Here is a 56,963-nt window from a genome sequence, read left to right on the forward strand (position 1 = left end):
CTCCAGCAGTCGCTCGGACGCCTGGCAGACCTCCGCCCACACCCTGCGCAGGGACGGGGTCGTCTCGGCCAGACGCAGCAGCGTGCGGACCCACTCCCAGGAGGCCGCCGAGACGCCGACGCCCGGGGTGAGGGTGTGGCGGACTCCCTGCTCCAGGGCGTGGAGCACGCCCGCGTCGGGGGGAGCGGCGCGCACCGCCTCCACCCACCGCTGGGCGCCGGCCGCGTAGAGCGGGGCGACGGCTTCTTCCTTGGTGGCGAAGTACCGGTAGAAGGTGCGCGGTGCGATACCGGCGGCCTGGGCGATGTCCTCCGCGCGGGTGGCGCGCAGGCCGTGCCGTACGAAGAGGCCGGCCGCGGCCCGGGCGATCTCCATACGTGTTTCGGTCTTCCGCCGCTCGGTCAGTGAGGACGGAGGCGGGGTCGGGGTGGTGCTGCTCACGCCCGGCAGGCTATGCCCATGTGACACAATCTGCCATCTGGCGGGCCACCCCGTGGTTCAGGTACGGGGTGGCCCGCCCTCCAGCACGCGGGCCGGCCCCCATAAGAAGAGAGCCGGGCCCCGACGTCCGGGGGGAAGGACGCCGAAGCCCGGCCTCGGGGAAAGTCCCGGCGCCGGGGGGAGTGCGACGGGACTTGGCTGTTGGGGGTCGGGGGGTATGACCCCGGGCCCGAACTGGTGGACCCAGAAGTCTTGTTCCCTGAGTCCGCGAATTGAAGCGGCGTTACATCGCCATGTTTGCGCGGTCTTTCGCCACCCGGCGTACGCGGTGCCCTCCGGGCGCACACGCTCCGTCACCCACTTGCCGTGGGGAACGGGCCGTACGCCCGGACGCTCACCGATTCGCCGTCTCACCGATGTCCGGCCGTCACGCGAACACAGTCACGCCACCGCGCGAACACGGTCACGGCCACGGCGCGAACCGGATCACGCCACCGCGCGAACCCGGTCCCGCCACGGCCCGAACCGGATCACGCCACCGCGCGAACCCGGTCCCGCCACGGCCCGAACCGGATCACGCCACCGCGCGAACCCGGTCCCGCCACGGCCCGAAAGGGATCACGCCGCTGCGCGAACTGGGTCACGCCGCCGCGCGAGCGGGATCACGCCGCCGCGTCGAACCCCGTGCTGCGGGCGAGCTTCTTCAGCTCCAGCAGCGCGTGCTTCTCGATCTGGCGGATGCGCTCGCGGGTCAGGCCGTGCTCCTTGCCGACCTCGGTCAACGTGCGCTCCCGGCCGTCCTCGATGCCGTAGCGCATCTTGATGATGGACGCCGTGCGCTGGTCGAGCCGGCCGATCAGGTCGTCGAGCTCCTCGCTGCGCAGCAGCGTGAGCACCGACTGCTCGGGCGACACCGCCGAGGTGTCCTCCAGTAGGTCACCGAACTGCGTCTCGCCCTCGTCGTCCACCGACATGTTCAGCGAGACCGGGTCACGCGCCCAGTCGAGCACGTCGGTGACGCGCTCCGGCGTCGAGCCGAGCTCGGCGGCGATCTCCGCGGGCTCCGGCTCCCGGCCGTGCTCGCGGTTGAACTCGCGCTGCACACGGCGGATCCGGCCGAGCTCCTCCACGAGGTGGACGGGCAGGCGGATCGTGCGGGACTGGTCCGCTATCGAGCGGGTGATGGCCTGGCGGATCCACCACGTCGCGTACGTGGAGAACTTGAAGCCCTTGCGGTAGTCGAACTTCTCGACCGCGCGCACCAGGCCGGCGTTGCCCTCCTGGATCAGGTCCAGCAGCGGCAGGCCGCTGCGGGGGTAGCGGCGGGCGACCGCGACGACCAGGCGCAGGTTGGAGCGGATGAAGACATCCTTGGCCCGCTCGCTTGCGTCGACCAGGGCCTGAAGCTCCTCGGGGGAAGCCCCGGCCTTGTTCTCCTCGAGGCCGTCGAGGATCTGCTGTGCGAACACACCCGCTTCGATGATCTGGGACAGCTCGACCTCCTTGGCGGCGTCGAGCAGTGGTGTGCGCGCGATCTCGTCGAGGTACATGCCGACCAGGTCGCGGTCGGCGATCTCGCCGCCATGGGCGCGAACACTGCTTGCCGCGTCGGCCGTCTCGCCGGTGGCGGACTGACGACGGGCGACGGCACGGGTTGCCATGCGAGCTCCCTTGCGATGGTGAGGTCAGCGGGTGTCGGACGCTGGACTCCGTCTTCCGAGACTCTCCGGACTCTCCTCGGGTGCCCTGCATCCGATGGAAACAACGACTGGAATCAGGACAGAATTCCCAACCCGGCCCCCGATTTTTCTGATCATGCAGTACCCTGTCGGGCCACATAGGGAGGCACGATGCCGTCGCACCCCGCAGAGGTGCAGGTCAGGCCGGGAGTCGAGGATGACCTCGAGGCCCTCACGGCCCTCTATAACCACTATGTACGTGAGACGGCGATCACATTCGACACCGCGATCTTCACTCCGGAGGAGCGCCGCCCTTGGCTGCTCTCCCACCCTGAAGACGGGCCGCACCGCCTGATGGTTGCCACGACGGCGGACCCACGGGAGATTCTGGGCTACGCCACGTCAAGCCCTTTCCGAACGAAGCCCGCCTATGCCACCTCCGTGGAAACGACCGTGTACGTCGCCCCGGAGGCCGGCCGGCGCGGCGTCGGCACGCTCCTCTACACGGCCCTCTTCGAGGCCCTGTCCGGCGAGGATCTGCACCGCGCCTACGCGGGCATCGCGCTGCCGAACGAGGCGTCGGCCCGGCTGCACGAACGCCTCGGTTTCCGGCATGTCGGCACCTACCGCGAGGTGGGCCGCAAGTTCGGCCGCTACTGGGACGTGGCCTGGTACGAGAAGCCGCTGTAGGAGCACCCGCGGGAGCGCCATGCGGGCAAGCCCGCGGGGGTCCGTTTCAGCCGAACTGCACCGACCGCTTCGCCAGCCCCATCCAGAACCCGTCGATCACGGACTTCTGCGTGTCCAGCTCACCGGTCGCGTCGGCCGCGCCCATGGTCACGAACAGCGGGGCGAAGTGCTCGGTGCGCGGGTGGGCCAGCTGCCCTGCGGGCGACTTGCGGGTGAAGTCGAGCAGGGCGTCCACGTCACGGGCCTCCAGCGCCCGCCGGCCCCAGTCGTCGAACTCGGCCGACCAGCCGGGGATGCCGCCCTGCCGCAGCGCGGCCAGGTTGTGGGTGAAGAAGCCGGAGCCGACGATCAGCACGCCCTCGTCCCGCAGGGGCGCGAGCTTGCGGCCGATCTCCAGCAGCCGCACCGGGTCCAGCGTCGGCATGGACACCTGGAGGACCGGGATGTCGGCCTCCGGGTACATCTCGACCAGCGGCACGTACGCGCCGTGGTCGAGGCCGCGGTCGGGGACGTCCTGGACCGGCATGCCGGGGGCACGCAGCAGTTTGCGTACGGACTCGGCGAGCTCCGGCGCGCCGGGGGCGTCGTACGTCACCCGGTAGTAGTGCTCCGGGAAGCCCCAGAAGTCGTAGACGAGCGGGACGGCCTCGGTGGCGCCGAGGGCGAGCGGGGCCTCCTCCCAGTGGGCGGAGACCATCAGGATCGCCTTGGGGCGCGGCAGCCCGGCGGACCAGGCGGCCAGCTCACCGGGCCAGACCGGATCGTCGGCCAGGGGCGGTGCGCCGTGACTGAGGTACAGAGCGGGCATGCGCTCCTGGGTGGCGGCGGACATGCTGCGGCTCCTTCCAAAACATGGTTCCCTACAAAACTGTACGGGCCATTTGTTTAAAGTTCAAGGAGGGTCCACGTAGAGTGGAACACATGAAGGCACCCGCATCCGCACCGGCAGCGGGCTCCGCCGCGGAGCCCCAGGAACCGCGCTGGCTCACCGGCGAGGAGCAGCGCGTCTGGCGCTCGTTCATGGAGGGCGTCACCCTCCTCGACGACCATCTCGACCGGCAGCTGCAGCGCGACGCGGGCATGCCGCACGTCTACTACGGCCTGCTGGTCAACCTCGCCGAGGCGCCGCGGCGGCGGCTGCGGATGACCGAGCTCGCGATGCTGGCGAAGATCACCCGGTCCCGTCTCTCGCACGCCGTCGCGCGTCTGGAGAAGAACGGCTGGGTGCACCGGGAGGACTGCCCCGACGACAAGCGGGGCCAGTTCGCCGTCCTCACGGACGAGGGCCTGGAGGTGCTGCGGAAGACCGCGCCGGGCCATGTGGAGGCCGTACGCCAGGCGGTCTTCGACCGGCTCTCCCCGGAACAGCAGAAGTCCCTCGGCGAGATCATGCAGATCGTCGCCGAGGGACTTCAGCCGACCGAAGCGGGTGCGGACCTGCCCTGGCTCCGCTGACGCGGGAGCGGCGGGTGCGCAGCCGGCCTGGCTTTGCTGACGCGGGAGCGGCGGGTGCGGCGGGTGCGCAGCCGGCCTGGCTTTGCTGACGCGGGCGGCGGGTGCGGGGCCGGGCAGATGCGGACCTGCCCTGCTCCGCCGACGCGGGAGCAGGGCAGGTCCTGGATTCCGTGGGTACGGGGCGTCCCCTTCCCCGTGCCTACGGAGGGCCCGTGTCTACGGAGGGCCCGAAGGGGTGCGGTGCGCGGGCGTCAGTGGGCGACGACCGGGATCTGCACCTCGTCCGCCGCGTCCTCGCCGGAGGACGCCACCGTCGTACCGCCCGGGCGGCCGGCGTTGACGAACGTCAGGGCGATCACGGCGGCCACCACGAGGATGCCGACCGCGAACCAGATCGCGCTGGTGTAGCCCTGCACCATGGCCTCCAGCTGGACCAGCTGCTGCTGGGACCGGCTGGTCGCCCCCGCGATGTGGTCGGCGACGTACGCCGTGGTCGCCGAGGCGGCGATGGTGTTCAGCAGGGCCGTGCCGATTGCGCCGCCCACCTGCTGCGAGGTGTTGACCATCGCGGAGGCGACACCGGAGTCCCGGGGCTCGACGCCCTGGGTGGCCAGCGACATGGCCGGCATGAACGCCGTACCCATGCCCAGGCCGAGCAGCAGCATCGCCGGCAGCAGCAGGGCGGCGTACGAGGAGCCGATCTCCAGCTGGGTCAGCAGCAGCATGCCGAGCGCGGCGACCAGGAAGCCCGGGCCCATCAGCAGGCGCGGCGCGACCCGGGTCATCAGGCGGGTGCCGATCTGGGTGGAGCCGGTGATCATGCCCGCGATCATCGGCAGGAAGGCGAACCCGGTCTTGACCGGCGAGTAGCCCTTCACGATCTGCAGGTAGTAGGTGAGGAAGAGGAACAGGCCGAACATCGCGATGATCGCGAGGCCGAGGGAGAGGTAGATCCCGCCGCGGTTGCGCTCGGTGATCACGCGCAGCGGCAGCAGCGGGGCCTTGACCTTCGACTCGACGAGCACGAAGGACGCCAGCAGCACGGCCGAGGCGACGAACATGCCGACGGTGACGGAGTCGCTCCAGCCGTTGGACTCGGCGCGGGTGAAGCCGTAGACGAGGGCGACGAGGCCGAGGGTGGAGAGAATGACGCCGGGGATGTCGAGCGGGGAGCGGTTGCGGCCGCCCTCGGGCTCACGGATGACGAAGTAGGCACCGGCCGCGGCGACGATGGCGAACGGGATGTTCACGAAGAACGTCCAGCGCCAGTCCAGGTACTCGGTGAGGAAGCCGCCCAGGATCAGACCGACCGCACCGCCACCACCGGCGATAGCGCCGTAGATGCCGAACGCCTTGGCGCGCTCCTTGGCGTCGGTGAACATCACGGCCAGCAGGGAGAGCGCGGCGGGCGCGAGCAGGGCACCGAAGACGCCCTGGAGTGCGCGGGCGCCGAACATCATCACCTCGTTGGTGGCGGCGCCGCCGAGCGCGGAGGCCGCGGCGAAACCGCCGAGACCGACCACGAAGGCCTTCTTGCGGCCCCACAGGTCGGCTATCCGGCCACCGAACAGGAGCAGACCGCCGAAGGCGAGGGCGTAGGCCGTGACGACCCACTGCCGGTTGCCGTCGGAGATGCCGAGGTCCTGCTGGGCGGAGGGCAGGGCGATGTTCACGATGGTGGCGTCCAGGACGACCATCAGCTGGGCGAGCGCGATGAAGACGAGCGCTTTCCAGCGGCCGGGATCCGGTTCTGCGGCCGGGGCGCGGAGAGCCTTTGAGGCTGTTTCAGACATGGGGATACCCACTTCGGGACTTCGTGACGGAAAAAGGTGACGAAAGGTGGCGGCTCGTCTGCGGGGGACGGCCGTAAGAACTGCCGTAGGGACTGCCGTTCAGGCGGTCGGGCGGTCAGGGTTCAGACGGGTGGGGCGGCCTGAACTCATCGGCATAGGTCACTCATCGGTATGGGTCACTCATCGGTATGGGTCACCCATCGGTATGGGTCACTCATCGGTACGGGTCACCCATCGGTATAGGTCAGGGTCGGCGCAGGTCCTCCAGAGTCACCGGCGTGCCCGGGAGGCTGGAGGACGCCGGAGCGCGCAACCCGTCCAGGAACAGCTGGAGATGGCGGTGGACGAAGCGGTCGGCGCGGAAGCAGTCCGTACCGGCCGGGGGCCGGCTGAGCTGGGCCACGGCGATCATGACGTCCCCGACGTCCACGTCGGACCGGAGCTGCCCGGCCGTCCTGGCACGGTCCATGACCTCCGCGACCAGTCGCTCGACCCGTTCGCGCGCGGCCTCCAGATCCGGGTGGTGCTTGTCGAACGTGCTGGAGACCATCGGGCACAGCGCGCTGATCCGCTCGTCGGCCGCGGCGTGCACGAAGCGCTCCAGCGCCTCGAACGCGTCGCCGGTCTCGGTGAGCGCGGCCTCGGCGGCGGCGGCCGTACGGTCCATGACGGAGCAGACGACCTCACGGACGAGCGCGTCGCGGTCCGGGAAGTTGCGGTACACCGTGGCATTGCCGACGCCGGCCCGGCGGGCGATCTCGTCGAGCGGCACCTCGGGGCCGTGCTCGACGAACATCTCCCGGGCGGCGGTGACGATCCGCTCCCGGTTGCGCAGGGCGTCGGCGCGAGGCCGGGGCGCCTTGCGCGTGACGGGGCTGGCGGTCTGCACGGCGTACTCCTGATGTCGGTGTTGAAGATGGTTGAAGGTGTGTGGCACTTGACGCTGTCTCGCGGTCCGATCCGGGGAGCGGGTCCCCGTTTCGATCCACACATGGCTAAACGGGGAGTGGGTCCCCGGTATTTCCCGCTCCCGCGGAAATTATTTGTGACCTGGCTCACAATCTCCCGAAACGCCTCGGGACCGCTACTGACGGGAAACCCACGATCGGTCTCTTCCAGCGGGCGTCCCCCCACCTCGCGACGCAGGGTGATCGCAAGGGTGCAGCCGGGAACCGGGAGGCTGCCGTGGCGCGGGAGGTCCCTTGCAGGTCCCTTGCATACAGCCACGGCCCCGGCGCCCCCACCCGGACGGCACGGGTCCGCCCGGCGGCCGGATACCCAGGCGCCGGCTGGCCGCGCTGGCCTGCGTGACCGCCCTGACCTTCACGGTCAGCACCTCGGCCGGAACGGGCCGTCTCTCCCCGGGCACCAGTACGGCGGGCGCGGGCCCGATCACCCTCTCCCACACCGCCGAGCACGGCCCCTGCATGATCCGCGGCGCCCGCGAGGTCCAGATGTCCGAGGGCATCCCCACCTCCACCGGCTACAGCCGCTCCACCGGCACCGTCCGCGCCCTCACCCTGATGGTCGACTTCTCCGACGCCCCCGGCCAGGGCGACGCCCAGGACCGCTACCACGAGTTCTTTCCGCAGACCCGCGAGTGGTTCCGCACCAGCTCCTACGGCCGTCTCGACTACCGCCCCGAGACCCCCATCCCTGGGTGGCTGCGGATGCCGAAGTCCTTCCGGGAGTACGGCATAGAGCGCGGGGCCCCGTTCGACCCCGGCTACCGCGCGCTGGTCCAGGACCTCGTGTCCGCGGCCGACCCGAAGGTGGACTTCCGCGCGTACGACCTGCTGAACGTCCTGGTGACCCCCAACGCCGGCCCCTCCGCCCTGGACACCGTCCTGTCCGTCACCTTCGCCGGCAACCCGGAGGCACCCAGGGCCGACGGCGTACCCGTGGCCAACGCCTCGTTCGTCTACTCCCGCCAGGACGACGGCTCGGGCTCCTACGACCGCACCGGCTACCGCGTCCTCCCCCACGAGAACGGCCACGTCTTCGGCCTGCCCGACCTGTACACCGCGGAGGGCGGGGGCGCGGTCGGCCACTGGGACATCATGAGCGAGGACTGGGGCGCCAACAACGACTTCCTCGGCTGGCACAAGTGGAAGCTGGGCTGGCTCGACGCCGCCCAGGTCCACTGCGCGGCGTCCCGCGGCACCACGGAGTACACCCTGACGCCCCTGGCGCTCGCCGGCGGCTCCAAGCTCGTCTTCGTCCCCCTGGACAGCAGAACCGGCTACGCCCTCGAACTGCGCACCCGCGCCGGCAACGACGAGGCCGTCTGCCGTCCCGGCGTCCTGATCTACAAGGTCGACGCCGAGGTGGACACGGGCATGGGCCCGGTCACCGTCCAGGACGCCCGCCGTGACAGCGGCGGCTGCACGCGCGCGCCGAACGTCCACGCGGAGCTGTCGGACGCGCCGTTCACGCCCGGGGAGACGTTCCGCGACGCGGCGAACGGCATCACGATCGAGGTCGCGGGCGTGGGGGCGGGGGCGGCGGGAGCGGGTGTGGAGGGGGGTTACCGGGTGCGGGTGACGAGGGAGTAGAGGGGAGGGTGGGATCCCCTCCTGGCCGTCGGGCCACCGATTCCGGATTACGGTGGGCCTGCCGCGACCGTCGCGAGCGCCGTACCGGAGAGCCGATGCCAGCGAAGCGCACGCCCGAGACCCCGGAGGGGTCCACCCCACCGGCCGCCGAGAAGGCGCCGCAACGGGTCGGGGAAACGACCGGGTCGACCACGCGGAGGGGTGACCGGGCCGTTGGGACGGCAGTCTCGGGCGCGGAGGGAGGAGCCCCCGCGGAGGCGGTCACTCCCCTGATCCGCGGCATCGCGGTGCTGCGGGAGCTGACGGAGGCGGGCGGCACGCTGAGCCTGAGCGGCCTGGAACGCGCGAGCGGCCTGGCCCGCTCCACGGTCGACCGCATCACGGCCACGCTCGCCCGCATGGGCTACGTCCGTTTCGACGGCCGGGACGTCCACCTGTCCCCCCGCCTGATGGAACTGGGCAACGCCTACATGTCGGCCCTGCGCCTGCCCGCCCTGCTCGCCCCGCATGCGGAGGCCCTGGCCGACGAACTGGACGAGTCGGTCTCCCTGGCGGTCGCCGACCGCGACGGCATCCGCTTCATCCACCAGGCGACCCGCCGCCGCGCGATGTCCCTCAGCTTCCGCATCGGCGACCTGCTCCCCGCTGAACGCACCGCCCCCGGCCCGCTGTTCGCGACCCAGTGGACGGCAGCGGACTGGCAACGCTGGCGTGAGCGCAGGGCGGCGGACCCGAGGGACCTGTCCTTCACGGCCGTACCGCCCCGCACGTACGAAGGGGACGCGGAGGACGACGAGACGTTCGAACACCGCACGCGGGAGGCGTCGACGCACGGCTGGTCGCTGGACGACCAGCTCATCGAGCCGGGCTTGGTGGCGATCTCGGTACCGGTCCGCTCCCCCGGCCCGGGCGGCCGGATCGCGAGCGTGGCGAGCGTGGTCAGCCACACGAGCCGCCACACCGCGCGCAACCTGCGGACGACCCTGCTGCCGAAGTTGCGGTCCGCGGTGCGGGCGATGGAACGCGAACTCCACGCCGCCCCGCCCACCGAGCCCGGCCCGCCCCCGTCGGACCTGGCCCTGTGGACCGGCGCGTCCAAGCAGCAACTGGGCCGCGAGTTCATCGAGTCCCTGGCCCGGGGCCTGACGATCCTCACGGCCTTCGGCGAGGGCAGGCCGGAGCTGACCCTCACGGACGTGTCCCAGGCGACGGGCCTGGCCCGGGCGACGGCCCGCCGGGCCCTGATCACCTACGAGCACCTGGGCCTGGTGGCCGCGGCAGGCCGCACCTTCTCCCTCACCCCCCGGGTCCTCTCCCTCGGCTTCCCTCCCCTGTCCCGCACGTCCCTCCCCGAGATCGCCCAGCCCCACCTGGCCGACCTGACGTCCCGCATCCACGAGTCGACGTCACTGGCGGTGCTGTCGGACTCCGGCGAGGAGATCCAGTACACGGCCCGGGTGTCGACGGCCCGGGTGATGAGCGTGAACATCACGGTCGGCACGCGGCTGCCGGCGTACGCGACGGCACTGGGCAGGGTGCTGCTGGCGGACGCACCCGAGGGAATCCGGGGGGCCGAGGACCTCCCGGCGCTGACGGCCCACACGATCTCTGACAAGCAGACGCTGGCGCAGGCCCTGGCCTCGGTCCGCACGCAGGGCTACGCCCTGGTGGACGAGGAACTGGAAGAGGGCCTCCGCTCGATCGCGGTCCCGATCCGCGACCGCTCGGGCCGGGTGGTGGCGGCCCTGAACACGGCGATGCACGCGAGCCGCCGCACCCCGAGTGAGTGCGTGACGGACCTGGTCCCCGAACTGACGGCCACGGCGGCCCGCATCCAGACAGACCTCCACACAGCGGCCCGCTTCACCCACGTCCCCCTGACCTGACCCCCACACCCGCCCGACCCACATCCGGTACGCTGACGCCTGTGGTCCTCCCAGACCACAGGCACGACGCTGCTCGCGGCGCCACTGCCACTGCCTTCGTAGCTCAGGGGATAGAGCACCGCTCTCCTAAAGCGGGTGTCGCAGGTTCGAATCCTGCCGGGGGCACAGAGAAAACACCTGGCCAGAGGCCCTTCCGTCCGTCGGACGGGAGGGCCTTCGTCCTCGCGGCACACATATGGCACACATGGCTCTGCGGGCAAAGGCGGGGAACTGTGTGAGACGCCCGTGAACGACGAGTTGGGCCGGCGCCGGTACGAGAAGCTGGTCGACCGCTTGGAGGGCCTGATGCGGGCTTCACTGAAACCACGGTAAGGAGATCAAGCCCCCGTCGAGAGCTCGGGACACGAGTCCAGGGCAGTCCGGCATGCGGCCTCCTGCACGTCTGTGTAAGCCAACAGATACAGCACCCGGATGCGGGACGCCGGGTGGGCTTCGAAGTAGCTCACGGTGGCCGCCAGCAGGGTGTCCACCGTACGGCGCAGATCGCTGTTGCCTCCGCCGGTTCCCAGCAATGGCAGGACGACGGAGCGCAGTGGCTCCCCAGCCACAGTGAGCCGGTCAACCTCAGCCAGGATGTTGCGGGCGCACCGCCCCAGGTCCATCACCTGGCGGTATCCGGAGCCGGGTTCCCCCTCGACCGCGGCAACATGCACGATCTTCCGGACCTGATGGCTCTCCAACAGCTCACCCGACCCGGTCACCAGCACCTGGCCGGCCGACACGTGCTGCCGGCCGTCCATCTGATCGGCAAGTTCCTCGGCGATGGCGTCGTCGACCAAATGCCCGGCGCCGTCTCGGCGGCCCCCGTGGTAGCGGATCGCTGCGGAAACGGTCGGCTCGTCGACGCGGGACATCTCCATGCGGGTGTTCTCTGAATTGACCCAGACGTCGATGCCAATCACATTCGCGAGATTTCCGGTCACCACTCCGATCCGGTGGCGCCTGCTGCCGCGCAGGGGGACGTCGTACCGCGTGGACTGCGCGAGCGGGCGCGGGCCTTCTCCCAAGGAGCGTTCACCCGCCAACTGCCGCCGCAAGCCAGCGTTCTCGCGCTGGGCCTTCTTCAACTGGGAGGTCAGCTCGTCCCGTCCACGGGTCCTGGCGAGCCAAGTGAAGGAGATCAGCATGAAAAATGCCGCAAATCCCGCCGCACCGCTGAGCCCGAACCCCAGCGCCCTACCTTCTGTCAGCGATTCCGGGAAGACCGAGAACAGGAAAAGCGCCGCGGCGAGGGAGTACAGCAGGACGGACGGGAGTTGGAGAGCGTACTGCCGCTCGGCCCGACTCGGTGCGGACGACCAGATCTGTAGGGCGATGCCGGCGGCGGTGAGGACCGCGGTGGTGGAGAGCTGGAACGGACTCAACGGTGGCGTCCCCTCTGCCTCGGACCCGACGCGGATCGATCATAAGTGTCGCCGTCCTCTCGATGATCGGTTAACTAACGCCATTCAGAGTTGGCTCAAAATCGGCGTGCAGCGGTGAGCGTGACGGAAAGTATGCGTCTCCCCAGCCGCAGTGGTTGGATCGGTTCATGAATCCCATCGACTTCGGTGACATCTCCGACCTCAAGATCCGCCTCCAAGTCTTGGCCGACGAAGCCGACCGTCGTCTTGTCACCGTCTTCGGTTCGGGGATCAGCAACGAGGTCCTCCCCAACGTCCCCCAACTCACGGACATCTTCCGGGCACATGTGCCAAAGGCGGGCCTGGCCAGGTTCGACGCGACCGTCGCAGATGCCCCGGACCCCGGTGTCAAGTACCAGAACGCGGCCGCCGTCTTGACCAGGCAGGCAGGCGAGCACACCGTCATGCGGGCGATCCGGACGGCTGTGCTCCAGGCATGCCCGGACGTGCCCGAGAAGGACGTGGCGGAGATCGCCCGGGACGAGGAGCGATGCCGGGAGTACGTGAAGACGGGTAACTGGCGTATTCCCCGCGGTTACCAGCGGTTTGCGAAGTTCTTCGCGTCGCTGAGTGGGCGGGTGCGAGGTCCGATCATCACCACGAATTTCGACCCGCTGATCGAGATCGCCCTCCGTCAGGCCGGTGTTCCTTCGGACCCGATCCCCATCCCGACCGATACCACCCCCACGCCACAGCAGCTGAAGGAAGCCATCGCCCAGCCCGTGCTGCACATCCACGGCTACTGGACCGGCATGGCGACAAGCAACGTACCGACGAGGATTACGTCCGAGCGCCCCGGGCTGGACGATGTGCTGAAGGAGCTACTCACGAATTCGGTCGTACTCGTGGTGGGCTACAGCGGGTGGCTCGACGGCTTCATGAAGAGCCTGCGCAGCCGGGTCCTCAACAAGACCGATCTGCTACAGGCTGAGGTGCTCTGGGCGGCGTACGAGACGGATGCAGCCACTGTGACGAGCAGCGTCATCGGAGAGTTCGTGGGTGCGCCTGGTTTCACCCTCTACCTCGGCGTGGACGGGCACGAGCTGTTCACCGACGACCTGGAGCGAAACGAGACGGAGGCCGAGGAGACCTCCTCTCCATTCGGGTACTCACGGGTGCCGCGAGTTTTGGTCGACTCGGCCTCGTACCAGCCGGGGGCCTTCGCCGAAGGCAGCCAGCCAGTGTGGGCGGACGCCGCGCCGGGCCGCTGGCCTGTCCTGAGCGCGACGGTCTCCCTGGAGCAGAGGGTGGTCGAATGCCTGCGGGTCGGTGGTGGCGGCGGCGCGGTGGCCATCGGTCCACTCGGCGAGGGCAAGTCACTGGCCCTGCGCCAGGTGGCGCACGCGGTGGCGGGCTCGCGACCGGAGTGGAACGTGCTCTGGCGGGAACCGGGCGCGCCGGTATTGACCGAGGAGTGGCTGAATGACGTCCGTTCGGCCGGGAAGACCCTTATCTGCGTCGACGAGGCCGACTTGATCATGGACGACATGGTGTCCACGAAGGACGTCTGGGCGGCCGAGGGATCGGGCATCGCCTTTCTACTTGCCAGTCATGACCGGCTGTGGTGGCAGGGCGCCGGTTCGACACTGCGACGATGGATCGACGACGTCCTGTTCCACGGCATCACTGAAGACGACGCCAGGACGATCGCCCTGACTTGGCAAGGGCTCGGACTGCTGCCAGACGGAGACCAAGAGGTCAATACCGTCGCGGAGCGCCTCGCAACGTCGGCAGGAGCCATGGCCGCCAAGAGCAACACGCTCTTCGGAGCGGTTCTCGACGTCCGGTACGGGGCGGATCTGGGCGCCCGTGTAGAAGATTTGGTACGCAAGCTGCACGAGATCAAGCTGACCGACTCTGTCGACCTCGGCGACGTCTTCGGGGGCATTTGTGTGATGCAGCACACACTCGACAAGGACGGCAATCTCGGCAAGGGGGCCAGTCGGTCAGTGATCGCGGCCATGGCGGGGCTCGACCCCGTCTTCGCCGACGGGAAGATCCTTCAGACGCTTGGCCGGGAGGCCGCAGTGACCTTCGCCGGCAACCGCGTTTACAGCCGGCACCCGTCGATCGCCGCGACGGTGGTCAACTACCTGCACAGGGAAGGAGCCGCCGAGAAGGTCTACGAGCTCGTGGGCCAGGCTGGCGGGGAGCGCCTAGTGAAGAAGGCCTCGACGCTCGAGGGCTATCGCGACGCCTACTTGCTGTCCCGCTCCCTGTCGGTCCCCCAGTCAGTGTGGGCGGCCACTGGGGCGGTGAAGGGCACCGGCCACCAGGTCCTGGAGTCGCGGGTGTCCCTGCTGCGGGCGCTCCGCCTAGAGGGGAGGCAGCGGGCCAGTGCCTACGCCAGGGGACTCGCGCCGCGACTGAGGGATTACGTCGACTACCGCGGGGCGGTCAGGGCGTTCCTGGTGGAGTTCTCGATCTCGCTCCGGGACGAAGGAGCGGCTCAGACGTCGGCCGGTCTGGCGGCACTCGCGCTGGACGATCGACTCGGCTACGCGCTCGACGAGGACCGGGCAGGCTACGCGCTGGTGAGTCTCGCCAGCTCGGCCGCGGCCCTGTACGCCCAGACCGGCGACGCAGCCACCAAGGACGCCCCCGCCCTCTGCTCCATCTTGCTGGAGCGCGTCCGCGGCGAGGAGGACGCTTTGAAGTACCTGAACCGGTACCGCCTGCCGGCACACCATGACCTGTGGCAGCTGTCGACAGTCAAGCTCTGCGGCCGACTCGCGACGATGTTCGACAAAGCCGCTTCGCAGGCGGTCCAGACGACCGGGATCGCGATCGAGACGCATGGGATCCTGTCCCTCGACACCCTGCGCCGCCTGGCCGACGGCCCCCGCAGGTCGGCCAGCCGGTGACCCGTACGGGGTCCGGCCTGACAACGTGCTGCGGCTGCGCCTCAGGATGGGGGCTTCGTGCGTGCGCGATGCGTGAGCGGACTGTCCTGCACGGGCCGTCACAGGCAGGACCGAGCACTCAGCGACCGTGACGCTGACCAGGAGAAACAGCGCTGACTGCAGCGTCCAGCACCACCCGGCAAGGGTCCAATCCCACTCCTACAGCGGGTGTCGCAGGTTCGAATCCTGCCTGGGGCACAGAGAGAAAGGTCGGCTCAGGAGGGATACCCCAAGCTGGCCTCTCGGCATTCCAGGCGCCGTGCCACACGCGTGCCACTACGCCGGCGTCACCATCCAGGCGTCTATGTACGGACGGAAGACGCTCAGCAGATCGCCTGCCGCGAACTCATGTCGAGTACCGGATGGACTGCAGGAACTCGCCGGATCCGTAATCGAGCACCCAAAACGACCAGCCGTTACGGCGTGGGTTGATGTCCGGCTTGTAGTGCGCCACCACTGCCCGAGCTGCTCCAGTTGGCGTCTTGAAGCTTGTCCGGCGAGCGGCCCCCACGTGGTGTCGATCCGCTTCGTGTCCCGATAGGCACCACGGGCGCGATGACCTGCACAGACGTACACGCCGACTTTGCGCCCCGTCTCCGCAGCCCTGCTCGTGACGGCCGGCGCAGAGCACGGCACACCCGCGGTCCCCACGAGCCCGGTGGGCGAGCGAGGGCACCTCCCGCCCCGGCCCTTCAAAGACCAGGTGTGGTGGCCATGTACTGTCGCTACCGCTGTTCAGGGGATCTCCCCCGACGCTCCCGGGAGCACTCCTCCACCATCTCCGATGAGCCAGGCCGTGTCTTCTCCTGATCAGCCCGGGTGAAGGTCAGATGATGAACGGCCGCCGACGGAGGAACTCTGCATCCACCCGCACTCCGAGTTTAGGCAGGACGATATGTCGCGTCCTCGACTGGGCGCCCTTCAACGAGCTACGGACGCGCAGCGCACGCATGTTTTTGCTGCCGGGCGCACTTCGAGGCGCTCCGTCGGGATCGGCTCACCGCATTGCTCGCAGCGCCCGTAGTCGCCTCTCTCCAGCCGTTCCAGGGCGCGATCGAGATCGTTCAGATGCTCGCGCGCCTGGGACAGCAGGGCGGCGACGTGTTGTCGCTCGAAGGCCGTGCTCGCGCCCTCCGGGTCGTGCTCGTCGTCAATGGCCACCAGTGCGTTCGCCTCGACGATCCCTTCGAACTCACGGCTGAGGGCGGATATCTGCTGCAGTGTGCCGACACGGTCGGCCGCTAGCAGCGCCCGTATCGACTCGCCCTGGGGCGCGGCGAAAGCGGCATCGGTGCTTTCATCGCTCATATCGGAAGAAACCTCATTGTCTTGCGCCGAATTCCCGGGTGCTCGGGCGACGACGGCTTCGGCTTCTGCTTCAGCGATGACGTGGGCGGCCACGCTGGTACTGCTTCGGCCACGGGACGTCGTCACCGAGCACGTGGGCCGCGTGCAGCGGCCAGGTCGGGTTGCGCAGCAGTTCGCGCGCGAGCATGATCGCGTCGGCCGAGCGGTCCACGAGGATCTGGTCGGCCTGCTCCGGTGCGGTGATCAGGCCGACCGCGGAGACGGGCAGGGCCGCGCCCTCGCGGACGGTTCGGGCGAAGGGCACCTGGTAGCCGGGCTCGACTTCGATGCGGGCGTTGTGGACGAGCCCGCCGCTGGTGATGTCCACCAGATCGACGCCGTGGGTCACCAGGTGCCGCGACAGCTCGACCGTCTCCTCCGGGGTCCAGCCGCCGTCGGCCCAGTCCGTGGCCGAGAAGCGTACGAACAGCGGGCGGTCCTCCGGCCACTGCGCCCGTACGGCGTCGGTGACCTGGACCAGGAAACGGCTGCGCCCGTCGAGATCGCCTCCGTACTCGTCGCTGCGGTGGTTGGAGAGCGGTGACAGGAACTGGTGCAGCAGATAGCCGTGCGCGGCGTGGATCTCCAGGACCTCGAAACCGGCGGACAGCGCCCGCGCGGCGGCCTCACCGAAGGCCCGGACCAGTGCGCGGATGTCGTCCGCGCCGAGCTCCCGCGGGGCCGGCCAGTCGCCGAAGGGCAGCGGTGACGGTGCGACCGTCTGCCATCCTCCGGCCTCCGGTCCGACGTACATGTCACCCTCCCAGGGCGGTGCCGTCGACGCCTTGCGGCCGGCATGGGAGATCTGGATGCCGGCGAGGGCCCCCTGCCCGTGGACGAAGTCGGTGATCCGCTTGTACGCGGCTGCCTGCCCGTCCTCCCAGATGCCGGCGTCGGAAGGGGTGATCCGGCCCTCGGGTTCCACTGCCGTGGCCTCCTGCATGACCAGGCCGGACCCGCCGCGTGCCAGGGAGCCGAGATGGACCAGATGCCAGTCCTGCGGATAGCCGTCGACCGAGCTGTACTGGCACATGGGGGCGACCCAGGCCCGGTTCGGGAAGGTCGTGCCACGGAGGGTGAGCGGCGAGAAGAGACGGCTCATCGGAGGCCTCTCAGGGGGTTGTGGGAGGCCGGGTGCCCCGCAGCCGTCGAGCCGTGACGACCTGGTTCCTGCGGGGCGCCCCGCACGGTGGGTGCACCCCCGAGTACCCCGGCCGCTCGTGGCACACACCACCGGTTCAGGCGTGCTCACCCCGAGCGGATGTCCGGGCACGTGGCGGTCAGCCCCCCCCTCTCCCTGACGCGGCGGGGCCAAGGTCCTGGGCCGCAGCGAGTGCGGCCCGGGTCGAGAACGGTAGCCACGCTGATGGGCCGGTTGGCTCCGGGACATGGGCTCCGGGACAGCTGCGCTGGTCAGAGCACGCTGAGGTCACGGACTCACGGACAAAGTAAGGGAAGTTGGCCTCAATTCACCTCGTTGTGATCACTGATCGGCCGCTGCCCGATAACTTTTTGACAGTTGAAATCAAGCCCATCTACATTCCGCGCTGGCTTGTTTCTTTCGGACAGGCCCCACCGCTCTTGTCCCTGGGGGGACCCATGCACTGGTACATCGACGTCCTCAAGAAGTACGCCACCTTCAGCGGCCGCGCCCGCCGCCAGGAGTACTGGATGTTCACGCTCATCAGCTCGCTCATCTATGTCGTACTGATGGTCATCGACATCAGCACCCTCGGCACCGGCGTCATCGCCATGATTTACGAGCTCGCCGTCCTGCTCCCGAGCCTCGCGGTTGCGGTCCGCCGCCTCCACGACACCGAGCGCTCCGGCTGGTGGCTGCTCATCGCCCTGATCCCGCTGGTGGGCGCGATTGTCCTCCTGGTCTTCCTGGCCAGCGACAGCAAGCCGGAAGCGAACGGGTACGGCCCGAACCCGAAGCTGGCCGCCGCGGCTGCCTGACCTTCCCTCACTCAAGGTGGCCTGCCGTCCCCGCGGGGAATGACAGGCCACCATGCATGACCGTTCTCATAAGAGTTGGGCCAGCCGCAAAGCGTGTCCCGCTCGTGCGGCAGCTTGCGGACACGCCCGCGTCAGGGGCTGGAGTGCAACTCCCTGCCAGGCAGCTTCCTGACGTGGCCGGATGCGGACAGCGGGGTCGCCGGGATGGTTCTCTCTTCTCAGTGGCCGGGAAGCGCGGGGAACGCGGAACGGTCCGGGGGAGCTGAAGCACCACTGGCTCCATGCGCATCGTCGCAAGAGGTCCTGACTCACGCAGGGAACGGAGACCAGAAATGATCCGCATCACCAAGCGTTGTTCCGCCGCCGCCGTCGTCGTCGGTTCTGCCGTGCTCGCCACGCTCGCCTGGGCGGCGCCGGCTCAGGCCGCCGGCCAGCAGGCGTCCGGCTCGGCCGTCAGCGCGCAGGCCGGGATCTCGGGCGACATCGTGCTGCCCCATCTGCCGGGCACCCCCGACGACTTCACCTGGACGCCGCTGCCCCTGGGCGCCGACGACTTCACCTGGACGCCGCCGGGCCCGCTGCACAACCGTGACGACTTCACCTGGCACCAGTCGCCGGCCGAGGGCCCCGACGACTTCACCTGGCAGCCGGGTCCGGTGGGCGAGCGGTGATCTCGCCCGACCACGACGGTTCCGGCGACCGCGGTCACACCACCGGTTGCATCGCCCGCGGTGACAGCACCGGTTACGGCGACCGCGGTGACACCACCGGTTACGGCGACCGCGATCACACCGCCGGTTACGGCGACCGCGGCGCCCCGTCCTCCCGACGGTCAGGACATGAATCGCCGTCAGATCCACTGGCGGCGGGCCGCCTGGACCCCCGCCTCGAAGCGGCTGGAGGCACCCAGGCGCTCCATCAGCTCGGCCATGATGCGGCGTTCGGTGCGGACGCCGATGCCGAGGGCCCGGGCCACCGCCTCGTCGGTGAGGCCGGTGGCGAGGAGCTGCAGGAGTTTGCGCTCCTGCGGGGTGAGGCCCTGCGGGTCGTCGTCGGGCGAGGGGTGCTGATGGAACGGCGTCGCGTGTTCCCAGTAGGCCTCGAACAGGGCCCGCATGGCGAGCACCACCGGCCGGCTGTGGAACATCAGCGCCGCGGGGCCCGTCTGGCCGGGCAGGTTGGCCACGATCGCCGCGGTCGTGTCGATGATGAGCAGCCGCATCGGCAGGGTCGGCGACGTGCGGATCTCGCTGTTGTGCTCCGCCATCCACTGCGCGTGGGACCTCGTCACCCGGTCGTTGACGGCACTGTCGAGGTAGATCGAGCGGAACCGTACGCCCCGGGCGAGCGCCCGTTCGTTCAGCGGCCGGGACGCCTCGATGGCCTCCTTGGTCAGCCCGCCGACGGGGTGGAAGACGAGGGACTCCTGCTGGCACGACTCGGCGAGGGCCTCCAGCCGGATGCGGATCTCGTCGACGTTGTCGAGCTGTTCGGTGCCGTCCGAGCCGGACCCGCCCGACGCCGTGTACTCGGCGGCGAGCGCGGCGAGTGCCGCACGGTTCTGCTCGATGCGCTGCTGCCGCCAGGCCAGTTCGTCCTGTTCCCGCTGGAGCAGCACCTTCAGGCCGAGCGAGGGGTTCACCGCGCGCAGTGAGCCGGGTGAGTCTCCCGACGGAGCGAGCAGGGACAGGTCCGACAGGCGCATGAGGGCCGCGTGCACGTCGTCGGGACCGATGTCGAGGAGCTCGGCCAGCTTGTCCGGATCATGCTGCTTGTGGAACAGGATCGCGCGGTACACCGCGAGGGTCTGCTGATCGAGCGGCGATACGTCGTCCACGTGGCGTCTCCCCCTTGAACCACATGTGAACCACATGTCTGGACCGGACCGCCGCGCCGGCTCGAGAGCGGAGGCGCGGCACGGGGAGCCGTCGCACGTCGGGCGAAGATCCCCCGTAGATCGTTCACATATTGGCCACGTTACCCGCTCAGGAGTTCCGGTGTCGCACACAGTCGCACATGTACCACCGCCGTTGCAGGGCTGTGTCGTGCTCGTCGTAGACGCCACCACCGGCGTCGGGCGGCGGGTCACCAGTCAGCTGTGCGCGCTGGGTGCCGCGGTCGCCGTGGTCGGCGCCGGGCATCCGGGGCGCGACGACGACGCCGCCACCAACGCGGCGTTCCTGTGCAAGGAACTGGCCGGAATCGGGCTGGTCGCACTGCCGTATCAGGCCGATGTGGAACGGCCGGAGAGCTTCGGCGCGCTGACCGGCCAGATCGCCGCCGACCTCGGGCCGGTCACCGCCAGTGTCGTGGTCGTGCCGTCCGCAAGCGGAGGCGAGGTACTGGGTTCGGCGTTCCGTGTGCTGGCGGGTGTCGTCGCGGCCTCGCTGCCGGCCGGCGCCGAGCACATCGAGGTCGACGTGGGCCAGGAGGGCGTCGGCCTGGAGGAGGCGGCCCAGGCGGTGGTGGAGCGGCTGGTGCGGCTGCACGAGCGGTGGCGCACGCCCTCCGGCTGACGGACACCGCCTGTCATGTTTTTCGCTGTCTTTTGCCTTAGTCCTGCCGAACGGGGGTCGAGCATGTCGATTCGCATAGTCCTCGCTGGTGATCACCAACTCGTGCTGGAGGCCTTCGCCGAGACGCTCAACGGCGTCGACGGGCTGGAGGTCGTCGGCCTGGCCACGTCGTACGACTCCGTGCAGCCGGCCGTGGAGCGGCACCGGCCGACGGTGTTGCTGCTGGGTGAGTCCACGATGGGTGGGAAGGCGCTGCGCGTCGCCACCGATGTGCGCAGCCGGCATCCCCGGTGCGGGGTCGCTCTGATGGTCGGGGCGGCGACGTCGTCGGTGGTGGACCGGGCCGTGGCGGCCGGCGCGCTGGGCGTCGTACCGAAGAACGCCCGGCTCCCCCAGCTCGTCACGACGCTGATGGGCGTCGCGGGCGGCTGCCTGACCGTCGACCCGTCGCTGCTGCGGCCGGTCTCCGTCGGTGAACTGTCGCTGAGCACCCGGGAGATGGACGTGCTGCGGCTGACGGCCGGCGGGGCGACGGTGAAGGAGATCGCGGGCGAGCTGTATCTGGCGGCGGGCACGGTGCGGAATCTGACGTCCGCCGCGATCAAGAAGCTCGGCGGCCGCAACCGGTTCGACGCGGCGAGGATCGCCGGGGAACACGGGCTGTTGTGAGGGCGGTGGGGGCGGTGGGGGCGGCGCTGGTGGTGCGGGCAGCGGCGCCGCGGGTGGTGCGGGCGACGCTGGCGGCGCGGGCCGTGTGGGCGACGCCGACCGTGTGCGCGGCACCAGCCGAGTGCACGGCACCGGCCATGCGCGCGGCGGCGAGCATGTGGGTGGCGCCGGCCATGCGTGCGGCGGCGAGCATGTGGGTGGCGCCGGCCATGTGCGCGGCGCCTGCCGAGTGTGCGGCGTCGGCCATGGGTGGACGCGCGCCGGCCCCGGCACGACGGGTGCCGGGGCGGGGCGTTGGTGCCGGGCGAGCGCTGGGCGTGCTGGTGCGGTCGCTGCGGCGGTGGGTGTGCGGTGTGGTGCCGGGGTCACTTCTCCAGGCAGAACTCGTCGATGGGGTAGCCGACATGACGGTCGGCCGTGGGCAGGTGCCCGAGAATGGTGTCGCCGGGCTTCAGCTCCGTGGAGTTGAGGACGGCGGCGTTCGGGCCGAGGACGCGGACGTGCCAGTCGTCCTGGAGGATCAGGTTGACCGTCTGCCCGCTCGGGGCGACCGCGTCGATGGAGATCAGCGGACGGGTCTCGATCTTGACGCGGCCGACGCTGACGGGCCGGGTGCGGCCCTTGACGTCGACGGCCAGCACCTTGCTGCCGGCGTGGAGTTCGCTGAGGTAGTGGGTGCGGCCGGCCTGCGAGACGGTGTACGAGTGCAGGGCGCCGGCGTTGACCCGGAAGGGGCGGGTCGGCATGTACGGCAGCGGGTGGGTCTCGCTGACGCACAGCACCATGCCCTTGGAGTGCGAGCCGACGAGGATGCCCTCGTCCTTGCGGAAGTGGGTCGTGGTGTCGACGCAGGCCCGCTCCCCCATGCCGATGTGCGTGGTGCGCGTGACGGTGAGTTCGACCAGGTCGATCTCGCCGCCGCGGGCGCTGGCGGCGGTGCGCAGGGCGGTGGCGTCGCCGACGGTGTTGGCCCGCATCAGGACGCCGTCCGAGCCCAGTTCCAGGACGCCGTACACGATCTCGGCCTCCTCGGTGTTGGACGCGGTGGTGATGATGGAGCCGGGGGCGCCGGTGGCTGCGGCGATCACGATCTCCAGCGGGATCTTGGTGGGGTCGCGGAAGTCGAGCACGCTCCACGGCTCCAGGCGGGCCGCGAGGCAGGCGTCCTCCAGGGTGTCGGCGTCGACGATCTCCACGTGGCGGCCGAACTCGACGTCCGGGTGGGCCTCCTGGAGCGCCGCCCGCTCCTCGCGGGGGCCCGGGACGACGACCAGGTCGGCGGCGCCGAGGTCGGCGGGGACGGCGTCGAGCCCGTCCTCGAAGAGCAGGACCTTGCGGACGGTGGGCGGCAGACCGGCGAAGGCGGCCGGGTCGGCGGCGACGATGCCGTCGATGCGCTGGTGCAGGGCCTCTTCGAGGACGGCCTGGGTCGCGGTGCCGGCGCCTCGGATGTCAAGCCAGCACAGTTTTGCGTCCGTCATGATGCGGACCTCCTGTCGGGTGTGAGGAGTACGAAGGGTCGGAGAGGTGGTGCGTGTCGTGGTCGAGCGGGGCGCCGGGCGCGCCGAGGTGGTCCGGGGCGTCCAGGTGATCGGGGGTCAGCCGCTCGGCCCGGTGGGCGTCGGCCGGGAAGGCCAGCGGGGCGAAGTGCTGCTCCGGGAAGTGGTGGATCAGCCGGGCGACCTTGGCGGCGAGCTGCCGGGGGTCGGAGGCCTGGAAGATGTTGCGGCCCATCGCCACCCCGCCCGCGCCGCCGGCCAGGGCGGCCCGGACGTAGGCCAGTACGTCCTCCTCGGTGGGCATCGCGGGACCGCCCGCGACGAGTACGGGCACCGGGCAGGCCGCGGTCAGGTCGAGCATCTCCGCGGTCGAGCCGAGGAAGACGGTCTTGACCAGGTCCGCGCCCAGGTCGGAGGCGACGGTGACGGCGTGCGCCACCAGGTCCGGGTCGCGCGGGTCGGTGACCCGGGGGCCGCGCGGGTACACCATGGCGAGCAGCGGCAGGTTCCACCGGTCGCAGGCGTCGGCGATCCGTCCGAGGTCGCCGATCTGCTGCCGCTCGTCGTCCGAGCCGACGTTGACGTGGACGCTCACCGCGTCCGCGCCGAGCCGGAGGGCCTCCTCGACCTGCGTCACCACGTACTTGGCGTCGGGGTCGAGCGCCTGGCTGGTGGACGCGTTGAGATGGATGATCAGCGACATCGCGGCGAACCGCTCCGGGCTGATGTGCCGGACGCTGCCCTTGTGCACGACGACCGCGTCCGCGCCGCCGGCGGCGAGCTGCCCGGCGAGGTGGTCGAGGCTGGTGCCCTTGGGAGCGACGGGCCCGTCGCTGATCGAGTGGTCGAGAGGGGTGATCATCAGGCCTGCCGTGCTGTGGCGGTAGAGCCGCCGCAGCCTCAGTGACCTGGCGAAGTGGCCGAATGCGGTCATGGGATGCCCTTTCTGTTGCGCGGATCGGTACGCGTACGCCGGTCGGTGGCCCGGCGGGCGTCTGGTCCGGCGGAGCCGCCGGGGTCGGGCGGACCGGTGCCACGCGGCTCGGCGGACGGCCCCTCCCCACCGGGCCGGGCCCGCACCGGCGGCGGCGCCCCCGACCCACCAGGCCAGGTCCCTGCAGGCGGCGGCTTCGACCCCCCAGGCCGGGCCCCTACCGGCGGCGCCTCCGACGCACCGGGCCGGCCCCCCACCGGCGGCGGCCCCTCCGCACCGGGCCAGGCCCGAACCGGCGGCCCCTCCGCACCGGGCCAGGCCCGAACCGGCGGCGCCCCCGACCCACCGGGCCAAGTCCCCACCGGCGGCGCACCCGACCCACCAGGCCGGGCCCCCACAGGCGGCGCCTCCGCCTCCCCAGGCCAGGCCCCCACCGGCGACACCCCCGACCCCCCAGGCCGGGCCCGCACCGGTGCGGTGACCTCTCGCAATCTGGCCCGGTCCGGTTTGCCGGACGGTGTCAGGGGGAGCTCGGGCCAGACCGAGACGCCGACCGGGGCGTGTTCCGGGGTGAGCGTCGCGGCGACGTAGCCGCGCAGGTCGCAGGAGGTGTGGCCGGCGCCGGAGTGCAGTTCGACGGCGGCATGGACCTGCTCGACCAGGTCCTCGTCGCGTACGCCGAACACCGCCGCCTGCCGCACCTGCGGATGCCGGAGCAGCGCCGCCTCGATGGCGGCCGGGTCGAGCTTGAGGCCGCCGTGCTTGATGACGTCGCCGACCCGGCCGTCGAGCCGGAGGTAGCCGTAGCGGTCCCAGTGCCCGAGGTCGCCGGTGCGCAGCCAGCCGTCCCGGTAGGTCGCTCGGGTCAGCTCCGGGTCGTCGAGGTAACCGGCGGACACGGTGGGTGAGTTGATCCAGATCTCGCCGGTCCGGCCGCGGCCCAGCGGGGCGCCGGAGTCCGCTGCCCGGATCTCCACGCGCACCCAGGGGAAGGGCCGGCCGGCCGAGCCCAGCAGTTCGGGTTCCCGGTGGTCGAGCGGGGTGAGGCTGCTGATGCCGCCCGCCTCCGTGGTGCCGTACACCTGGATGAGGACGTCGCCGAAGACCCGGACGGCCTGCCGGACCCGCTCGGGGGCGGCCGGTGTGCCGCTGTAGGTGATGCGGCGCAGCGAGGACAGGTCGAACGACGTGACCAGGGGGTGGTCGAGCAGACGGTACAGGTGGGGCACCGCCAGGTAGACGTCCGTCACGCCAAGTTCGGCGATGGCCGTCAGGGTCGCGTCGGCGTCGAACTCGTCGTGCAGGACGATCGTGCCGCCTCCGCACAGCACGGCGTCGGCCATGGGGGCCGTCGTGTGGCTGACCGGTGTGACCGACAGCAGGGTCGCCGGACCCCGGGGGTCGAGGCCGGAGGCCAGCCGGTGGACGAGGTGTTCGCGGGTGCCGTAGCGCTGGGCGACCATCTTGGGCCGGCCGGTGCTGCCGCTGGTGAAGTCGACGACGGCCAGGTCGTCGGGGCGCGGCGGCGGGGCCGGTGGCACGGTGTCGTGCCCGTCCGCCGTGCGCGGGATTGCCCGCACGGTCAGGCCGGGCCGGCGCCGCGCCAGCCATCGGCCGCGGGCCGTGCTCTCCTCGTCGGTGTCGTCCACGAGCAGCAGCGACACCCCGAGGTCACGCAGGAGCCCGGTCTGGGTGGCGACCGAGAAGGTCTCGGTGTCGGTGCGCGGGTTCATCGAGCGGACGTAGACGGAGGTGGCGCCGAGCAGATGGACGGCGTAGCGGGCGCTGAGCATCAGCGGGTGGTTGGGTCCGGTCAGGATGGCGACGGTGGTGCCGGGGCGGACGCCGTGGGAGTGCAGGAGCGCCGCGCTGCCCAGGACGGACGCGCGCAACTCGCCTGCCGTCACCGTGCGTTCCGGCCGGTGCAGGACGATGCGGGTCGGGTCCCTGCCCAGCGCCGCGAGGACGCGGCGCGCATAGGGGCGGGGAATGGCTTCGGTGGTCATGGTCCTCCTCTCAATCGACTGATCAGGAGATGTTTCCGGGAATGGCGAAATGGTTTTCGCGGGGAACGTTTCCGGGAATTGCGAAACGCCTTTCGCTAGCCACGTTTCCGGAAATCAGGCGATCTTCATCTGCGCCATCATTCCCATGGCGCTGTGGTCGATCATGTGGCAGTGGTACGGATAGACACCGCGGTGCGAATCGAAGGTGAGCTGGAGTTTCGCCGTCTGGCCGGGGAAGAGCAGCACGGTGTCCTTCCAGCCGGTCTCCGCCGGATAGGGCGGCTGGCCGTCCCGTTCGAGAATGCGGAACTGCACCAGATGCGTATGGAAGTTGTGCGGCACGGTGGCGCTCTTGTTGGTGACCGTCCACACCTCGGTGCTGCCCCACTCGATGTGGGTGTCGATGCGGTCGGGGTCGAAGGTCTTGCCGTTGATGTAGGCCTGGTGGCCGCCGGAGCCGGGCTCGTCCATGGAGAGCTCGAAGCTGCGCTCCACGGTCGGCTTGGCCAGGGCCGGCAGCGTGGCGAGGGTGTCCGGGACTGTGCTGGAGTCGGCGGTGCGCTCGCCGACGTCGAACCGCATGACCTGGCCGACGAGTTCGGTCGGGCCGGGGCCCAGCATGTTGGCGAGGGTGAGCTTGGTGCCGGGCGCGTACTTCGAGAAGTCGACGACGAAGTCGATGCGCTCGCCCGGGGACAGGACCAGCACGGGCGTCTCGGCGGGCGCGGCGAGCAGGCCGCCGTCGGTGCCGATCTGCCGCACGGGGTGCTGGGTGGCCGAGCCGTCGGACAGAGCGAGGACGAAGATGCGCAGGTTGCAGGAGTTGACCAGCCGGAAGCGGTACTTGCGGGCCTCGACCTTGAGGTAGGGCCAGGGGCGGCCGTTGACCAGGATGGTCGTGCGGTTCTCCGCGTCGTCCATCGTGTAGACCATCTGGGCGCCCGCGTCGAAGTGCGCGTCGCGCAGCACCAGCGGGATGTCGTACTTCCCGGACGGCAGGCCCAGCCGGTCCTCGGCGGGGTCGCGCAGCAGGTAGAGGCCCGACAGGCCGCGGTAGACGTGCTCGGACTCCATGTGGTGCGCGTGGTCGTGCGTCCACAGGGTCGCGCCGGGCTGCTTGTTCTCGTAGACGTAGGTGCGCCGCCGGCCGGGGGCGATGGTGTCCATCATCCCGCCGTCGTGCGCCACCGGGTTGTTGCCGCCGTGCAGGTGCACCGAGGTCGGCATGTCCAGCGCGTTGACCTGCTGGACGACGGTGGTCCGGCCGGTGCGGGCGCGGATGGTGGGGCCCGTGAACGAGCCGTTGTAGGTCAGGGCGTCGGTGCGGGTGCCCGGCAGGATCTCCACGCCGGCGCGGCGCATGGTGATCCGGTAGAAGTCCGCGCTCTTGGTGCGGCGGTAGGGGGCCAGGACCGGCGGGGTCGTCAGGGGCAGCGAGAAGGGTTCGACCGGGGCGGCTGCCGCGCCGGCCGGTGCGGCCTTCCCGGCCGCCGCGCCGGCGGCCGCGGCTGAGTGTCCGGCGGCCGTGGCGGACTGTCCGGCGGCCGCGGCCGGCTGTCCGGCGGTGAGCGTCCGGAAGACCCCGCCCGCCGCGCCGACCGCGCCGACGGCGCCGGTGCTGAGGCCGAGACGTATCGCATGTCGACGACTGAACACGAGGTTTTCCTTCTCTGTCGGTGAGGTGCGGGGAGAATTCCTGTTCCGAGGATGCGCGTCGGGTGCCGAATGTCCGAGCGATTGAAGTCCGCCCCTGTCATCTGTCATGCATTCCATGACCCCGGTCACGAGCGGGAATGGCGACTGTCATTCGGTGCGGCCGGCGAGGGGGGAGCCGGTGTAGCGGGCCGCAGAGTGGATTTCGACAGGTCCGCCCACGCGAGTCGAGCACCGGAGGCCCGATGAATCCCGCAGGCACGAAAGCGATCACCGAGAAACCCCCCGCGCCCGCCGCCCGGGCGCTGCGCACCGATGTGCGGGTGACATTCGACGACGGCACCCACACGGCGCTGCTCAGGGGGCCCGTCACCTCCCTCGCCCTGCGCCCGGTGCGCGGCCCGTTGCGTACGGTCCTGCTCCGGCTGGCCGAGGGGCCGCTGCCGCGGGAGGAGTTGTACGAGGGTCTCGACGCGGTCGGCCGGGAGCGGGCCGACGCCCTGCTGGAGCGGGCCGGGCAGCTGCTGGCGTACAGCGTGCTGACGCATGACGAGCCGCCGCTGCGACGGGAGTCGCTGCGGCTGGAGCCGACCGCGCGGGATGCCGGGCACCGGGTCGCGGACGTGGCCGCCGTCGACCGCGTCCGCCTCTCCCGGTTCGCGTTCTGCCGTACGCGCGAGGGCGTGCTCGTCCTGGAGTCACCGCTGGCGAAGTTCCGCGCGGTGCTGGTCGACCGGGCGGCGCGTGAACTCGTCGCCGCCCTGGGGCAGCCGGGCCGGGCCGGGAGCGCCGGGGAGGTCACCGGGCTGAGCGAGGCGGAGACCCTGGACGTCCTGTCCCACCTGGTCGGTCTGGGCTTCGCCGAGATCGCCGGCCCGGACGGCACCTTCCCCTCGGACGGCGAACCGGTGCTGCGGCAGTGGGACTTCCACGATCTGCTGTTCCACTCGCGGGTGCGCTCCGGGCGCTACGACGGCGTCTTCGGGGCCGTCTACCCCTACCGGGGCGAGATCGACCCGCTGCCCGCCGTGAAGCCCGCGCCGCCCGGCCCGGTGACCGAGCTGTACCGCCCGCGCCGCGCCGACCTCGACGCCGCCGACCCGTCGCTGACCGCCGCCATCGAGTCGCGCCGCTCCCACCGAACCTTCGGGGAGCGGGCGTTGACGGCGCGCGAGCTGGGCGAGTTCCTGTACCGGGTGCAGCGCGTACGCGTCCACCGCACCCCGGGCGCGGACTCCCCGGGTGAGGACGAGGTCGTCTCACGGCCGTACCCGAGCGGCGGCTCGCTGTACGAACTGGAGCTGTACGTCACCGTGCTGCGCTGTGACGGGCTGGAACCGGGCGTCTACCACTACGACTCCTTCGCGCACCGCCTGGTCCTGGTCAGCGCCGAGGAGGCGGACCGGCGGGCGCTGCTGGGGGTGGCGTCCCGCTCGGTGGGCTTCGACGTCCACCCGGACGTGCTGTTCACGGTGACGTCGCGGTTCCAGCGGATGGCGTGGAAGTACCGGGCGATGGCCTACGCCACGACGCTGCGGCACACCGGGGTGCTCTACCAGACCATGTACCTGGTGGCCACGGCGATGGGCCTGGCGCCCTGCGGTCTGGGCAACGGCGACGCCGACCTGTCGGCCCGGGTGCTGGGCCTGGACTACCTCCAGGAGTCGTCCGTGGGCGACTTCCTGCTGGGTACGCCCGCCGGCGGCACCGAGCTGCCCGCGGACCCGGGCGAGGAATGGCACATGGTGAACAGCCCTGACTGGGCAATTCCGCTCGACGGCCCCGGAAAGCCGGGCGTCGGTGAAAAGTCATCCGCCCCGTGATAAATGTCAGCCGGCGGTCGCGAACCCTGGCGCCGGGGTGATGGCCCGAGCAATATGGATGTCAGAGCCGGACGGGAACGAAACAAATCCCGGAAGGCGACCAGGAATTCACGGCCGGGATTTCCGGTGACGGAATCGACGGCCTCGACGAAAGGAATGCGACATGACCGCCAAGGACATCAAGAACCAGGACGCGGACAAGGCGTTCGAGGGCTTCGACGCGGACGAGCTGGAGACCCTCGAGGTCACCGACGGCGTCGCCCTGCCGGAGATGGGCGCCTCCAGCGGCTCGATCGGCACCTCGTCCTCCTCGTCCAGCACCTGCTCGGCCTGCTGAACCACTCACCCCGGATCTTCGGAAGGATTTCGACATGACCGCCAAGGACATCAAGAACCAGGACGCGGACAAGGCGTTCGAGGGCTTCGACGCGGACGAGCTGGAGACCCTCGAGGTCACCGACGGCGTCGCCCTGCCGGAGATGGGCGCCTCCAGCGGCTCGATCGGCACCTCGTCCTCCTCGTCCAGCACCTGCTCGGCCTGCTGAACCAGCGTCAGGGCGTAAGCACCACAGCCTGAACGCATCAAGGATGCGCCTGTCCGGCCTCGGCCGGTCGGGCACATCCTTGCGTTCAGTTCGTCACGCGAACGGCGAGAGTCAGCCGCGCAGGGCCAGGTGGTACGACGAGGCCCACAGCACCACCGCGCTGCCCAGGCCCACCACGATCCGCACGGTCTCGCTCGCGACGCCGGCCGCGACGAGCACGAACCCGGCGACCGCGACGACGGTCAGCAGCGACGCCGTCCACCGGTACTGCCACTGGTCGTACAGCCGGGCGAGCGGGAAGAAGTGCAGGCCCACGACGAGGGCGATGCCCGCGGGGATGACCTCGGGCCGGCCCGCGGCGTTGGACGCGGCGATGACGGCGAAGATGGCCGCCAGCTCGACGGTGTTGACGATGCCCACGCCGCGCGCCCAGTTGGCCGGAAGGTCCACCATCCGGGGCGAGGGCGCGGCGTCCTTGCGGTACCCCAGGTAGATCGCCGCCGCGGTGATCAGCAGCGCCGCCACCTCGATGGCGAGCGGCGCGACATCCGTCGCCGAGCCGGTCCCGGAGGCCGCCGCCACGGCCCACATCAGGCCGAACACGGAGAGCACGGCCACGCCTCGGCGGCGCAGGTTGCGGGTGAGGGCGAGGCACTCGGCGTCCGAGGCGGACGGGGTGGGGGGCGTTGTGGGGGACGTAGATGTCACTCGCGGAGAGTACACCGGCCGACCTGCCTTCTTGGCGGTTTCCGGCCAGTTCACCGGCACCCTCGGATGCGCCCGCCGGCACCCTCGAAGCGGAATACGACATTCCGCCCTCCTGACCGGTAGTCGGGCGTCACGGAAACGATGACGTATGTAAGCGCCGGACCCTTTTCCCTTCCGGCTCGAATTCCCGGCACCAATGATGGGATTCAGGTTCACGAATTCATTGTGGCTCTTCTCGGAAGGTGAAAGGACATGGGGGTTCACGCTCCGGAGCGCATTGCCGTGAGGCCGGATTCCGCCGGCCTGACGGGGGTGCGACTCCATACCCGGATGCCGGTGACTCCGGCCTGGCTGGCCCGGCACGTCGTCCCGGTCGCCCGCGAACTGGGCGAGCGGGGCGTGCCCGGCGTGCAGGTGCGGCGCGGCTGGCTGCACGGACCGCACGTCGACGTGCTCGCCCCGGCCGGCGCGCTGCCGCCCGGTGGCGCCGTCGACTGGGCGGCGATCGGGGCCGCGCTGGACGCCGGCCCCCTCGACCCGGCCCGGGCGCTGACCGAGGAGGTGTATCTGGACCAGGCCCGCGAGTTCGGCCGTCTCGAAGCGGTGGAGCCGCCGTATCTGCCGCTGCGCGAGCACGGCGCGGTGCTGCGCGTCGCGCCCGGCGACCCCGCGCTGCGTTCCCGGGAGCCGCGTCTCGACGCCCTGCGCACGGTCGTGTACGGCGCCCTCGCGACGCCGGTGCTGACGATGATCGAGGGGATGGCCGAGGAGCCGGGCAGCGGCACGGTCCGCCTCGCGGAGGCGTTCGCCGCCCTCGTCGACACCCATGCCCTGGGGCCGGCCTACGGGGTGTTCTCGCCCCGCTCGCACGTGGAGGCCTTCCTCGCCTGGGCGGCCCCGCGCAAGGACATGCGCCCGGTCTTCCGGGAGCGCCTCGCCAAGGAGGGCCCCCGCATCCGCGAGGTCGTCGAACAGCGTCTGAACGGCGCGGTGTCCCCGGCGGCGGCCCAGTGGCGCACGGCGTTCGCCTACGGCGCCGGGGTCCTGGACCACGCGGTCGCCACCGGCGCGCTCACCCCGGACCTGCTCGACTCCGTCACCGACGGCGTCGACCGCAGCCGGATGGGCCCGCCCGGAGCGGAGACGGTGGTGCCGCGCGGCGAGCAGCCGGACACCGACTTCCACCGGACCGTGCACGGCTCGGGGGCGATCAGCACCCCGTCCCCGTTCTTCGCCGCCTACCGCCTGCTGACGAACCTCTTCTACCAGCAGCTGCCCCTGCTCACGGTCTCGCCGATGCAGCGCTACTACATGTGCTTCGCGCTCGCCGAGACCGTCGACGAGGTGCTCGGCAGCAGCTGGCGGGAGCGCCTCACCGCCACGGAACCGACGGGAGCCCCGCGATGACCAGCCCCGAACCCCAGTGGTTCCTGCGCGTCAACCCGCTGCGCAGGGCCCGCCTCGCCGACCCGGAGCAGCGCCGCCTGCTCGGTGAACTAGCCGCAGCCGAAGTCGAGTTGGCCCAGGCCGCGGAGGTCTGCTCGCAGGAGCTGTACGAGCGGATCGGCGCGGCCGCCTCGGACGCCGAGCGGCGCGAGCTGATCGCGCTGCGCCGCGCCATCCACAACGGCCGCGCCCCCAAGAAGACGCCCGAGAGCCTCGAAGCGACCCCGTCGGTGGCCCGCTGGCTGGCCGCCTGGACCGGGCGGGAGGGGCTGCGCGCCACGATCACCGAGGGCTACCCGGCCGCGGCCGACCGCGAACGCGCCGGGCTGGCCGCCCTGCTGGGCGACGGCGACCTGCTGCGCTCCCTCGCGCTCATCGCCCCCGAGGTGCACCAGGAGGCCGAGCGCTACCGGGCCGCGGTCGAGGGCCCGGGCAAGGTGTCCGCCCGCACCCGCAAGTCGGAGCGCGGCCTGATCCAGTACGTGACCCGGGCGATGGTGCGCACCAGCCCGCTCTCCCGGTTCACCGCGGTGGGCATCGCCGAACCGGCCCCGGCCGGCGACCCGGAGGCGGTCCGCCCCGGCGACGTGCCCTTCACCAGCGCGCGGGCCGTGCCGGGCCTGGACCGGGTCATGCTCCACTACGTCCTCGGCGGCCTGCCCACCGACGACACCGACCTCACCGCGCAGTGGGTGGGCATGCCGCCCACCTCGGCCCCCGACCCGGAGACGGGCAAGCTGTTCTTCCTGAAGTTCTCCGAGCAGGGCATGCACCGCCTCGCCGTCCCGCTCGACGGGCCCGTGGGCGACCTGCTCGACGCGCTGTCGATGGGGCCGCGCAGGTTCCCGGCGGTCGTCGCGCATGTCGCCGCCCGGGCCGGCTGCCCCGCCGAGGAGGCCGAGCGGCGCGTACGGCAGGCCCTGCACCAGGGCGTGCTGTGCACGTTCAGCAGGCCCGAGGAGGAGTCCGCCGCGGCCGACTACGACGACCTGCTGACGCTTCCCGACGCCGAGCAGCCGCCCGGGGTGAGGGAGTTGGCCAAGCGGGTGCGCGCCGGACTGCCCCGGGTGACCGAGGCCCCGGCCGACGAGCGGGGCGCGCTGCTGGCCGGACTGCGCGGCGATCTCGGCCGGTTCAGCCAGGCGGCGGGCCGCCCCGCGCACATCACGGTCGAGGAGGACTACGTCATGCCGCCGCTCAAGGTGGCGGCCTCCGACTGGCACGCCCCGCTGGCCGGCCTCGGCCCCGCGGTGGAGCTCCTGACCGTCTTCGACTGGCTGCACGACGTACGGGTCCTGATGACCGCCGCGTTCGTGGAGCGGTTCGGGGCCGGGGCGAACGTGCCGCTGGCCGAGCACGCGGCGTTCATCGTCGGGGAGGTCTCCCGGCGGGCCGCCGCGATGGCCGCCGTGTACGGGCCCGAGGGCACCGGCCAGGCCGCCGCGCTGTCCGGGATCGGACCGGCGGACGGCTGCCTGGAGCGCATGTACCTGCTGCGCCGCGAGCTGTCCGAGGAGGTGCACGCCCTCCTCACCAAGACGGCCCAGGCCGGTGAGGACACCCTGCGGCTCACCGCGGCGGACGTCGCCGAGCTGACCCGGGCGCTGCCCGACCGCTTCCGCGGCGACCCGCTGATCTACGGCGTGCTGCTCCAGCAGGCCGGCGACCACCTCGTCCTCAACGACGGACTGCCGGGCCACGGCATGCTGTACGCGCGCTTCCTGGAGGCCGACCGCCGCCAGGGCGGCCGCGCCCTGCCCCGCCTGGCCGACCGTCTGAACCGCTTCTACGGCCAAGACGGCACCCGCATCACCGAGGACCTGGGCCTGCACCGCCTCAACGTCAACGCGCACACGCCGGTACTGCCGGGCGGCCTCACGGCCGAGGACTGGTTCACGCTGCGCCTGGCGCACGACCCCGGGACCGACACGCTGCGGGTCGAGGACACCGACGGCGCCCCGCTGCGGGTGCTGCCGCTCGGCACCGGCCACCCGGGCCTGTTCCCGCCGCCGCTGTCGGTCGCCTCCGGCCTGGTGATCAGCGGCCGGCTCTTCAACAGCCTGCCCAACTCCTGGCACGCGGCGACCCCCTGGGACGGCAAGCACACCCGGGTCGCTCCGCGCATGGCGGTCGGCGACGTCCTCATCGGGCGCCGCCGCTGGTACGGCGGTGCCGAACTGGACACGGCCGTCGCCGCCGGGCCCGACGAGCACGAGCGGCTCCTCGGACTGACCGCCTGGCGCTCCCGCCACGGCGTCCCCGAGGAGGTCGTCATCAAGTCGGCGCCGGAGGACGAGGGCCCGCTCTCGGTGGGCGCCCCCGACGTCCAGTCCAAGCGCCTGGCGCAGAAGCCGCAGTACGTCGACCTGTCCAGCGCGCTCGCGGTGCGGGTCCTGCCGCGGATGCTGGAGCGCCGCGGCGCCGGCACGAGCTATCTGGAGGAGGCCCTGCCCGGCGTCACCGACGGCACGCACGCCACGGAGTGGGTGCTCGAGGTGGCGCGTGAGGCCGGGGGCCGTTTCGAGTACCACCCGGCCGACGGCGGGGCAGCGGAAGGAGTCCGGTCATGACCGTGACCGATGCCGAGAGGACCCCGGCGCGGACGGCCTCGGGTGCCGAGCCGCTCGTGGCCCGGCCCGGGCTGCACTACGCGCCCGTCCCGGGGGGCGTCTACTTCAGCGGAACCCGCGGGCAGTTCGTGCTGCGCGGCTCGGAGCTGCTGTACGCGGTGGCGGACGGCTGCGTGCCGCTGCTGCGGGCAGGGACGACGGAGGACGCGCTGGTCGCCGAGTTCGGCACCGAGCGGGCCCGGCCCGCCGTACGGCACCTGCTGGGCAAGCTCCGGGAGAACGGCCTGCTGCTCGACCAGGCCGCGCTCACCGAGCCGGAGCCGCCGGCCGAACTGGCCGCCCGGCACGCCGAGACGCTGGCCCGCCTCACCGCCCGCCTCGACGACCCGTACGCGGCGTTCGCCCGTCTGCGCCGGGCCCGGGTGCGGCTGCACGGCCCGACGACGGCGACGGCTCCTGCCCTGCGCGGCCTTCGCCGGGCGGGCGTGGCCGACGTGACGGCGACGGCCGTCCCGGAGACACCGCCGACGCCCCTGGTCCCGGTCTGCGACCCCGCGATGTACGCGGACCCCGCCCTGCTGTCCGGCAGGAGCGGATCGGCAGGCGGCCCCAGGGCCTTGATCCCCGCCGGCGACCCGGCGGTGCGCCATTCCCTGACTCCCGCCGGCGACCCGGCGGTGCACGCCCCTCTGACTCCCGCCGGCGCCCCGGCGGTGGAGGGAACCAGCACGCGAACTCCCGCCGGCGACCCGGCGGTGAACCCACCCGGTACACGAACCCCCGTCGGCGACCCGGCGGTGAACGGACACGGTGCCACAACTCCCGTCGGCGACCCGGCGGTGACGGCACCTGTGACGACCGAGGGCGTGACGACCGAGGGCGTGGCGACCGAGGGCGTGCCCAGGGTCGTCGTCGAGTTCCTCGACGGTGACCGGACGTGGACCGAGGAGGACGGCACGCTGCACGTGCCCGTGCTGCTCGGGCCCGGGCCGGTGCTGGTCGGGCCCGTCGGAGTCGCACCCGGCGTCTGGGCGGTCTTCCGGGACCGGGCCAGGGCCTGGGCGGAGGCCGAGGGCGTCGAACCGGCGGCCGGGCCGATCGCCCACTCCCTCGCGGGAGCTCTCGCCGCACAGCTCCTGACCGACACCCTCACGGGTGTCGCGGAGCCCGGGGAGGCACACGTCGTGCACGGCCCCGATCTGACGGCCGACCGCGTCACCGTCACGGGCGCCCCCGTGAGCGAAGCGGTCGCCGTCCGTCTCGCCGACGCCCCCGCCGAACCCTTCCCCGCTCCCGAGGACGCGCTCGAGGCGGCCGGTGTGCTCACCGCCCGCTGGACCGGCCTGTTCGCCTCCGCGCAGGGCGAGGACCTGCCGCAGATGCCCCTCGCCCTGCGCGCGGCGGAGCACCGGGCGGACCGCACGGGCACGGTCACCGCGTGGGCCGCGCACCAGGAGACGGCGACCATCGCCGCCGCCCTGGCCGCCCTGCGCGACCGCGCCACCGACGCGTCCGGCACCGCGGCGGCGGGCCTCACCCGCGAGCACTGGCTGCTGGACGGCGCCCTGCGCCAACTCGCCCGGACGGAAGGGGACGTCCTCGACACGGACGCCCCGCTGCACACCGAAGGCCGCCGCATCGCCGCCGAGTTGCGGGCGCTGCCCGGCGGTGCCGAACCCGTCCTCACCGTGTCCCGGTACGACGGGGTCGGCTGGCCGCTGGCGGAGGTCACCGTCGGCGGGCGTCCGCTCGGCGCCGGCTGGGGCCCGACCGCCGTGGAGGCGACGTACGCCGCGCTGTGCACGGCACTGGCCGTCGCGCAGACCGGCGGCACGGCCGGCCGGCTCTCCACGGACGCCCTGCTCACCGTGGACGACGCGACCCGGGCGGCGCTGCGCGCGCAGCTCACGGCCCGCGCCGTCCACGAGGGGCACGCCCTGCGCACCGACCCGGTGCTCGGCGAACTCCCCTTCTGGCACGGCCCGGTGACCAGTCACACCGTCCCCATGACTGCCGAGGAGGCCACCGATGCCGACCACTGAGCCGTTGGCCGCTGAGCCGTCGACGGTCGTCCAGGCCGGTCCCGCCCTGCCGGTGACGGCGTACGACGACTGGCTGCCCGCCCTCGCGCTCCTGGCCCGCGCCACCGGGGCCACCGTCTCCGTCAACCTCGGCTGGGACCTGGGCTGGGAGCGCGACCGCGTCACCCGGGCGACGGGCCCGCACCTGTCCGTGCGGGTCCACGACGACGAGGTCCTGGTGGGCCCGCTGTGGGTGCCCGGCACCACGTCGGGCTGCGCCGCCTGCGCCGAGGTGCGCGAACGCACCGTCCTCGACCATCCGCTCGTGGGCGACCTCACCCAGGCCACTCGCGTCCCCGCGGCCCCCGCCCCCCTCCTGCCCGAGCTCCTGCGCACCGGCCTCGACCACCTCGCCGCCCATCCCCTCGCGCCGGGCGAGGCCTACTCGGTGACGGTCCGCGGCACCCGCCGGCACCGCATCGCCCGCAGCTTCCACTGCCCGGTCTGCGGCCCCTCCCCCGAGGACCTGGTGGCGACCGGGCCCCCGGCGCCCCGCCCCCTGCGCTCCCGGCCCGCCGTGCCCGGGGACGCCACCCGCACCGCGGCGAGCCGGCTCGTCGAGCCCGGCTTCCTGCGGGACCGGCTCGTGGACGACCGTTTCGGGCCGGTCCGCGCGATCCTGCGCGAGTCGCACGCCCCGTTCGCGATGAGCATGGCCGTCGTCGCGGACGCCCCGGCCATGGGGCACGGCAGGGCCCGTACGTTCACGGAGACCGAACCGGTCGCCGTCCTGGAGGCGTACGAGCGGCTCGGCGGCTACCCCTACGACATCCCCCTGCTGACCGGCCGCTCCTACCGCGACGTCGCCGAACGGGCCGTAGACCCGGGCAGCCTCGGCCGCTACACCGCCGAGCAGCTCGCCCACCCGACCAGCAGAGCCACGCCGTTCACCGCCGACACCCCGATGGACTGGGCCTGGGGCCACGACCTGGCCGACGGCACTCCCCTGCTGGTCCCGGCCGACCACGCCTTCTACCAGTACGAGTACGCCTTCCGCCGGGACCGGCGGGCGGCGCGCGTGGCCGGGGCCGCGAACCGGCGGCACTACTTCTTCGACTGCTCCAGCGGCTGCGCGGTCGGCGCCAATTACGAAGAGGCCGCCCTGCACTCCCTCTTCGAACTGGCGGAGCGGGACGCCTTCCTGACGTCCTGGTACCGGGCCGAACCGCTCCCCCACATCCCGGTCGGCACGCTCACCGACCCCACCAGCCGGGCCATGGTCGAGCTGATCCGGGCCCGTGGCTACGACGTCCATCTCCTGGTCGCCACCCGGGACATCGGACTGCCGGTGGTGTGGGTGATCGCCGTGAACGAGAAGGACCCCTTCCCGGCGACCTTCTCCTCCGCCGGTTCGGGCGCCGAGCCCGAGTCGGCGATCCGCGGCGCGCTGCGCGAGGTCGCCCAGCTGGTCACCAACCCGGTCGACTGGACCCGCGAGCAGGTGGAGCGGATGGTCGAAAACCCGTGGCTGGTGGAGGAGCTGGAGGACCACGTCCGCTTCTCCTCCATCCCCGAGACCCGCGACCGCGCCCTGGCGGGACTCGGCGGTCCGGCCGTCACCCTGGAGGAGGCGTTCCCGGACTGGCCGGGACGGCTGGAGCGCGCGGCCGGCGGTGACGTACGCGGCACCCTCCGGTACGTGGCCTCGCTGTTCGCCGAGGCGGGCCTGGACCGGATCGTCATCGTCGACCAGACCAGCAGGGAGCACGCCGACGCCGGTATCGCGGTCGCCCGTGCCGTCGTCCCCGGCATCGTGCCGATGTGCTTCGGCCACGCCCAGCAGCGCCTGGACGGACTGCCCCGGCTGCGCGCCGCCCTGCGCGGCACGGGCCAGGAGCACCGGGCGATCCCCTACGACCCGCACCCGTTCCCGTGACGGCCCCCGCCGAGCCGTGGACGCGGCGCGCCCCGGTCGACCTGCCGGGCCCCGAGGGCGACAACAGCATCGCCCGCGAGCCCCTCTGGTACGCCTACGGCGCGGGCGACGACGCCCCGGAACCGCCGCCGTGGACCTGGGCGGCCACACCGCCGCCCGACTCCCATGTGCCGCCCCCGCCACCGCGTCCGGCGGGACCGGCGACCCTGCTGCCACCGGGCACGACGGACCGCCTGTCGGCGCTCCCGTACCCGCGGGTCCCGGCCCCGCAGGTCCGGGCCCCGGGCGGCCCGGCCTCACCGGACGCCCTGGCCCATGCCCTGACCGCCACGTTCGCGCCCCTGCGCCGCGAGCCGGAGAACCCGTACAACGAGCACCGCCCCTACGCCTCACCGCGCTGCCTGTTCCCGGTCCACGCCTTCGTGGGGGACGGCCGCGACTGGCGCCTGCTGGAACCGACCCGCCACACCCTCACGGGCCCCGGCACGAACGCCCCCACCCGCATCGCCCTGACCGGCCGCTACACCGCGATACCCCTGGCGTACCAGTGGTTCCGGGGCTCGCTGGTGGCCATCGAAACGGGCATGGTGCTGCGCGCGCTGAGCCTGGGCCTGGAGCTGTTCGGGGTACCGGCGACACTGACACCGCCGACGGCGGACGGCCCGGAGCTGCTGCGCGAGCTGGGCATGGAGCAGACCTGGGAGTGGTCCCTGCCGTGGCTGATCGACGTAGACCAGCCACCCCCCGCCGTACACCGACGGACCGAGCCGGAACCACCGGCCCCTGAGCAGGATCCGTCCCTGAGGCATGTGATCGACGTCAACAGGGACGCCCTCAGGGGCGCGGGGCAGCCTTCGATATGCGGCTACCGCCGCGTGGGCGCGACCAGCCACCACACACCCGCACCCATGACCACCGCCGTTCCCACCACCCTCCCCAACTCCCCCCACACCCCCACCTGGTCAGACCTCCTCTGGCACCGCCACTCCGGCCGCATGCCCAGAGCCCTCCACGGCATGGACTCGGCCAAGTGCCTCACCCCCCTGCCCACCAGAACCCTCACCACCGCCCTGGCCTGGCTCGGCGTCCCCCCACCGCACCCCACCCTCGCCGCCGCCTTCGACGCAGTCACCGTCACCGCCGTCGTCCAGCACATCGACGGCCACACCCCCGGAATCCACCGCGTCCACGACGGCACCGCACACCTGCTCCGCCACGACCCCACCGCCCCCGCCGGCCTAGAGGCCACCTACGGCTACGGACTGACCCCCGTCAACGGCTGCGGCATCGCCAACGCCCCCCTCACCGTCTTCTTCTCGGTCCGCCCCCGCGAGCTCTTCGCCCGCTTCGGCCCGGCCGGCTGGAGCGCCGCCCAGCACGCCTGCGGCTGGGCGGTCCACGGACTGTGCCTGGCCGCCGCCGCGGAGGGGCTGTTCGCCCGGCCGGTCCGGGCGTTCAAGGAGATCCAGACCAAGGAGGTCATCGGCCTGGGCGAGGACGAGACGATCGTGCTGTCGGCGGTGGTGGGCGTGCCGCGCGAGACCGGGGGTGCCGTGCTGGACCTGCGCACGTAAGGCTCTCGACACCCGACCGGACGACAAGGAACCCGTATGCCCACCACACCGCACCGCTGGAGCGCCTGGCACCTGCACCTCGGCACCACCGCCCGCAGCGCCCACGACCGCGTCCTCACGGACGTCATCGGCCCCACGGTCGCCGAACTCCCGCCCGGCACCCCCTGGTTCTTCATCCGATACTGGCAGTCCGGGCCCCACCTGCGGCTGCGCGTCGCGGACGTGCCCGAGGGCACGGACGCGCACACGCGCGTGGAGCGAGCCCTGCGGGACCGGCTCGCCGAGGCGGGCCGGCTCGCACCCGGCGAGGAACCCCTCGCCGAGGAGGCGTACCGGCAGGGCGCGTCCCGGCTCGCCGCCGCCGGGGAGACCGGGGTCAACACCTCCGTCCACGCGCTGCTGCCCCCCGGCGTGCACCGCGCCGACTACGACCCCGAGTACGAGCGCTACGGCGGCCCGGCCCTCATGCCGGCCGCCGAGTCCCTCTTCCACCGCTCCAGCGAACTCGTCCTGCGCCTGGCGCCGCTGGTCACCTCCGAGGCCCGCCGCGCACGGCTCGCCCTGCGCGGCACGCTGTCCGCCGCCGTCGCCCTCGGCGGCCCGGAGGAGCGGGCCCACTACTTCGCGCGCGGCCGGGACGCCTGGCGGGCCTGGGCGCGTGACGCCGGGCACCCCGAGGAGCTGCTGGACCGGACCATCACCGTCGACCAGGACCACGCCTCGGCAGCTGTCTCCCCGGACGCCCACGGCCCGTTCACCGACTGGTACGAGGCCCTGGCCGGCCACGCCGACGAGATCCGGCGGCACTCTCCGGTCCACCCGGGCATGATCCTCTTCTCGCACGCGCACATGCTCCACAACCGGCTCGGCCTGAGCCTGCTGGAGGAACTGCGCACCTACGCCTGGCTGTCCCACGTGTTCCCCGCACCGACCCCGTCCCCCGACCCGGCACCCGCGGGCTGATCCCCCGCGCCCGTGGGCGCCCACGCAGAGGCCCGGCCGGATTCCCCTTCACCGGCCGGGCCTCTTGGCATGTACCGCGGGCGGCAGCTCATCCCTCCCGGAGGAACACGGCCCGCACACGCACGAGCAGTTCGGCTCCGACCAGCCCACGCATGCCACCGACGCCGCACGCGTGCCGGTCGACCCGGGCGGTGGCCCGTACGACGACCCGTTCGCCCTGTTCGGTGAGCTCGCCGACCGTGAACGTCACCGGCGTCGCACGGCCCTTGACCTCCAGCCGCGCCGTGAGGCTCAGGTCGTCCGCCAGGCCCTCACCGGTCAGCCGCAGCTCGGGATGGCGCTCGGCGTCCAGGAAGCGCGGGCCTCGCACCGCCGTGTCCCGCCGGGGGTTGCCGGTCGCGAAGCCCGCGGCGGCGACGGTGGCGTCGAGGCGGACCAGGCGGCCGTCCGGGGTGATCTCGACGCGACCGGAGCGCACCGGGAGCGAGCCGCGCACGGGCAGGAGGAAGAAGTGCCGGCCGGTGAACTCCACGGTGGAGTCGGCCGGTTCGAGGCGCCAGGTGCCGGTGGGTGCGGTGTGCGGGCGGGTGGTGTGGTCCAGGGACATGGTGGGGGTTCCTTCCGGGAGTGGGGGGCGGGGCAAGCGCCGAGGGGGCCTCCGGGAGGCCCCCTCGATGGTCGGGACGGGTCGCTCTACTCGGGGCGCGGGTCCCAGCGGAAGCTGCGCACGGCGATCAGGGCGCCGACGACACCCCAGGCGGCCAGTACGGCCAGTTCCTTCCACTGGAAGCCGCCCTGGTGCGCGAACGGCGCGAGCATGGCGTCGTTGAACGGCTTCACCGGCAGCAGCCCGGCGATGTTGTTCATGACGTCCGAGTGGATCGGGAAGTAGCTGCCGGAGATGAACACCAGCGGGAACTGGATGAACTGCACGACCGCGGGCGCCGCCTCGGAGTTGCGGATCAGCGAGGCCACGCCGACGCCGAGCGCGCAGAAGCTGGCCGCGCCGAGCACCAGGGTGAGCGCGAGGGCCGCCCAGTCGGCGGGCCACGGCACCCCGTACAGGCGCCCGATGCCGATCACCAGCGCCACGTCGACGACGCTGACGACGACGCAGTGCACGAGCAGGCCCGCGAAGTACACCCAGGCGGGCAGCGGGGTGGCGTGCAGCCGCTTGAGGACCCCGGTCTGCCGGCGCATGGCGAGGACGATCGCGAGCTGGCCGTAGCAGGCGCCCAGGACGGAGACGGCCGCGATGGTCGGCGTGTAGTACTGCAGGCCGCTCAGGCCGAAGAAGAAGTCCTCGCCCTCGCTGCCGGAGAACACGGCGCCGAAGACGGAGATGATCACGATGGGCAGGACGAAGGTGAACACCATCGACTGCGGGTTGCGCCAGAACGACAGTTGCTCGTAGCGGATCTGGTGGGCGAGCAGGGCGAGGGAGCCCCGTTCGTCGGGCCGTTCGCGCCCGGCGCGGTCGGTCCGCCGGGTGGTCTCGGTGGTCGTGGGGGGCAGGGTGCTGGTCATCGTCGGCTCCGTCCGGGTCGGCGCCCTCGGCGGGCACGCGCCGCCGAGGACGGTGTGCTGCCCCGCTCGGTGGACGGGGACGAGGCGTCCTGCTCCGCGTACGCACTGGTCAGCCCCAGGTAGACGTCCTCCAGGGTGGGCTGCTCGACGGTCAGCCGGTCCAGCGGCGTGCCCCGGTCCAGGGCCCAGGAGGTGAGCCGGTGCAGGGCGGCGGTCGGCTCGTCGGCCTCGGCGGTGACGAGGCCGTCCTCGGCGTCGCTGACCGGGATGGGCACGTCGTCGATGGCGGCACCGGCCGGCAGGGCGAACCGGATCCGGGCGAGGGCGCTGTCGCGTCCGCCGATGGTGTCGGGCGTGCCGGCGGCGACGATCCGGCCCGCGGCGATGACGGCGACGGAGTCGGCCAGGGCCTGCGCCTCGTCCATGTAGTGGGTGGTCAGCAGGATGGTCGTGCCGGCGTCGCGCAGGCTCCGCACGACCTCCCAGGCGCCGCGGCGGGCGCCCGGGTCGAAGCCGGTGGTCGGCTCGTCGAGGAACAGCAGCTTCGGGTCGCCGATCACGCCGAGGGCGAGGTCGAGCCGCCGCTTCTGCCCGCCGGACAGGTCCTTGACCTTCGCGTCCCGCTTCTCCTCCAGGCCGACGAGGGCGATGACCTCGTCGACGTCGCGCGGGGCCGGGTAGTAGCCGGCGTTGCGGGCGATGGTCTCCCGCACCGACAGATACGGCTCCACGGCGATGTCCTGGAGCACGAGCCCGATCTGCCCGCGCAGCCATCGTCCGTCGGCCTTGTCGCCGGGGTCGCGGCCGAGGACCCGGACGTCGCCGCCGTCGCGGTGCCGGAAGCCCTCCAGGATTTCCATGGTGGTGGTCTTGCCGGCGCCGTTCGGTCCGAGCAGGGCGAAGATCTCGCCCTCCTCGACGGCGAAGTCGACGCCGCGCACCGCCTCGTGGTCCCCGTACTTCTTGAGCAGGCCCTCGACGGCCACCGCGGTCACCGCGGTCGCTCCACTTCTCGTTCGCGTGTCACCGCGTGCCTCCAGGTGTCGTAGCCGGTCTTCTCCTTCCGGAAGTTAGGGCCGGGCGGGGGTGCGGCAGCAGGCGTGACGGGGGTTTCGATGACGTCCGTCACGCAAGCGGCGACAGTTGTCAGCACGGTGCGGCGTGACGTTGCCGCCCGGTGGCGGGCGCCACATGCTCGGGGACACGACCGATGACAGTGCGTCCACGTCGCCCGCGGTACGGCGGAGCGCGGACGGGGCGCGAAGACCCGGAAGGCGGTCCCTGAGGTGCTGTTGGGCGAAGACACAGGAGGGCGGCGGCTGCCCGGGAACACCGCGGAGCCGGCCGGCGGGGAGCGGCCGACGGTCGCCATCGTCGGCGCGGGCATCGGCGGACTGACCCTGGCCGGCGCGCTGAGCGCGAGCGGCACGCCGTACGTGATCCACGAGCAGACCCGTGAACTGGCCGAGGTGGGCGCCGGCGTCCAGCTCTCCCCCAACGCGATCCGCCCGCTGCTGCGCCTCGGCCTCGGCCCGGCGCTGGAGGAACACGCGGTGCGGATCGACGCGATGGAGGTACGCGGCTGGAACGGGCGGCCCATCGCGCGCACGCCGCTCGGCACGGACTGCGAGCGCATGTTCGCGGCGCCGTACTTGACCATCCACCGGGCGCATCTGCACGACGCGCTGCTGTCCCTGGTCGACCGGGACCGGCTGGGCCTCGGGCAGAAGCTGAGCGCGGCGCGTGAACTGCCGGGCGGGACGGGCGTGCACCTCTCCTTCGCGGACGGCTCGGTGCGCGAGGCGGACGTGGTGGTCGGCGCGGACGGCATCCACTCCACGGTCCGCGAGACACTGCGCCGCGACGAGCCGGTCTACTCGGGGCTGGGCATCTACCGGGGTCTGGTCCCCGTGGACGCGCTGCCCGCCGAGGCCCGCGAGCGCCTGGTGCGCCTGTGGCTCGGCCCTGGCGGGCACTTCGTGGCCTACCCGGTCGCGTCCGGCAGTTACCTCAGCTACGCCGCGACCGTGCCGTTGCCGTCCGACGCGCCGCCCCGCGAGTCCTGGTCGCGGCCCGGTGACCCGGACGAGCTACGGGCGGTCTTCGGCTCCTGGACGGGCCTGGTCGCCGACATCGTCGCGGCCGTGGAGACGACCCACCAGTGGGCGCTGCACGACCGGCCGCCGCTGCGGAGCTGGTCCACCGACCGCATCACGCTGCTCGGCGACGCGGCCCACCCCATGCTGCCGTTCATGGCGCAGGGCGCCAACCAGGCGATCGAGGACGCGATGGACCTGGCCGCCTGCCTGGCCGACGCGCCGGCCGGGGCGATCCCCGGGCGTCTGGCCCACTACGAGGCGCTGCGCATCCCGCGCACGGCCGAGGTCCAGCGCGGCTCCCGCGGCAACGCGGGCATCCTGCACCTCCCGGACGGCCCCGCCCAGCGCCGCCGGGACGCCCAGATGGCGGTCCACGCGGCCCTGCACGACCGCGCGGCGCTCTACGCCCACGAGACGGGCCGCAGCGTGGTGCCGGCTTGATCCATCCGGAAACTCACCGAAACATGGAGGAAGGGAACCTTTCTCCCCTGCCGTCACGCCACTCCGGCCGCTCCGGGCCGTCGCATGTCAGTGCCCGCTTCTACGATGCGGCGCATGCCTGAGTGGATGCAAGTCGACCTGCCTGTCAGTGAGTTCGGTTGGCATGACGAGGTGAATCTCGTGTTCGCGCGCGGGATGGGGCTCGACGTGCTTGCCGAGGGGTTGCGGGGGCTGCGGCGGGAGCCGTTGGTGAGCGGGGAGGGGAACGGGTGGGTGTGGGTGGTGCACGACATGCTCAACGCCGGGATCGAGGACTTCGACCCCGTGTCGTACGGGGAGCTGGGGACCGCCGGTGAGCTCGTCGTGTTCGTGACCGAGCCGTGCAGCGCGAAGGCACATCCACCGCACTTCGAGTACTACCGGGACGGGCGGCTCATCACCTGGTTCAGCTTCGAGGACCTGACGCAGCGCCCCGGCGACAACCCGGACTACCTGTCCGCCGAGCTGCTGGAGGCGAAGCTGATCGGGCCCGGCTCCGAGTGCGAGCGGGAGGGGCAGGACGGGCACGACTGCTTCGACCACCACTACGAGGACCACGACCGCATCGTCCGGGCCGTCGCCGGCTTCTTCGCACTGCCCTCCCCGCCGCTGTCGCCGGAGGTGACGGCCGCGTGACCTGGCTCGCCCCGGCCACCTTCCTCACGTTCTGCCGGGGAATCCCCCTGGCAGACCTCACCGGCTTCTTCGCCGAAGCCGGCCTGCCCGCCGACGCCTCCGGCACGGAGCACGGCTGGGCCTGGCTGACCCACCACCCGGGCACCACCGCCGACGGGGGCGCCGTCCAGGAGCTCGGCCAGTACATCACCGGCTTCCGGTACACGGACCGCGTGCGGGACCAGCAGAACGTCGACATGGTCTTCCTGGCCTCCACCCCCGCGTGCGCGTGCGGCACCGCGTACGCGGTGCCCCACTGCGCCGAGCACCCGTACCAGTTCGCCTACAGCCGCGGCGGTTTCGCCGTCTGTCTCTTCAACGTCGGTGCCCGCCGGGAGTCCCACCGCTTCGGCGGCCAGGCCGACCTCTTCATCCGCCGGTTCCTGGAGCAGGGCATCGTCGGCCGCACCACCCGCTACGACTCCGAGCCGGGCTTCAACCCGGACGGCACCCACACCGTACGGATCATCGCCGAGCACTTCGGCCTCCCGGCGGCGCCCCTCGGCCGGACCGGCCCGTGAGCGCCGGAGCCTCAGGTCCGAGCGCTCGTCCAGGCGTCCGTCGTACTTGAGTACGCGTGCTCATGACGCCCCCCGCACCGCTCCCCGATCCTGGTCGTATGACGAATCGGGGAATCGTGGCGGCCGGGGCCGCGCTCGTCGGCGGGGTGCCTGTGGCCGCCTGGGGGCTGATGGGGCAGCAGAACTACGCCGGGCTGCCGGCCAGTGAGCTGGACTACGCGTTCCAGCCGTGGGACATCGGCGACGGCGTGGCCGCCGTCGCCGGGGGGATCGCGCTCGTGCTGGCGGTGGCCGGTGGCGTGGTACTCGTGCGGCGGTCCCTGCGCGGGGCGATGGACCAGCGCTGGTGGGGCGTCCTCGGGCCGCTGGTGGCACTCGGGCTCATGGCCGGTGTGGGGTGGCGGATCCTGACCGCGGGGGGCATCGGAGCCAACATCGGCGCCGGGCTGCTGATCATCTTCGGTACGCCGATCGCCGCCGGGCTGCTGCTGTGGTCCCTGGCGTGGGCGTTCTGGCTGGCCACCCAGGGCCGGGGGCACGAGGGCGGCGCGGAGTTGGGTGCCGCCTCCCGCGGGGTGTAGCGCCCGCGGGGGCTGACCGTGGCCGAAACTCCACGGCAGGGCGGCGACGGGAGGAACAACGCCGTTGTCTCACAGGCAAGTTCGCCTAGGTTGGTGAGCCGGTCCCCCTTCCCCGCCCCTCAGGAGGCCCCGCCGTGTCCGACGACAGCCTGCGCGACCGCATCGACACCTCCAAGCCGCACTCGGCCCGCTTCTGGAACTACTTCGTCGGCGGCAAGGACAACTACGACGTCGACCGCGAGATCGGCGACCAGATCAAGTCGATCTTCCCGGGCCTCGTCGACGTGGCGGTCACGAGCCGCCGGTTCCTGGGGCGCGCCGTCGGCTACCTCGCCGGTGAGCAGGGGGTACGCCAGTTCCTGGACGTCGGCACCGGGTTGCCCACCGCCGACAACACCCACGAGGTCGCCCAGCGGGTCGCACCCGACGCCCGGATCGTCTACGTCGACAACGACCCCATCGTGCTGGCCCACGCCAACGCGCTGCTCACCAGCACCCGTGAGGGCAGGACCGCCTACCTGGACGCCGACCTGTACGACCCCGAGGCCGTCCTGAAGGCCGCCGCCGGCACGCTCGACCTGTCCCGGCCCGTCGGCCTGATGATCCTCAACACCCTCGGCCACGTCGCCGACTACGAGCGGGCGCGCGAGCTGGTGCGGCGGCTGATGGCCGGGCTGCCGTCCGGCAGTCACCTGGTGATCAGCGACAGCACCGCGACCAGTGAGGGCATGATCGCCGCGTCGGAGGCGTACAACGCGAGTGGGGCCGTGCCGTACTACGTCCGGCCGGTCGCCGAGATCGCCGGGTTCTTCGACGGGCTGGAGCTGGTGGAGCCGGGGGTGGTGAGGGTTTCCGAGTGGCGAGCGGGGACCTCCGGTGATGCCGGTTCCGGTGCTGTCGGTTCTGGTGCCATCGGTTCTGGTTCCGTGGATGCGTACTGCGGGGTGGGGCGCAAGGCGTAGGTGCGTGGTCGGGTGCGGCGGGGTGGGGGCTGGTCGCGCAGTTCCCCGCGCCCCCAAGAAGGTGCCTCGCCGCGCAGGCCCGCCGCGCAGTTCCCCGCGCCCCCAAGAAGGTGCCTCGCCACGCAGGCCCGTCGCGTAGTACTCCGCGCCCCCAAGAAGGTGCCTCGCCACGCGGGCCCGTCGCGTGGTGCTCCGCGCCCCAGGAGGGAACCTCCGGCCGGCCTTCCGTCACCCGTCCGGGCCGGTCACCTCAGCTCTGGATCACCCCCACGCCATAATCAGGACATGCCCGACCCTCCCCCCGTCCCCGAGCCCATCGGCCGGCTTCTCGGTGATCTGCTGGCGGTGGGTGAGGGCTACTCCCTCGTCCTCGCCGGCGGATACGCGGCGCTGGCGCACGGGCTGGTGGAGCGGACCGGGCCGGACGTGGACCTGGCCACCGGGCACCCGGCCGCGCTGGAGGCCGTCGCGGACGCGGTCCGCAGCGGGCTGGTGGGGCGCGGCTGGCTCGTGCAGACCCTGGAGGCCGGGCCGCTGTCCGCCCAGTTCCTGGTGACCGACGCGCCGAGCGGCGTGGAGTGCCAGGTCGCCCTCCACAAGGAGGTGCTGTGGCGCCCGGCCGTCGAGACGGGGCTCGGTCCCGCGCTCTCCCTCGACGACCTCGCCGGCACCCGGGTGCGGGACCTGGCCGACCGCGGTCTCGCCCGCGACCTGGTCGACGTCCGGGCCGCCTCGGCCCTCTGGAGCCACCCCGAACTCGAGGAGCTCGGCCGCCGCCACGCCCCCGACACCTTCGACCTCACCGACCTCCAGGCCCGGCTGACCGGCACGGACTGGCTCGACGACAGGGCGTTCACCGCACAGGGCCTCGACGGGCCGTCCGTCGCCGGGCTGCGCCGCTGGGCCCAGGAGTGGGCCGACGACATCGCGGAACGCCTCATCGAGGGCGGGGCCCCGGACGAGGAGTGACCCGCGCGACCCCGCACGTGGACCTACCGGTCGGTACCCTGAGCCGATGGGGAACTGGGCAGCCGGGCACGTGGGGGTCGTCGCCGCGCTGGTGCGCGCGGCGTTCCTGGTCGACGGTGTGTACGCGGAGGCCGGCCGGGCGTACGGACTGACGCCCCAGCAGGGGCAGTTGCTGTGCGTGCTGATGCACCAGCCGTACGGGATGAGCGAGCTCGGCGAGACGCTGGGGCTGGCGAAGTCGAGCCTGACCGGGCTGGTGGACCGGACGGTGCGGCGCGGACTGGTACGGCGGGAGGCCGACCCGCGTGACGGGCGGGCCGTGCGGGTGGGGCTGACGGACGAAGGGGCCGCGCTCGCGGGGAAGTTCTACGCCGAGACCTGCCGTCGTATGGAGGCACTGCCGTCCGGGCTGAGCGGCGCCGAGCGGGATCGGCTTGCCGTCCTGCTGTCACGGGTCGTGGCGGACAACGAGGTTCCCGAGGTGTTCGTGGAGGGTGGAAGGGCCGTGGTCTCCGGCGGCTCACCGTCCTGAGCCGGTTTCGCAGCTCACCGTCCTGAGTTCCTCCCGCCTCGCCGCGCCCATCAGCAGCAGCGTCACCCCCGCCGACCCGACGGCCATCACCGTCATCGCCCGGGCGGGGGAGGTCAGTTGGGCCAGTGAGCCGGCCAGTGCCGCCGCGACCCCCTGCATCGTCAGCATCCCCGCGGAGTGCAGCCCCAGGGCATGCCCCGACAGCTCGTCGGGGGTGAGGGCCACCAGTCGCTCCTGCTGCACGAGGCTCGCGCCGAACCCCACGGAGGCCAGCGTCACCGCGGCCGCCGCGAGCGGAAGCGCCGGGTGCAGAAGGAACGGCAGGTACGGGACGGCCAGGAGCAGCAGGAGCGGGAAGCCCAGGCGGGGGCGCAGGCGTGGCGGCAGTACGCGGCCGACCAGCACGTCCCCGGTGAGCATGCCCAGCGCGGCGCAGGCGAACAGGGTGCCTGCGGAGTCGGGGACGTAGGAGACGTAGAGGGATTCGCAGCCGACGACCAGGCCGTTGGGGATCCACAGGGCCAGATAGACCTGGCGGCGGGGCGGCGAGGACCAGAGCAGGGCGTTGGCGCGCCAGGTCGCCGACGCCGAGGGGCGGCCCGTCGCACGGGGCGGGCGGGAGGACAGGCACAGGCGGATCACGACCGCCGCCACGGCGTACAGCGCCGCCGCGAGCAGCAGGCCCGTCCGCGGTGAGAGGACCGCCACCAGGACGCCTCCGGTGGCGAACCCGATGATCTGCATGACCCCCGACATCATGTTGAAGACCGAACGCCCCAGCAGGTAGCCGTCCTTGGAGAGGATCTCGTTCACCAGGCCCCAGCGCACTCCCCCGCCGAGCGAGGCGGCCAGACCCTGGCCGACGAGGACGGCGAAGACGCCCCAGAGGGGCAGCGCGGGCAGGGCGAGCACGGCCGTGCCGGCGGCGAAGGCGAGGGAGATGCCGGTCAGCGTGGACCGCGGGGGCAGACGGTCGGCGCCCGACAGCAGGAACGTCGCCCCGAGCACCTGGGTCAGCGACGGCCCGAACATGCTCAGCGCTGACAGCAGGGGCGAGTCCGTCGCGCGGAACACCAGGACGCCCAGGGCCAGTCCACTGACCGTCTGGGCCACGACGGTGGCCGAGGAGGCGAGGAAGAGAGGGGTGAACTCCGGGGTGCGGAAGAGCTGCCGGTAGCTGCGCATGCGGCGAGTCTCCGGCGGGCGGCGAGGGCTCGTTATTGTTTCGCCGGGACGCGAAAGGTCGGGCCCGCGAAAGGGGGGCGGCGTGGGCTGGTGGCAGATCAACGCCGACACCCTGGCCGGGAGCCGGTTCGTGATCTCGCCGTTCGCCGAGGCCTTCGCGAGTCTGCGGCTGCTGCACGGGGCCGAGGCGGCGCATCCCGGCGAGCGGCGGTGGCTCGACGCCCATCTGCCGGCCTACCGGCGGCGGCTCGCGGGCGACCCGGTGACCGCGCAGCTGATCCACGCGGGGATCGGGCGGGAGTGGACGGCCGACTTCCTCACCCCCACCCCGCGCGAGGGGGAGACCTTCGAGCAGGGGGTGGCGCGGGTGCGGGCGGCCGACCCGGAGGCGGCCCGCGCCGACCTCACCGTCTCGCTGCGCGGCCCGGTTCCGGCCCGGCTGCACCGCGGCGACCTCCCGGAGCGCGCCGCGGACCTGCTGACGTACGTCTGGACCACGGCCGTGGAGCCGTACTGGCCGCAGCGCCGGCGCGTCCTGGAGGCCGATGTGGTCGCGCGGACCGCGCAGGTCAGCCGGGGCGGCTGGGCGAGCGCGCTGGACACGCTGCGGCCGGGCACGCAGTGGCTCGGGGAGAACCGGCTCCAGGTCAACGCGCACGAGTACCCGCCGCGTGAGCTGTCCGGCGCGGAGCTGGTGTTCGTGCCCATCACGACGCAGCGCATCGGCTGGGTGGCGTGGGAGGGGACGGACCGGTACGCGCTGGTCTACCCGTGCGCCGGGGCGCTCGCCGACCCCGACGGCAGGCCCGTGCCCGCGAGCCTCGGCGCGCTGCTGGGCACCGCCCGCGCCGGGGTGCTGGTCCGGCTCGGCTCGCCGCTGAGCACCAGCCAGCTGGTCGCCGTGACCGGGCAGGGGCTCGGCTCGGTCGGGCGGCATCTGCGGGTGCTGCTGGACGCCGGTCTGGTGGAGCGATGGGGGTCCCCCCTGGTCGAGCGGAGCCGAGAGCTTGGGGGAGGGCGGGCAGGTCGGTGCTGTACTCGCGGACGGCGGCGGGGCAGGTCCTGGTGGAGGCCACCGAGGCCCGGACCCGGCCCGGCACCCGGCGGAGCTAGGGTCTGCTCATGACGACTACCAACGGTTCCTCTCCCCTCGACGTCGAGATCGGTGCGCTGCAGGGCGGCCCGGCCGACCTGTCCCAGTACGCGGGCAAGGCGGTGCTCGTGGTGAACGTCGCCTCCAAGTGCGGCCTGACCCCGCAGTACACGGGCCTGGAGAAGCTTCACGAGCAGTACGCCGGGCGCGGCTTCAGCGTCCTCGGCGTGCCCTGCAACCAGTTCCTCGGGCAGGAGCCCGGCAGCGCCGACGAGATCGCCGAGTTCTGCTCGGCCACGTACGGCGTGACCTTCCCGCTGACCGAGAAGGTGGAGGTGAACGGCGAGGGCCGGCACCCGCTGTACGACCGCCTGACCGGCTTCGCGGACGCCGAAGGGCACAGCGGGGACATCCGCTGGAACTTCGAGAAGTTCCTCATCGGCCGCGACGGGCGGGTCGTCGCGCGCTTCTCGCCGCAGACCGAGCCGGACGCGGCGGAGGTCATGGCGGCGATCGAGGCCCAGCTGGCCTGACGGCCGCTGCTCGACCTTGCCTCTGGTGGCTTGACCTTGCCTCTGGGGCTTGACCGTGCCTCTGGGGCAGGCCCGAGCGTCCTCGTCATCGGGCGGACGAGCCGCCGGGAGCTCTACTTCGCGGACTGGGCGGCGGCGGGGCCCGAGGATGCGGTGTGTGACGTGGCGTTCCCGGTGAGCTGATGCCTCTGGGGCAGGCCCGCGGGCACAGCGGAGCCCTCTCGGCTAGGACGGCGATGCTGGTCGAGAGGGCTCTGTCGGTGGTGCTTGTGGTGCTGTCGATCGCTGGGTCAGGCCTTGACCGAGGCCACGAAGGCGTTCCAGGCGTGGGCGGGAAACGCCAGCTTGGGGCCCTCGGGGATCTTGGTGTCCCCGAGCTCCAGGGCCTCGGCGACGGTCGACCTGACCATCACACACGCGCCGTTGTTGTTGGTGTAGGAGGACGTCGTCCACGTTTCCGTGGCGCCCAGACGAATTGCCATGTTCGCTCCGTTGCCAGTTGCGTTTACGCCAACCCGTGCTGGTGGTTGGCGTGATCGACGCTACTCGCCAACATCCTCGTACGGAGCAGTCATTCACTCGACCGGATGGCATATTCCAGAGGAGACTTCCAGTCCGGCGTGTCAGGGGTGTAGCATCCCGCGTTTTGCCCGACGGTCAACCTCCGGTGGCGCTCAGCGCGCGTACTCCTTCGCCACGTTCTCGATGAGCTGCCGGGACTGGTCCACGTTCAGCGACTGAGCGCGCAGGTGCTCGTACATCACCGTGTACTTCTGCACGTCGAGCGGCTTCTCCAGATACAGGTCGCTGGTGACGCCCTCGATGTAGACCACGCTGGAGTCGGCCGCATCGGCGAACTCCAGGATCGAGTACTGGCCGTTGATGCCCGCGTGCGCGCCCACCTCGAACGGCAGGACCTGCACGGTGATGTGGGGCAGCTGCGACATCTCGATGAGGTGCTCCAGCTGCTCGCGCATCACCGGCCGGCTGCCGACGACCCGGTGCAGGGACGCCTCGTCCAGGACCACCCACAGCCGCAGCGGTTCGGTGTCGGCGGTGATCCGGCCCTGCCGGCGCAGCCGGACCTCGACGCGCTTGTCGTTGTCCGCGTCCGACGCCTCGGGCGAGCCGCCGCGGATGATGGCCTCGGCGTACGCCCGGGTCTGCAACAGGCCGGTGATGATCTGGGGTTCGTAGACCCGCAGTGACTCGGCGTCCGTCTCCAGGCCGATGTAGACGCTGTAGGGGATGTCCCCGAAGGCGTGCCACCAGCCCTGCTGCCGGGAGTCCTTGGCCATCTGCATCAGCGAGTCGACGATGCGCTGGTCCTCCACCTCGTAGACCCCGCACAGGTCGCGGACGTCGCGCTGGCTGATGCTGCGCCGTCCGTTCTCCAACCGGCTGATCTTCGACTGCGACACCAGCAGCCGCTCGGCCACCTCTTCGGCCGTCATGCCCTTGAGCTCACGGAGCCTGCGGAGCTCCTGGCCCAGCCGGCGCCGCCTGACGGTGGGATTGACATTGGACGCCACGGGACGTGCACCTCCGGCTGCGTGCCTCTACTTTGCGTATCTGCTGTTGAGCAGACTGCCACCAAGGTGCTCACCACCGCTGGGAAACGGTGGATATGCGACGGGTACACGCCAGTTCGGGCACGGCACGCCGAGCGGGGCGAAGAGAGTGTGTGCTCTCTTCGCCCCGCTCGGACAGCGGCTCCCGTGACCGGGTTCGTGGGTCCCGTTGGTGCGTGTCCCGGTCGTGGGTCGTGCCGGCGCGGCGCGGCTCAGTGGGCCGCGACGCGCGCCATGCTTCCGTGGCGTGGCTGCATCGGAACCCCCCGAGCGGGCTCCGCTGCGGGCCTGGTGCCGCCGGTGGCCTGACGGCCGGACGGTGCCGGGTTGCGGCGCGGCTGGGCCGCGACGCCGTTCTGGACGTCCATCACCGCGTGCGCGACGAGACCGCCCATGGGGTCGTGCCTGATCAGGTCCCTGAGCCGGGAGCGAGAGGAGCGTCCCTCGTTGCCCGGGTACAGGTGCTTGCCGAGGCCGACCGCATGGGCGAGGGCCGCGAGTGCCGCGGTCCGCGGGTCCGGCGGTACGCCGGTGCGGATCGCGGAGTCCAGCCGGGCCTTGATCTCCCGGCTGATCTCGGTGTCCGTCGCCTGGTAGCGAGTCGTCGGCAGCACCCCGCACATCTGGCCCGCCACGGCATGCACCATGCCGCACCGCTCCAGATGCGAGAGGTAGGTCTGGCGCAGCCCGAGACGCGGCCCGCCAATCCAGTGGACGGCTCGCACGGGAGCGCCACGCCTTCGCAGCAACTCCAGTGCGCAGTCCAGTGTTGGATCTCCTGTCGGCCGTGGCGCCACCACGGCGATACGATCCCCGTCTGGGGCTATCCGTCCGGCCAGCGCCAGCTCTACTAGCTGTGCTCCGGCCAGACCCAGGTCGAGCGACTGCGGCTGTGCGGTGGTACCCGTGGTCGGGTCCAACGCCAGCAGCAGAAGCTCCTCCGGAAGTGTTCTGCGGCTCCTGCCCATCCATGCCTCCCCGCGTGGATGAAAGACAGGGTGACCCCTCTCACATTGGTCTGTCGAGGGTGCGTGACCGGTTCGTAGTGGAACCAGTAGGTATGTCGTTCTCGTCTACCGGATCGGTTTGGCCCGCACACAGGACACTGGTACATGGTTCGGACAGCGCCGGAGCGGTGTCACGGGCGGCGGTTCACGGTTCGGTACGCGCACGCGGGGAACAGCGGCGCGAGGAGGAGGCATCGGTGGCGGGCGAGTCCCCCGACAGGTCGAAGCAGCGCGAGTCGTCGGCACGAGAGACGTCGGGGAGCGCGAGTCCGGTTCCGGAGGCCAGGAGTGAAGCCGCGGCCGATCCGCGGCTCGCGGTGGCCCGGGACGCGGAGAAGTCCGCGGCACGAGGCGGTGCCGACACGGCGACACGCGTGCTGTCCACGCGCACGGCCGAGGACCCGGAGAACACGGGGCGCGCCGCGGGCGACTCGGAGCCGGAGGACGACACGGGCCGGGGCGAGAGCGCCGCGAACACCGCGAACACGAAGAGCGCCGCGGGCGACGCCGGGCGGGCTACGGGTGACGCGGACGCCGAGGGGACCGGGAGCGACTCGGACACCAAGAGCGCGGCAGGCGACGCCGGGCGGGCTACGGGTGACGCGGACGCCGAGGGGACCGAGGGCGACTCGGACACGGAGAGCGCGGCGGGCGACGCCGGGCAGGCTGCGGACGCCAAGAGGACCGAGGGCGACTCGGACACGGAGAGCGCGGCGGGCGACGCCGGGCGGTCCGGGAGCGGCTCGGAGACCGGGGACGCCGAGGGCGACTCGGGCACCGAGGACGCCGCCGCTGACGCAGGGGAAGGTGCTTCCGGCCCCTCCGGGGCGTCCCAGGCGTCCAGGGCCGGCGAGGCGGCCGCCGACGCCGGGGGCACCGACGGGCGGCTGCGGGATGTCGTCGCCGCGTGGGTCGCCTCCGCGGACGGGGGCGAGGAGTCTGCCGCCGCCAAGGGTGACGCCAAGAACGCCGAGAACCCCAAGGGCGCCCGAGAGGCCGCCGAGCGCACGGACAAGCCCGCCGGGGCCGGCACGGACGGCCGGGAGGCCGGGAAGGCCGGGAAGGCCGCAGGGGCGTCGGAGACCCCGTCGGACGCCGAGGACACGGACCACGGCGCTGACGACACCGCCCACCGCGAGGCCGAGTCCGACGAGGTCGCCCAGGACGCCGCCGACGCCGACGAGCCCGAGGCGGACCGTTCCGCCAAGGGCGGCGGCACCGGCACCACCGCCAAGGCCGCCTCCACGCCCGCGGACCCGCGGGTCTCCGGCGACGCCGAGCCCGACTCGAAGACCCCCGCCGCCAAGACCGCATCCAAGGCCGCCGCACCCAAGGCCACCGACGCCGCCGGAACCAAGACCCCGGCCGAAACCCCCAAGTCGGGCAAGCCGGACCGGACTGACGGTTCGACCGACGACGACGGCCCCGCCGAGCGCCCCGTAGACCAGCCCACCGCCGTCTTCAAGACCCTGCGGCCGCCGGTCGATCAGCCCACCACCATGCTGAAGCTCGGGGGCGCGGCCAAGGACCTCCCGAAGTCGGACCTCCCGAAGACGGACGCTCCGAAAACGGACGCCCCGGAGAAGGACGCCCCGGAGAGGGACGCCGAGCGGACCAGCAAGTTCGTCGCGCTCAAGCCCCTGGACGACCCGGCGGCGAGGAAGCCCGTCGCCCCGGCCGAGGCCACCGCGCCCGTCCCCACCGTCGGCCCCGAGCGGACCACGCAGCAGCCGCTGCCGCCCAAGCCGCCGCTGGATCTGCTGGCCGAGCTGACCAACACCCCGCCGCCCCCGGAGACGCCGCTGCGGACGGCGGCCCGGCGGGTGAAGATCTGGACGCCGCTGGTACTGCTGCTGATCGTGGTCCTCGGGGTCGTGCAGAGCGTGCGCCCGCTCCCCTCGCCCACCCTCGAACTGACCGCCGAGGACAGCTACACCTTCGACGGCGGCAAGGTCGACATCCCCTGGCCCGCCGACGGCCAGGCCGCGCTGGACGTCCAGGGCATCGGCACGTTCGGATCCTCCGGCGAGCAGAAGCCCGTGCCCATCGCGAGCGTCGCCAAGGTCATGACCGCCTACGTCATCCTGCGCGACCACCCGCTCAAGAGCGGCGAGGACGGACCCGAGATCCTGATCGACCAGGCCGCGCAGGACCAGTCCGACGCCGGACAGGAGTCCACCGTCGATGTCACCAA

48 protein-coding genes, 1 tRNA gene, 1 pseudogene and 1 CRISPR repeat array (2 of these 51 only partly in view) are annotated in these 56,963 nt (G+C 72.1%); of the genes and pseudogenes, 29 read left to right on the top strand and 21 right to left on the bottom strand.

Annotated features, from left to right (window positions below; translation table 11 throughout):
• Positions 1-441: the 5' portion of a TetR/AcrR family transcriptional regulator gene (locus IGS69_RS14365; protein ID WP_190899824.1), read on the bottom strand. Its footprint begins 375 nt before the window's first position; the window shows 441 of its 816 coding nt (coding positions 1-441); its start codon is at positions 439-441; its stop codon lies beyond the left edge, outside the window.
• A 662-nt stretch (positions 442-1,103) separates the two neighbouring features.
• Complete coding sequence (locus IGS69_RS14370; protein WP_190899826.1) at positions 1,104-2,102, bottom strand: sigma-70 family RNA polymerase sigma factor; 999 nt, start codon at positions 2,100-2,102, stop codon at positions 1,104-1,106.
• Positions 2,103-2,291: 189 nt separating this feature from the next.
• Here IGS69_RS14370 and IGS69_RS14375 point away from each other — a divergent pair, with 189 nt between their 5' ends.
• Entirely contained in the window at positions 2,292-2,810 is a 519-nt protein-coding gene (locus tag IGS69_RS14375; RefSeq protein ID WP_190899828.1) for a GNAT family N-acetyltransferase, read from the top strand.
• 46 nt (positions 2,811-2,856) lie between these two features.
• On the opposite strand, the gene IGS69_RS14380 is transcribed toward IGS69_RS14375, so the two are convergent.
• On the bottom strand, positions 2,857-3,642 hold the full coding sequence (locus IGS69_RS14380) for a dioxygenase family protein (protein WP_190899829.1): 786 nt from the start codon (positions 3,640-3,642) through the stop codon (positions 2,857-2,859).
• Between the two features lie 89 nt (positions 3,643-3,731).
• Between IGS69_RS14380 and IGS69_RS14385 the strand changes: the two genes are divergently transcribed.
• A complete protein-coding gene (locus IGS69_RS14385; RefSeq protein ID WP_190899831.1) occupies positions 3,732-4,265 on the top strand; it encodes a MarR family winged helix-turn-helix transcriptional regulator in 534 nt (177 codons plus the stop codon).
• Between the two features lie 251 nt (positions 4,266-4,516).
• Here the strand turns inward: IGS69_RS14385 and IGS69_RS14390 are convergent, their stop codons facing one another.
• Together IGS69_RS14390 and IGS69_RS14395 are read right to left on the bottom strand one after the other, a co-directional pair.
• Positions 4,517-6,058: an MFS transporter gene (locus IGS69_RS14390; RefSeq protein ID WP_190899833.1), complete on the bottom strand. Its 1,542-nt coding sequence runs from the start codon at positions 6,056-6,058 to the stop codon at positions 4,517-4,519.
• A 244-nt stretch (positions 6,059-6,302) separates the two neighbouring features.
• Entirely contained in the window at positions 6,303-6,947 is a 645-nt protein-coding gene (locus tag IGS69_RS14395; protein ID WP_190899835.1) for a TetR/AcrR family transcriptional regulator, read from the bottom strand.
• Positions 6,948-7,275: 328 nt separating this feature from the next.
• Here IGS69_RS14395 and IGS69_RS14400 point away from each other — a divergent pair, with 328 nt between their 5' ends.
• The 3 genes from IGS69_RS14400 to IGS69_RS14410 all read left to right on the top strand — a co-directional run bounded on the left by IGS69_RS14400 (position 7,276) and on the right by IGS69_RS14410 (position 10,664).
• The gene (locus IGS69_RS14400; protein ID WP_385863098.1) at positions 7,276-8,613 is read left to right on the top strand and encodes a M6 family metalloprotease domain-containing protein; all 1,338 of its coding nucleotides are present in this window, start codon (positions 7,276-7,278) and stop codon (positions 8,611-8,613) included.
• A 95-nt stretch (positions 8,614-8,708) separates the two neighbouring features.
• Entirely contained in the window at positions 8,709-10,499 is a 1,791-nt protein-coding gene (locus IGS69_RS14405) for an IclR family transcriptional regulator domain-containing protein (RefSeq protein WP_190899837.1), read from the top strand.
• A gap of 92 nt (positions 10,500-10,591) precedes the next feature.
• Positions 10,592-10,664: transfer RNA gene (locus IGS69_RS14410), tRNA-Arg, on the top strand.
• Positions 10,665-10,876: 212 nt separating this feature from the next.
• Here the strand turns inward: IGS69_RS14410 and IGS69_RS14415 are convergent.
• On the bottom strand, positions 10,877-11,923 hold the full coding sequence (locus IGS69_RS14415; protein WP_190899839.1) for a macro domain-containing protein: 1,047 nt from the start codon (positions 11,921-11,923) through the stop codon (positions 10,877-10,879).
• Positions 11,924-12,090: 167 nt separating this feature from the next.
• On the opposite strand from IGS69_RS14415, the gene IGS69_RS14420 reads away from it, so the two are divergent.
• Positions 12,091-14,826 (top strand): P-loop NTPase, encoded by a 2,736-nt coding sequence (locus tag IGS69_RS14420; protein ID WP_190899841.1) that lies wholly within the window; start codon positions 12,091-12,093, stop codon positions 14,824-14,826.
• A 960-nt stretch (positions 14,827-15,786) separates the two neighbouring features.
• Here IGS69_RS14420 and IGS69_RS14425 read toward each other — a convergent pair.
• On the bottom strand, positions 15,787-16,173 hold the full coding sequence (locus tag IGS69_RS14425) for a TraR/DksA family transcriptional regulator (RefSeq protein WP_190904497.1): 387 nt from the start codon (positions 16,171-16,173) through the stop codon (positions 15,787-15,789).
• Positions 16,174-16,243: 70 nt separating this feature from the next.
• A complete protein-coding gene (locus tag IGS69_RS14430) occupies positions 16,244-17,314 on the bottom strand; it encodes an NADH:flavin oxidoreductase/NADH oxidase (protein WP_190899843.1) in 1,071 nt (356 codons plus the stop codon).
• A gap of 497 nt (positions 17,315-17,811) precedes the next feature.
• Here IGS69_RS14430 and IGS69_RS14435 point away from each other — a divergent pair, with 497 nt between their 5' ends.
• Positions 17,812-18,171, top strand: coding sequence for a DUF805 domain-containing protein (locus IGS69_RS14435; RefSeq protein ID WP_190899845.1), 360 nt, complete (start codon positions 17,812-17,814; stop codon positions 18,169-18,171).
• Positions 18,172-18,503: 332 nt separating this feature from the next.
• Positions 18,504-18,842, top strand: a complete 339-nt coding sequence (locus IGS69_RS14440) for a hypothetical protein (RefSeq protein ID WP_190899847.1) — start codon at positions 18,504-18,506, stop codon at positions 18,840-18,842.
• A gap of 179 nt (positions 18,843-19,021) precedes the next feature.
• Here IGS69_RS14440 and IGS69_RS14445 read toward each other — a convergent pair whose 3' ends face one another.
• Entirely contained in the window at positions 19,022-20,008 is a 987-nt protein-coding gene (locus IGS69_RS14445) for a helix-turn-helix domain-containing protein (RefSeq protein WP_190899849.1), read from the bottom strand.
• 160 nt (positions 20,009-20,168) lie between these two features.
• On the opposite strand from IGS69_RS14445, the gene IGS69_RS14450 reads away from it, so the two are divergent.
• Together IGS69_RS14450 and IGS69_RS14455 are read left to right on the top strand one after the other, a co-directional pair.
• Positions 20,169-20,687: a hypothetical protein gene (locus tag IGS69_RS14450; protein ID WP_232543519.1), complete on the top strand. Its 519-nt coding sequence runs from the start codon at positions 20,169-20,171 to the stop codon at positions 20,685-20,687.
• A gap of 63 nt (positions 20,688-20,750) precedes the next feature.
• Positions 20,751-21,356: a response regulator transcription factor gene (locus tag IGS69_RS14455; protein ID WP_031104995.1), complete on the top strand. Its 606-nt coding sequence runs from the start codon at positions 20,751-20,753 to the stop codon at positions 21,354-21,356.
• A 365-nt stretch (positions 21,357-21,721) separates the two neighbouring features.
• On the opposite strand, the gene IGS69_RS14460 is transcribed toward IGS69_RS14455, so the two are convergent.
• The 4 genes from IGS69_RS14460 to IGS69_RS14475 all read right to left on the bottom strand — a co-directional run bounded on the left by IGS69_RS14460 (position 21,722) and on the right by IGS69_RS14475 (position 27,451).
• Positions 21,722-22,837 carry a 3-dehydroquinate synthase II gene (locus tag IGS69_RS14460; protein WP_190899851.1) on the bottom strand — a complete coding sequence of 372 codons (1,116 nt, stop codon included), beginning with the start codon at positions 22,835-22,837 and terminating at the stop codon, positions 21,722-21,724.
• A complete protein-coding gene (locus IGS69_RS14465; RefSeq protein ID WP_190899853.1) occupies positions 22,809-23,789 on the bottom strand; it encodes a 2-amino-3,7-dideoxy-D-threo-hept-6-ulosonate synthase in 981 nt (326 codons plus the stop codon). The genes IGS69_RS14460 and IGS69_RS14465 overlap by 29 nt, the downstream gene beginning before the upstream one ends.
• Positions 23,786-25,795: a class I adenylate-forming enzyme family protein gene (locus IGS69_RS14470; RefSeq protein WP_269783171.1), complete on the bottom strand. Its 2,010-nt coding sequence runs from the start codon at positions 25,793-25,795 to the stop codon at positions 23,786-23,788. Before IGS69_RS14470 ends, IGS69_RS14465 begins: the two co-directional genes overlap by 4 nt.
• Positions 25,796-25,909: 114 nt before the next feature.
• Positions 25,910-27,451, bottom strand: a complete 1,542-nt coding sequence (locus IGS69_RS14475; protein ID WP_190899855.1) for a multicopper oxidase family protein — start codon at positions 27,449-27,451, stop codon at positions 25,910-25,912.
• A gap of 242 nt (positions 27,452-27,693) precedes the next feature.
• Here IGS69_RS14475 and IGS69_RS14480 point away from each other — a divergent pair, with 242 nt between their 5' ends.
• The 3 genes from IGS69_RS14480 (at position 27,694) to IGS69_RS14490 (ending at position 29,816) form a co-directional block, all read left to right on the top strand.
• The gene (locus tag IGS69_RS14480) at positions 27,694-29,271 is read left to right on the top strand and encodes a SagB/ThcOx family dehydrogenase (RefSeq protein ID WP_190899857.1); all 1,578 of its coding nucleotides are present in this window, start codon (positions 27,694-27,696) and stop codon (positions 29,269-29,271) included.
• A 163-nt stretch (positions 29,272-29,434) separates the two neighbouring features.
• On the top strand, positions 29,435-29,608 hold the full coding sequence (locus IGS69_RS14485; protein WP_078615318.1) for a thiazolylpeptide-type bacteriocin: 174 nt from the start codon (positions 29,435-29,437) through the stop codon (positions 29,606-29,608).
• A 34-nt stretch (positions 29,609-29,642) separates the two neighbouring features.
• A complete protein-coding gene (locus IGS69_RS14490; protein WP_078615318.1) occupies positions 29,643-29,816 on the top strand; it encodes a thiazolylpeptide-type bacteriocin in 174 nt (57 codons plus the stop codon).
• Between the two features lie 111 nt (positions 29,817-29,927).
• Here the strand turns inward: IGS69_RS14490 and IGS69_RS14495 are convergent, their stop codons facing one another.
• Entirely contained in the window at positions 29,928-30,524 is a 597-nt protein-coding gene (locus IGS69_RS14495) for a DUF7010 family protein (protein ID WP_232543520.1), read from the bottom strand.
• Positions 30,525-30,854: 330 nt separating this feature from the next.
• On the opposite strand from IGS69_RS14495, the gene IGS69_RS14500 reads away from it, so the two are divergent.
• From IGS69_RS14500 to IGS69_RS14525, 6 genes are all read left to right on the top strand, one after another.
• Positions 30,855-31,931, top strand: coding sequence for a hypothetical protein (locus IGS69_RS14500; RefSeq protein WP_190899860.1), 1,077 nt, complete (start codon positions 30,855-30,857; stop codon positions 31,929-31,931).
• Positions 31,928-34,540 carry a lantibiotic dehydratase gene (locus IGS69_RS14505; RefSeq protein ID WP_190899869.1) on the top strand — a complete coding sequence of 871 codons (2,613 nt, stop codon included), beginning with the start codon at positions 31,928-31,930 and terminating at the stop codon, positions 34,538-34,540. Before IGS69_RS14500 ends, IGS69_RS14505 begins: the two co-directional genes overlap by 4 nt.
• A 620-nt stretch (positions 34,541-35,160) precedes the next feature.
• Positions 35,161-35,382: a CRISPR direct-repeat array (repeat unit 24 nt; unit sequence ACTCCCGCCGGCGACCCGGCGGTG).
• Positions 35,383-35,391: 9 nt separating this feature from the next.
• Positions 35,392-36,582 carry a hypothetical protein gene (locus IGS69_RS35205; RefSeq protein WP_408647923.1) on the top strand — a complete coding sequence of 397 codons (1,191 nt, stop codon included), beginning with the start codon at positions 35,392-35,394 and terminating at the stop codon, positions 36,580-36,582.
• Positions 36,569-38,497, top strand: coding sequence for a TOMM precursor leader peptide-binding protein (locus tag IGS69_RS14515; RefSeq protein WP_190899873.1), 1,929 nt, complete (start codon positions 36,569-36,571; stop codon positions 38,495-38,497). Before IGS69_RS35205 ends, IGS69_RS14515 begins: the two co-directional genes overlap by 14 nt.
• A complete protein-coding gene (locus IGS69_RS14520) occupies positions 38,494-40,071 on the top strand; it encodes a nitroreductase family protein (RefSeq protein WP_190899875.1) in 1,578 nt (525 codons plus the stop codon). Before IGS69_RS14515 ends, IGS69_RS14520 begins: the two co-directional genes overlap by 4 nt.
• 36 nt (positions 40,072-40,107) lie before the next feature.
• On the top strand, positions 40,108-41,034 hold the full coding sequence (locus IGS69_RS14525; protein WP_190899877.1) for a thiopeptide-type bacteriocin biosynthesis protein: 927 nt from the start codon (positions 40,108-40,110) through the stop codon (positions 41,032-41,034).
• A gap of 88 nt (positions 41,035-41,122) precedes the next feature.
• On the opposite strand, the gene IGS69_RS14530 is transcribed toward IGS69_RS14525, so the two are convergent.
• The 3 genes from IGS69_RS14530 to IGS69_RS14540 form a co-directional block, all read right to left on the bottom strand.
• The gene (locus IGS69_RS14530; RefSeq protein WP_190899879.1) at positions 41,123-41,641 is read right to left on the bottom strand and encodes a YceI family protein; all 519 of its coding nucleotides are present in this window, start codon (positions 41,639-41,641) and stop codon (positions 41,123-41,125) included.
• Between the two features lie 86 nt (positions 41,642-41,727).
• Complete coding sequence (locus tag IGS69_RS14535; RefSeq protein ID WP_190899881.1) at positions 41,728-42,561, bottom strand: ABC transporter permease; 834 nt, start codon at positions 42,559-42,561, stop codon at positions 41,728-41,730.
• Positions 42,558-43,556, bottom strand: coding sequence for an ABC transporter ATP-binding protein (locus tag IGS69_RS14540; RefSeq protein WP_190899883.1), 999 nt, complete (start codon positions 43,554-43,556; stop codon positions 42,558-42,560). The genes IGS69_RS14535 and IGS69_RS14540 overlap by 4 nt, the downstream gene beginning before the upstream one ends.
• 291 nt (positions 43,557-43,847) lie before the next feature.
• On the opposite strand from IGS69_RS14540, the gene IGS69_RS14545 reads away from it, so the two are divergent.
• The 7 genes from IGS69_RS14545 to IGS69_RS14575 all read left to right on the top strand — a co-directional run bounded on the left by IGS69_RS14545 (position 43,848) and on the right by IGS69_RS14575 (position 49,380).
• Positions 43,848-45,101, top strand: a complete 1,254-nt coding sequence (locus IGS69_RS14545) for an FAD-dependent monooxygenase (protein ID WP_190899885.1) — start codon at positions 43,848-43,850, stop codon at positions 45,099-45,101.
• 114 nt (positions 45,102-45,215) lie between these two features.
• Positions 45,216-45,776: a DUF6461 domain-containing protein gene (locus tag IGS69_RS14550; protein WP_232543521.1), complete on the top strand. Its 561-nt coding sequence runs from the start codon at positions 45,216-45,218 to the stop codon at positions 45,774-45,776.
• Positions 45,773-46,336: a hypothetical protein gene (locus IGS69_RS14555; RefSeq protein ID WP_190899887.1), complete on the top strand. Its 564-nt coding sequence runs from the start codon at positions 45,773-45,775 to the stop codon at positions 46,334-46,336. Before IGS69_RS14550 ends, IGS69_RS14555 begins: the two co-directional genes overlap by 4 nt.
• A gap of 98 nt (positions 46,337-46,434) precedes the next feature.
• The gene (locus IGS69_RS14560; RefSeq protein WP_190899889.1) at positions 46,435-46,917 is read left to right on the top strand and encodes a hypothetical protein; all 483 of its coding nucleotides are present in this window, start codon (positions 46,435-46,437) and stop codon (positions 46,915-46,917) included.
• Between the two features lie 134 nt (positions 46,918-47,051).
• A complete protein-coding gene (locus IGS69_RS14565) occupies positions 47,052-47,879 on the top strand; it encodes an SAM-dependent methyltransferase (protein WP_190899891.1) in 828 nt (275 codons plus the stop codon).
• A gap of 285 nt (positions 47,880-48,164) precedes the next feature.
• On the top strand, positions 48,165-48,848 hold the full coding sequence (locus IGS69_RS14570) for a hypothetical protein (RefSeq protein ID WP_190899893.1): 684 nt from the start codon (positions 48,165-48,167) through the stop codon (positions 48,846-48,848).
• 46 nt (positions 48,849-48,894) lie between these two features.
• Positions 48,895-49,380, top strand: a complete 486-nt coding sequence (locus IGS69_RS14575) for a MarR family winged helix-turn-helix transcriptional regulator (protein WP_190899895.1) — start codon at positions 48,895-48,897, stop codon at positions 49,378-49,380.
• On the opposite strand, the gene IGS69_RS14580 is transcribed toward IGS69_RS14575, so the two are convergent.
• The gene (locus tag IGS69_RS14580) at positions 49,369-50,565 is read right to left on the bottom strand and encodes an MFS transporter (protein WP_190899896.1); all 1,197 of its coding nucleotides are present in this window, start codon (positions 50,563-50,565) and stop codon (positions 49,369-49,371) included. The genes IGS69_RS14575 and IGS69_RS14580 overlap by 12 nt on opposite strands.
• Before the next feature lie 82 nt (positions 50,566-50,647).
• Here IGS69_RS14580 and IGS69_RS14585 point away from each other — a divergent pair.
• A pseudogene (locus IGS69_RS14585) lies at positions 50,648-51,678 on the top strand (ArsR/SmtB family transcription factor).
• Positions 51,679-51,687: 9 nt separating this feature from the next.
• Positions 51,688-52,191, top strand: coding sequence for a glutathione peroxidase (locus IGS69_RS14590; protein WP_232543522.1), 504 nt, complete (start codon positions 51,688-51,690; stop codon positions 52,189-52,191).
• Between the two features lie 290 nt (positions 52,192-52,481).
• Here the strand turns inward: IGS69_RS14590 and IGS69_RS14595 are convergent, their stop codons facing one another.
• The 3 genes from IGS69_RS14595 to IGS69_RS14605 all read right to left on the bottom strand — a co-directional run bounded on the left by IGS69_RS14595 (position 52,482) and on the right by IGS69_RS14605 (position 54,730).
• Positions 52,482-52,673, bottom strand: a complete 192-nt coding sequence (locus IGS69_RS14595) for a DUF397 domain-containing protein (protein ID WP_190899898.1) — start codon at positions 52,671-52,673, stop codon at positions 52,482-52,484.
• 192 nt (positions 52,674-52,865) lie between these two features.
• The gene (locus tag IGS69_RS14600) at positions 52,866-53,723 is read right to left on the bottom strand and encodes a helix-turn-helix domain-containing protein (protein WP_190899899.1); all 858 of its coding nucleotides are present in this window, start codon (positions 53,721-53,723) and stop codon (positions 52,866-52,868) included.
• 251 nt (positions 53,724-53,974) lie between these two features.
• Positions 53,975-54,730: a GOLPH3/VPS74 family protein gene (locus IGS69_RS14605; protein ID WP_190899901.1), complete on the bottom strand. Its 756-nt coding sequence runs from the start codon at positions 54,728-54,730 to the stop codon at positions 53,975-53,977.
• 236 nt (positions 54,731-54,966) lie between these two features.
• On the opposite strand from IGS69_RS14605, the gene IGS69_RS14610 reads away from it, so the two are divergent.
• Positions 54,967-56,963, top strand: the 5' portion of a protein-coding gene (locus IGS69_RS14610) for a D-alanyl-D-alanine carboxypeptidase (protein WP_232543523.1). 826 nt of this gene lie beyond the right edge of the window; only the first 1,997 of its 2,823 coding nucleotides appear in the window; its start codon is at positions 54,967-54,969; its stop codon lies beyond the right edge, outside the window.

This window comes from Streptomyces tuirus, from assembly GCF_014701095.1.
Classification (GTDB): domain Bacteria; phylum Actinomycetota; class Actinomycetes; order Streptomycetales; family Streptomycetaceae; genus Streptomyces; species Streptomyces tuirus.

Excerpts from the sequence above, each read along its gene's own strand:
- IGS69_RS14515 (WP_190899873.1), top strand. The coding sequence starts at position 36,569 with ATGCCGACCACTGAGCCGTTGGCCGCTGAGCCGTCGACGGTCGTCCAG.
- IGS69_RS14435 (WP_190899845.1), top strand. The coding sequence starts at position 17,812 with ATGCACTGGTACATCGACGTCCTCAAGAAGTACGCCACCTTCAGCGGC.
- IGS69_RS14550 (WP_232543521.1), top strand. The coding sequence starts at position 45,216 with ATGCCTGAGTGGATGCAAGTCGACCTGCCTGTCAGTGAGTTCGGTTGG.
- IGS69_RS14455 (WP_031104995.1), top strand. The coding sequence starts at position 20,751 with ATGTCGATTCGCATAGTCCTCGCTGGTGATCACCAACTCGTGCTGGAG.
- IGS69_RS14500 (WP_190899860.1), top strand. The coding sequence starts at position 30,855 with ATGCCGGTGACTCCGGCCTGGCTGGCCCGGCACGTCGTCCCGGTCGCC.
- IGS69_RS14490 (WP_078615318.1), top strand. The coding sequence starts at position 29,643 with ATGACCGCCAAGGACATCAAGAACCAGGACGCGGACAAGGCGTTCGAG.
- IGS69_RS14535 (WP_190899881.1), bottom strand. The coding sequence starts at position 42,561 with ATGACCAGCACCCTGCCCCCCACGACCACCGAGACCACCCGGCGGACC.
- IGS69_RS14390 (WP_190899833.1), bottom strand. The coding sequence starts at position 6,058 with ATGTCTGAAACAGCCTCAAAGGCTCTCCGCGCCCCGGCCGCAGAACCG.
- IGS69_RS14470 (WP_269783171.1), bottom strand. The coding sequence starts at position 25,795 with ATGACCACCGAAGCCATTCCCCGCCCCTATGCGCGCCGCGTCCTCGCG.
- IGS69_RS14375 (WP_190899828.1), top strand. The coding sequence starts at position 2,292 with ATGCCGTCGCACCCCGCAGAGGTGCAGGTCAGGCCGGGAGTCGAGGAT.
- IGS69_RS14420 (WP_190899841.1), top strand. The coding sequence starts at position 12,091 with ATGAATCCCATCGACTTCGGTGACATCTCCGACCTCAAGATCCGCCTC.
- IGS69_RS14530 (WP_190899879.1), bottom strand. The coding sequence starts at position 41,641 with ATGTCCCTGGACCACACCACCCGCCCGCACACCGCACCCACCGGCACC.
- IGS69_RS14605 (WP_190899901.1), bottom strand. The coding sequence starts at position 54,730 with ATGGGCAGGAGCCGCAGAACACTTCCGGAGGAGCTTCTGCTGCTGGCG.
- IGS69_RS14460 (WP_190899851.1), bottom strand. The coding sequence starts at position 22,837 with ATGACGGACGCAAAACTGTGCTGGCTTGACATCCGAGGCGCCGGCACC.
- IGS69_RS14595 (WP_190899898.1), bottom strand. The coding sequence starts at position 52,673 with ATGGCAATTCGTCTGGGCGCCACGGAAACGTGGACGACGTCCTCCTAC.
- IGS69_RS14440 (WP_190899847.1), top strand. The coding sequence starts at position 18,504 with ATGATCCGCATCACCAAGCGTTGTTCCGCCGCCGCCGTCGTCGTCGGT.
- IGS69_RS14480 (WP_190899857.1), top strand. The coding sequence starts at position 27,694 with ATGAATCCCGCAGGCACGAAAGCGATCACCGAGAAACCCCCCGCGCCC.
- IGS69_RS14430 (WP_190899843.1), bottom strand. The coding sequence starts at position 17,314 with ATGAGCCGTCTCTTCTCGCCGCTCACCCTCCGTGGCACGACCTTCCCG.
- IGS69_RS14465 (WP_190899853.1), bottom strand. The coding sequence starts at position 23,789 with ATGACCGCATTCGGCCACTTCGCCAGGTCACTGAGGCTGCGGCGGCTC.
- IGS69_RS14580 (WP_190899896.1), bottom strand. The coding sequence starts at position 50,565 with ATGCGCAGCTACCGGCAGCTCTTCCGCACCCCGGAGTTCACCCCTCTC.
- IGS69_RS14385 (WP_190899831.1), top strand. The coding sequence starts at position 3,732 with ATGAAGGCACCCGCATCCGCACCGGCAGCGGGCTCCGCCGCGGAGCCC.
- IGS69_RS14590 (WP_232543522.1), top strand. The coding sequence starts at position 51,688 with ATGACGACTACCAACGGTTCCTCTCCCCTCGACGTCGAGATCGGTGCG.
- IGS69_RS14405 (WP_190899837.1), top strand. The coding sequence starts at position 8,709 with ATGCCAGCGAAGCGCACGCCCGAGACCCCGGAGGGGTCCACCCCACCG.
- IGS69_RS14570 (WP_190899893.1), top strand. The coding sequence starts at position 48,165 with ATGCCCGACCCTCCCCCCGTCCCCGAGCCCATCGGCCGGCTTCTCGGT.
- IGS69_RS14380 (WP_190899829.1), bottom strand. The coding sequence starts at position 3,642 with ATGTCCGCCGCCACCCAGGAGCGCATGCCCGCTCTGTACCTCAGTCAC.
- IGS69_RS14505 (WP_190899869.1), top strand. The coding sequence starts at position 31,928 with ATGACCAGCCCCGAACCCCAGTGGTTCCTGCGCGTCAACCCGCTGCGC.
- IGS69_RS14425 (WP_190904497.1), bottom strand. The coding sequence starts at position 16,173 with ATGAGCGATGAAAGCACCGATGCCGCTTTCGCCGCGCCCCAGGGCGAG.
- IGS69_RS14485 (WP_078615318.1), top strand. The coding sequence starts at position 29,435 with ATGACCGCCAAGGACATCAAGAACCAGGACGCGGACAAGGCGTTCGAG.
- IGS69_RS14370 (WP_190899826.1), bottom strand. The coding sequence starts at position 2,102 with ATGGCAACCCGTGCCGTCGCCCGTCGTCAGTCCGCCACCGGCGAGACG.
- IGS69_RS14525 (WP_190899877.1), top strand. The coding sequence starts at position 40,108 with ATGCCCACCACACCGCACCGCTGGAGCGCCTGGCACCTGCACCTCGGC.
- IGS69_RS14575 (WP_190899895.1), top strand. The coding sequence starts at position 48,895 with ATGGGGAACTGGGCAGCCGGGCACGTGGGGGTCGTCGCCGCGCTGGTG.
- IGS69_RS14560 (WP_190899889.1), top strand. The coding sequence starts at position 46,435 with ATGACGAATCGGGGAATCGTGGCGGCCGGGGCCGCGCTCGTCGGCGGG.